The organism is Streptomyces sp. NPDC101110 (genome assembly GCF_044759525.1).
In the GTDB taxonomy this organism is placed as follows: Bacteria; Actinomycetota; Actinomycetes; order Streptomycetales; family Streptomycetaceae; genus Streptomyces.
In genome coordinates this window covers 456324-497571 of sequence record NZ_JBIVZM010000006.1, presented here as the reverse complement: position 1 = coordinate 497571, position 41248 = coordinate 456324, and the positions used below count along the sequence as shown (strand labels likewise).

Genomic DNA, 41248 nt, shown 5'->3' with positions numbered 1-41248 from the left:
TTGCCGATCCCCCCCCCCCCCCCCGCGCCCCCCCCGCCCCCGCCCCCCCCCCCCCCCCCCCCCCCCCCCCCCCCCCCGCCGGGGACCACCGGATCACCGGTGGCCCGGTCCAGAAGTACGGTCTTTGACTCGGCGTGCTCCGTGTCGCGCCCGAGGTCGGCGGCGGTCAGGAACCCGTCCGGTACGAGACCGGCCTCGTGCTCGCGCAGGGTCACCAGGAACGGGGCGTCGGTGAACTTGCGCAGGTAGTCCTGGAAGTACGGCACCTCGCGGTCGACGAGGAACTCGCGCAGGATCACATGCCCCATCGCCATCGCCAGCGCCCCGTCGGTACCCGGGTGCGGAGCCAGCCACTCGTCGGCGTGCTTGACGTTGTCGGCGTAGTCGGGGCTGACCGCGACGACCTTGGTGCCGTTGTAGCGGGTCTCGGTCAGGAAGTGCGCGTCGGGCGTGCGGGTCACGGGGATGTTGGAGCCCCACATGATCAGATAGCCCGCGTTCCACCAGTCCGCGGCCTCCGGTACGTCCGTCTGGTCGCCGAAGACCTGCGGCGAGGCGATCGGCAGGTCCGCGTACCAGTCGTAGAACGACAGCAGGGTGCCGCCGATCAGCGAGTGGAACCGCGCACCGGCCGCGAACGACGCCATGGACATCGCCGGGATCGGGGAGAAACCGGCGACCCGGTCGGGGCCGTACGCCTTGACGGTGTGCACCTGGGCGGCGGCGATCAGCTCGGACACCTCGTCCCAGTCGGCCCGCACCAGCCCGCCCTTGCCCCGGGCCCGCTTGTAGGCGCGGGCCTTGTCCGGGTCGGAGGTGATCTCGGCCCAGGCCGCCACCGGGTCGCCGAGCCTGCGCCGGGCCTCGCGCCACAGGTTCAGCAACGCGCCCCGCACGTACGGGTAGCGGACCCGGCTGGGGGAGTAGGTGTACCAGGAGAACGATGCGCCGCGCGGGCAGCCGCGCGGCTCGTACTCGGGGCAGTCGGCGCCGATCGACGGGTAGTCGGTGGCCTGGTGCTCCCAGGTGATGATGCCGTCCTTGACGTACACCATCCACGAGCAGGAGCCGGTGCAGTTCACGCCGTGCGTGGAGCGCACCACCTTGTCGTGCGCCCAGCGGTCCCGGTAGAAGCCCTCCCACTTCGGGTCACCCGTCCCGAACACGGCGCGTCCGTCGGCCGACACCTCGCGACGGGTCAGCAACCGCCGGGCGGCCAGCGGCCAGCCCTCCCCTGCACTCGACGTCCGGCGCCGCGCGTTCTGATCGTTCTCCATGGCCAGGACGCTAAGCGGGGCACTGCCTCCGCCACCCGGGGCCGGCGGTCCCCGACGGTTGGCCTACCGGCCCCATGCGGCGGGCCGTGACAGGGACCAACGGCCCAACGGCCCCGGTGCCGCCTCCGATCGGCCGGGGAGCCACGAGGCGGCCCTGAGCGAATGCGGGGGATCGGAACCCCCGTCCTGAGTGCCCGTCAGGTACCCGCCACCGGTCCTCCTGCCGGCCGGCCCGCTCCCGGGGGCGTTCAACGGAGTGCGCAATGAGGCCGCATGGCCCGTCGCCGGGGGCCGGTCAACCCTCCTCCGGAACGAATCGGCGGCGCAGGATCGGGGGGAACGGAAGAGAAGGTGGAGAAGGAGCCGTGATGCAGACCCGGGAAGTCGACGCCTCGTCGGTGCAGGCCCTGCTGGCCGCCGGGGTGGCGGCGCCGTCGATCCACAATACGCAGCCCTGGCGGTTCGGGCTGGACCCGGACAGCAGGTCGATTCTGGTCCGTGTGGACCCGGGACGCAGGCTGCCGCTGGCCGATCCCCAGCGACGCGCCCAGCTCCTGTCGGTGGGTGCCGCGGTCTTCAACATCCGGGTGGCCGCGGAGCATTTGGGCTGGCATCCCGTCGTCCGGCTGCTTCCCACCGCGGACGATCCGGACCTGCTGGTCACGGTGCGACTGGCCGAGGTCACCCCGGGCCGGGGGCCGTCCTTGCGGGGTCTGTACGAGGCGGTCGAGCGGCGCCACACGAGCCGCATGCCCTTCACCGGCCGTCCGGTGCCGGACTCCATCGTCTCCGAGATGATCGGCTCGGCCCGGGCCGAGGGCGCGCACGTGGACGTTCCCGACATCGTGGCGACCCGGGGCCTGCTGCGCCTGACGGCCGCTGCCGAGGCCCGCAACGCCGTCCACCCCGCCCGCGCGGCCGAGGCGCGTACGTGGATCACCGCGCCGGGAACGGACGCCGCCTACGGCATTCCCATGCCGGCCCTGGGCCCGCGGGACGCGTCCGGGCGGATGCCGGTACGGGACTTCACCGGTGCGCTGCCCGTGCCGCGGCTGCCCGCCTTGCGTTTCGAACGCCATGCCCAGGCGGCCCTGCTGTGGACGACCCACGACGGGCGTGAGGACTGGCTGCGTGCGGGGCAGGCGTTGCAGCGCGTGCTGCTGACGGCGACCGTGCACGGGGTGCGGACCTCGATGCTGCACCAGGCGATGGAGTGGCCCGACCTGCGGGAGGCGATGGCCCGATCGAGGCGGCGGTGCCATCCACAGCTGCTGGTCCGCTTCGGGTACGGCCCGGAGGGCGCACGTACACCTCGCGCGTCCGCGCACCCGGTATCCGGTGCCGTCAAGGGGCCGGAGCGGGAGACCCGCCACGGGGGTACCGGATCGGCGGACTGACTCGCGCCGTCCGCACGCACCCCTGTCCCCGGCGTCCTCGGCGCGTCAGCACGCACCCCTGTCCGCGGTGCGCGCGTCATGCGGTGGGCGACCGGAGTCCCGGGGCCGCCACGGACTGTGCCTCACCGCGCGCCGGGCGTTCCCCTGAGCTCGCGTCCGGTGACCATCTCGGACTCGATCCGTACGAACACGGCGTCCCGCAGGGGCATCCAGGAGCTGGGGCCGGACTGCAACAGCCGTTCGTGCTCGGCCGGATCGGTCACCTCGGTGGCCCGTCCGGTGACGACCACGCTCCAGCCGGACCGGGATGCCGCATCGAACTCGTCCGCCTCGAAGGCGATCACGACGCCGTCGATGGCGCGGACCAGGTCCGAACCCGGTGAGGTGCACAGCAGGACGGAGGCGTCCGCGTCCAGAGAGAAGTTGACGGGGAGGACCGCGGGCAGCGCTTGCCGGGTGTAGACCACACGGCCGACCGGCACCTTGGCGAGCAGGCGCATGCACTCCTGCCGGTCGAGTGCGCGAAAGGCGTCGTTCTGGAACATCAGCCCATCGTCCCCCGCGAGCGTGGGGGGGGGGGGGGGGGGGGGGGGCGCCCCCCCCCCCCCCCCCCCCCCACGCCCACGGACCGCCGTGCGTCGGCTGTCGCGGAGGGGCGGAGCGGGCACCGGGCGAGTCGGGGCTGTGGGCGGGACGGCCGGGTCCGGACGCCGGGGCCGGTCCGGCCCCGGGGAGGGACTGATGGCCCATGCCGTCCGCGAGTCCGCCTGCGGACAGTGGTTACGGGACGCGGTCCGGCAGGCAACGGGCCTGCCGTGTACGCGTCATCCCGGTGGCGCCGTGCCACCGTGCGGAGGAAAGGGACGGACGACATGGTCCAGCCGTTGAGGTCCAGGCGCGACAACTCACCGTCAGGTGCTCCGGTGCCGGGGCGGGCGTGGCTGATGCTGACGCTGGCCACGATCGGTTTCGCCGTGAACTTCTGGGCGTGGGCGCTGCTGAGCCCGCTCGGCCCGCGGTTCAAGGACAGCCTCGATCTCTCGTCGTTCGAGCAGTCCCTGCTGGTGGCCGTGCCGGTCGTGGTCGGCTCCCTGGGGCGCATCCCGGTCGGCGCGCTGACCGACCGGTTCGGCGGCCGGGTCATGTTCCCGATCGTGTCGGCGGCCACCATCGTGCCGGTGCTCTACCTCGGCCTGGCCGGGCATTCCTCCCTCGCCGCACTGCTCGTCGGGGGATTCTTCCTCGGTATCGGAGGCACCGCCTTCGCCGTCGGTGTGCCCCTCGTCAACGCCTGGTTCCCGCCCGAGCGGCGAGGACTCGCCATCGGCGTCTTCGGCGCCGGCATGGGCGGCACCGCCATCAGCGCCCTCACCACCGTGCGGCTCGTCGACGCGAACAGCATGGCCACCCCCTTCCTGATCACCGCCGCGGTGCTGGCCGTGTACGCCGTCACCGCCGCGCTGCTCCTGCGCGACGCACCCGGCCGCACCGTGCCCACCGAGCCGCTGGTCCGCCGGCTGGCCGCCACCGCCCGCCTCGGCATCACCTGGCAGGCATCCGCGCTGTACGCCGTCGCCTTCGGCGGCTATGTCGCCTTCTCCGTCTACCTGCCCACCTACCTCAAGACCGGCTACGGCCTCACTCAGGCCGACGCCGCCAACCGCATGGCCGGGTTCGTGCTCCTCGCGGTGGCGATGCGCCCGGTCGGCGGCTGGCTGTCGGACCGGCTGGGCCCGGTCCGGGTCCTGACGGGCTCGCTCGCCGTGGTCGTGGCCGGAGCGGTCGTGCAGTCGTTCACCCCGGCCCTGGCACCGGTGGGCACCATCGCCTTCCTCGCCATGGCCGCCGCGCTCGGCGCGGGCAGCGGAGCGACCTTCGCCCTGGTGGCCCTGCTGACCCCGGCCGGCCAGGTCGGCTCCGTCACCGGCGTGGTCGGCGCCGCGGGCGGTCTGGGCGGCTTCCTGCCGCCGCTGGTCATGGGCACCCTGTACGGGGCGTACGAGACGTACGCGGCCGGTCTCGTCCTGCTCGCGATCGTGGCGACCGCCGCACTGGCCTACACCCTCACCGGTGTCCGCTCCGCCGTCCAGGGCGGCGACCGGGCCCCGCGCACCGGTCATGGGCGCCGGCACCGCACCGCCCGGACCACCGTCTGACACCGCGCGGCTGAGAGCCACGAACCAATGAGAGGGGACGGACCGTGGGAATCGGTCGAGAAAGTGCGCGCGGAGCCAGACGGCGCCCTGTCCCGACCGCCTGCCCGACCCGTTCCCTCCTCGCCCGCCGCAGCGGGCCGGCCGCTGCCCCGGGCCGTCCGGGCTCGGCGCGCTTCAGGCGTGGTCCCGCGGAACCCGGACCACCGGCCCGGCATGCCGATGATCTCCACCGGTGGTGTCTTGCACGATCGTGGCGTGGCTGTCGACCGGTCGGGGGACGGCGGTCGTATCGTCGTCTGCGGCCGCACTCGATCACGACTCGAACGGGCCGGTACGCCCGGGGCGGAGTGGCACGGTGAGCACGGAAAGCCAGGCACGGGCGGGCATCGACGGCGAACTGGCGGAGGCGCTGGTGCGCAGCCGCCGCTTCTTCACCAAGGCCGAGGTCTCCGAGGACCTCCGCTCGCTGCACAGGCGGGGCGGCCGCCAGGCGGACGAGTTCTACCGGGACCGCTGGTCGCACGACAAGGTGGTCCGCTCCACGCACGGCGTGAACTGCACCGGCTCGTGCTCGTGGAAGGTGTACGTCAAGGACGGCATCATCACCTGGGAGGCCCAGCAGACCGACTACCCGTCGGTCGGCCCGGACCGGCCCGAGTACGAGCCGCGCGGCTGCCCGCGCGGCGCCGCCTTCTCCTGGTACACGTACTCACCCACCCGGGTGCGCTACCCCTATGTACGCGGCGTTCTGCTGGAGATGTACCGGGAGGCCAAGCAGCGGCTGGGCGACCCGGTCGCGGCCTGGGCGGACCTCGTCTCCGACCCCGAGCGCGCCCGCCGCTACAAGCGGGCCCGGGGCAAGGGAGGCCTGGTGCGGGCGAGTTGGGACGAGGCGATCGAAATGGTCGCCGCCGCGCACGTCCACACCATCAAGGCGTACGGCCCGGACCGGCTGGCCGGATTCTCACCGATCCCGGCGATGTCGATGGTCTCGCACGCGGCCGGGGCCCGGTTCTACTCCCTGCTCGGCGGGGCGATGCTGTCGTTCTACGACTGGTACGCGGACCTGCCGGTGGCCTCCCCGCAGATGTTCGGCGACCAGACCGACGTACCCGAGTCGGGGGACTGGTGGGACGCCGGATACCTGATCATGTGGGGCTCCAATCTGCCGGTGACCCGCACCCCGGACGCGCACTGGATGGCGGAGGCCCGCTATCGCGGCCAGAAGGTCGTCGCCGTGTCGCCCGACTACGCGGACAACGTGAAGTTCGCCGACGAGTGGCTGCCGGCCCGGCCCGGCACCGACGGAGCCCTCGCCATGGCGATGGGACACGTAATTCTCAAGGAGTTCTTCGTCGACCGCCGCACCCCGTACTTCACCGACTACGTCAAGAAGTACACCGACCTGCCCTTCCTGGTCGCCCTCGACGAGGCCGAGGGGGAGCCGGGCACGTACCGGCCGGGCAAGTTCCTGACCGCAGCCGACCTCGGTGGCGAGGCCGCCACGGCCGAGCACGCGGAGTTCCGCAGCGTGCTGCTGGACGCTGCAACCGGACGGCCGGTGGTCCCGAACGGCACACTCGGCGACCGCTACGGCGATGCGGGCGCCGGGAAGTGGAACCTGGACCTCGGCGGCATCCGGCCCCAGCTGTCCGTCGAGGGCGGTGACGAGGCCCCGGTCGCCGTCGACCTGCCCCGCTTCGACGCCCCCGACGGCGGCGCGCGGAGGCTGCGGCGGGGCGTCCCCGTGCACCGGGTCGCCGGGCGGCTCGTGACGACCGTCTACGACCTTCTGCTGGCGCAGTACGGAGTGGCCCGTGAGGGGATGCCCGGTCAGTGGCCCTCGGGCTACGACGACGCGGAGGAGCCGTACACACCCGCCTGGCAGGCGGCGATCACCGGAGTGGACGCGGGCAGGGCGGCGAGGATCGCGCGGGAGTTCGCGGCCAACGCCGAGGAGTCCCGCGGGCGTTCGATGATCATCATGGGGGCGGGGACCAACCACTGGTTCCACTCCGACACGATCTACCGCGCGTTCCTGACCCTGACCACGCTGACCGGTTGCCAGGGCGTGAACGGCGGCGGCTGGGCGCACTACGTCGGTCAGGAGAAGGTCCGTCCGATCACCGGCTACCAGTCGATCGCTACCGCAGCGGACTGGAACCGTCCGGCCCGCTTGATGATCCAGACGGCGTACTGGTACCTGCACAGCGGCCAGTTCCGCTATGACCATTTCGCCGCCGACACCCTCGCGGCGGCCGGGGCGGGCGGGCCGTTCGCCGGCAGGTCCACGGCGGATGTGATCGCACAGTCGGCGCGGATGGGCTGGATGCCGTCGTATCCGACGTTCAACCGCAACCCGCTGGACCTGGTCGACGAGGCAGAGGCGGCGGGCCGTCCGGTCGCCGAGCACATCGTGGACGAACTCAAGGCGGGACGCCTGGGGTTCGCGGGCGAGGACCCGGACGCGCCGGAGAACTACCCACGGGTCCTGACCGTGTGGCGGGCGAATCTGCTGGGTTCCTCGGCCAAGGGCAACGAGTACTTCCTCAAGCATCTGCTGGGCACCGACTCCTCCGTGCGCGCCGAAGAGGCGCCGCCGGACGCCCGGTCGAGGGAGGTGGTGTGGCGGGAGGAGGCTCCGGAGGGCAAGCTCGACCTCCTGCTGACACTGGACTTCCGGATGACCAGCACCACGGTCTTCTCCGACGTGGTGCTGCCGGCCGCCACCTGGTACGAGAAGCACGACCTGTCCAGTACGGACATGCACCCGTTCGTGCACGCCTTCAACCCGGCGATCGCCCCGCCCTGGCAGACCCGCACCGACTGGGACGCCTTCCACACCCTCGCCGAGGAGTTCAGCCGCCAGGCCGCCGGCCGTCTCGGCCTCCGCAAGGATGTCGTGGCGGCCCCGTTGCTGCACGACACCCCCGACGAACTGGCCACCCCGCACGGCCGGGTCCGCGACTGGAAGGCGGGAGAGTGCGACCCCGTGCCCGGCCGCACCATGCCCAAGCTGATCACGGTGGAGCGGGACTACGCCGCCGTCGCCGAGAAGATGGCCGCGCTCGGCCCGCTGCTCGACACCCTGGGCGCCACCACCAAGGGCGTGACCTTCGAGCTGGAGCGCGAGCTGGAGTACCTGCGGCACAAGAACGGCACCGTGCGCGGGGGAGTGGCGGACGGACGACCGTCGATCGCCCGGGACGTGCACGCCTGCGAGGCGATCCTCGCGATGTCCGGCACCACCAACGGGCACCTGGCCACCCAGGGCTTCCACGCCCTGGAGGCCCGTACCGGCATGCGGCTGGCCGACCTGGCCGCCGAGCACGAGGGCAAACGGATCACCTTCGCCGACACCCAGGCCGCCCCCGTACCCGTCATCACCAGCCCCGAGTGGTCGGGTTCGGAGACGGGCGGGCGCCGCTACTCGCCGTTCACCGTCAACGTCGAGCGGCTCAAGCCCTGGCACACCCTCACCGGGCGGCAGCACTTCTACCTCGACCACGACTGGATGGCTGCGCTCGGCGAGCAACTCCCCGTCTACCGGCCGCCGTTGAACATGCACGCCCTGTTCGGCGAGCCGCGCCCCGGAGAGGCCGGGGAACTGGGCGTGACGGTCCGCTATCTGACCCCGCACAACAAGTGGTCCATCCACTCCGAGTACCAGGACAACCTGTTCATGCTGTCGTTGTCGCGGGGCGGGCCGACGATCTGGATGAGCACACAGGACGCGGCCAAGGCCGGGGTGCAGGACAACGACTGGATCGAGGCGGTCAACCGCAACGGCGTCGTCGCCGCCCGCGCGGTCGTCTCGCACCGCATGCCCGAGGGCACCGTCTACATGCACCACGCCCAGGACCGTCTGATCGACGTGCCACGCACCGAGACAAGCGGCCGGCGCGGCGGCATCCACAACTCCCTGACCCGCCTGCTGATCAAGCCCAGTCACCTCATCGGCGGCTACGCACAGCTGTCGTACGCCTTCAACTACCTCGGCCCGACCGGCAACCAGCGCGACGAGGTCACCGTCATCCGCCGCCGCGCGAACCAGGACGTGGAGTACTGAAATCATGCGTCTGATGGCCCAGATGGCGATGGTGATGAACCTCGACAAGTGCATCGGCTGCCACACCTGCTCGGTCACCTGCAAACAGGCGTGGACCAACCGCACGGGCGTCGAGTACGTGTGGTTCAACAACGTCGAGACCCGCCCCGGCCAGGGCTATCCCCGCCGCTACGAGGACCAGGAGACCTGGCGCGGTGGCTGGGAGCTCAACAAGCGGGGCCGCCTCGCGCTCAAGGCGGGCGGCCGTTTCAAGAAGCTGATCCAGATCTTCTCCAACCCGGTGCTGCCGTCCCTCGACGACTACTACGAGCCGTGGACGTACGACTACGAGACCCTGACCAACGCCCCGTTGCAGGAGCACACCCCGGTCGCCCGCCCCAAGTCCCTCATCTCCGGCAAGGACATGAAGATCGCCTGGTCGGCGAACTGGGACGACGACCTCGGCGGCTCGGCCGCGACCAGCGAGCGGGACGTCCTGCTGAACCAGGTCTCCGAGAAGATCAGGTTCGAGTTCGAGCAGACGTTCATGTTCTACCTGCCGCGGATCTGCGAACACTGCCTCAACCCGTCCTGCGCGGCGTCCTGTCCCTCCGGCGCGATCTACAAGCGGGAGGAGGACGGCATCGTCCTGGTCGACCAGGACCGCTGCCGGGGCTGGCGGATGTGCGTGACCGGATGCCCGTACAAGAAGGTCTACTTCAACCACCGCACCGGCAAGGCCGAGAAGTGCACCTTCTGCTTCCCGCGGGTCGAGGTCGGCCTGCCCACGGTCTGCTCCGAGACCTGCGTCGGCCGCCTGCGCTACATCGGACTCGTCCTCTACGACGCCGACCGGGTGCTGGAGGCCGCCTCCACCCCCGACGACTCCGGCCTCTACGAGGCGCAGCGCCGGGTCTTCCTCGACCCGTACGACCCGGAGGTCGTACGGGAGGCCGAGCGGGCGGGCATCCCGCGGGACTGGATGGAAGCGGCACGGCGTTCTCCGGTCCACGCCCTGATCAACACCCACAAGGTGGCCCTGCCGCTGCACCCGGAGTACCGGACGCTGCCCATGGTCTGGTACATCCCGCCGCTGTCCCCGGTCGTCGACGCCGTCCGCGACACCGGCGAGGACGCCGAGAACCACCACAACCTCTTCGCCGCCGTCGAAGCCCTGCGCATCCCGATCGACTACCTCGCCCAGCTGTTCACCGCCGGCGACCCCGCCCCCGTCGACGCGGTCCTGCGCCGCCTGGCCGCCATGCGCTCCTACCTGCGCGACATCAACCTCGGCCGGGAACCGGACGACACCATCCCCGAGTCGGTCGGCATGAGCGGCGAGCAGCTCTACGACATGTACCGGCTGCTGGCACTGGCCAAGTACGACGAGCGGTACGTCATCCCGCCCGCCCACGCCGAACAGGCCCACGAACTGGAGGAACTGGCCACCGAGTGCAGCCTCGACTACGAGGGCGGTCCCGGAATGGGCGGCTCCGGGCCGTTCGGTGAGACCTCCGGCGGTGCCGCCCCCCTCGCGGTGGAGAACTTCCACGCGCTGCGTGACCGGCAGACCTCCGACACTCCCACGACGCCGGCCGGCAAGGCCACCCGCGTCAATCTCCTCAACTGGGACGGCAAGGGTTCTCCGCCCGGCCTGTTCCCGGCAAGACCATCCGGCAGCGGTGCGGATGCGGACAGCGGCGGGGAGGCCGAGCCGAAACCATGAACCCCCTCAAGGGCAAGACCACACGCAGGGCCCGCACCGAGCCCTGGCACCCGTGCGCCTGGCAGATTCAGTCCCTCCTGCTCGCCTACCCCGACGACGAGTTCGAGCAGGCCCTGGCCCTGGCCGGCCGAGTCGCGGCCATCCTTCCCGATCCGGTGGCCCGCCCCCTGCTCCGCTTCACCGCACACGCCGAGCAGACCACCCCCGCCGACCTGGCCGCCGCCTACGTGGCAACCTTCGACCACCGCAGACGCTGCTGCCCGTACCTGACGTACTACGCGCACGGCGACACCCGCAAGCGCGGCCTCGGCCTGCTGCGGCTGAAGCAGAGCTACGCGGCGGCCGGCCGGCGCCTGACCGACGACGAACTGCCCGACCACCTGGCCGTCGTCCTCGAGTTCGCCGCCACCGAACCCGCCCCCGGACGCCGACTGCTCACCGAGCACCGGGCCGGCCTGGAGCTGCTGCGCCTGGCCCTGGCCGACGAAGAAGCGCCCTGGGCCCACGTGCTGGACTCCGTCTCGGCCACCCTGCCGGCCCTCGCCGGCGACGACCGTGAAGCCGTCGCCCGCCTCGCCGCGCAGGGGCCGCCCGAGGAGCAGGTGGGTCTCGACCCGTACGCAACCCCCGTGTTCCTGCCCGACCCCGTCCCCGGAGGCCCTCGATGACCGCGCCGGCACAGCCCCTGACCGTGGCGGTGGAGGCGGGAACCGCGGGCATCCTGCTGTGGGTCGTCCTGCCCTATGTGTGTCTCGCCGTCTTCGTCCTCGGTCACGTCTGGCGCTACCGCTATGACAAGTTCGGCTGGACCACCCGCTCCTCCCAGCTCTACGAGAACCGGCTGCTGCGCATCGGCAGCCCGCTGTTCCACTTCGGCATCCTCGTCGTCCTCATCGGCCACATCGGCGGACTGGTCATCCCCAAGAGCTGGACCGAGGCGGCCGGGATCAGCGAGCACACGTACCACGTCGGCGCCGTCGTCCTGGGCACGATCGCGGGCGTCGCCACGCTCGGCGGACTGGCCGTCCTGATCTACCGGCGCCGCACGGTCGGCCCGGTCTTCTCCGCCACCACCCGCAACGACAAGGCCATGTACCTCTCGCTGACCGTGACGATCGTGCTCGGCCTGGCCGCCACCATGGCCGCGAACGTCGTCGGCGGCGGATACGACTACCGCGAGACCGTCTCCCCCTGGTTCCGGTCGGTCTTCTCCCTCCAGCCCGCACCGGACCTGATGACCGGCGCGCCGGTGCTGTTCCGGCTGCACGCGATCAGCGCCCTGCTCCTCTTCGCCGCCTGGCCGTTCACCCGGCTCGTCCACATGCTCACCGCGCCGCTCGGCTACCTCACGCGCCCCTACATCGTCTACCGCAGCCGCGACACCGGGCTCGGTACCCGCCCACAGCGCCGCGGCTGGGAACGCCTGGGGTCATGAGCGTGCGATCCCGCCGGCTGCGGGGTGGCGGGCCGGGCCACCGGCCGGCGCTGCGAACCCGGGGCGGACGCCGCGTGTCCCCTCCGTCCGGGTCCGGCTCCGCGGACGGAGGTCACCAGTACCCCTGACGGCCCGTCAACGAGGCTCAGGCACCGGCCTCCGCGGGAAGGGGAACCGTCCAGTCCACGATGGTGCCGGTGGGTTCGTTCGGAGTGAGGGTGAAGCTGCCGCCGAGGTCGGTGGCGCGTCGGCGGAGGTTGTCCAGACCGCTGCGACGGGTGACGGCGGCGTCGACTCCGGTGCCGTTGTCGGCGACGCGCAGGCGAAGCCGACTGCCGTCCGTCTCGGCGGTGACCTCGACGGCGGTGGCGTGTGCGTGCCGGGCGGTGTTCGTCAGGGCCTCGCGCAGCACCGCCAGCAGGTGCTCCGCGTGGTCGGCCGGGACGCCGGTGTCCAGCAGGCCGGTCATGCGCAGGGCGGGCGTGAAGCCGAGCACGGCGGCGGCCCGGTCGGTCTCGGCCAGCAACTGCCCGCGCAGCCCGCCGCGGCTGTCGGCACGGTCGTGCTCGCGCAGCGCGTAGATCGTGCCGCGCACCGTCTTGATGGTGTCGTCCAGGTCGTCCACGACCCGCTGCACACGCTCGGCCACCTGGGGCCGGTCGGAGATGCGGCCCAGTACCGAGTTCAGGGTGAGCCCTGAGGCGAACAGCCGCTGGATGGCCAGGTCGTGCAGGTCGCGGGCGATGCGGTCGCGGTCGGACAGAACCATGAGGTGCTCGGCCTCGCGCCGGTGCTCGGCGATCTCCAGGGCGAGGGCCGCCTGGTCGGCGAAGCCGCTGATCATGGTCATGGTGGCCTCGGAGAACTCCGTGCCTCCGGACAGGTTGGCGACCTGGAGAACGCCGCGCACGGCCTCGCCCCCGCCCAGGGGGAGCAGGAATCCAGGCCCCAGGTCGATCTTGGCCGCGGAGCCGCCCCCGGCCTGCGGCTCCTCCGACAGGGTGCTGCTCGTAACCCGCTCGTTGGACCGGTAGACCTTCGCCGCCAGCGTGGTGGCAGGCAGGACCAGCCCGCGCACCTGCTCGGCGCTCTCGCCCTCCGCGGCCTCGATCACCAGCTCCTCGCCCCCGTCGAGCGGTACCGCCAGCGTCACCAGATCAGCGCCGGACAACGTCCTGACCGTGGCGGCGATCCGGTGCAGTACCTGGTCCGGGTCCGTACCGGACAGCAGGCTGCGGCTCAGGTCGCTGCTCGCCGCCAGCCACTGCTCACGGCGCCGGGAGTCCTCGTACAGGCGGGCGTTGTCGATCGCGACACCGGCCGCCGCCGCGAGCGTGCGCAACACGGCCTCGTCGTCGTCGTCGAACTCCACGCCACCGCGCTTGTCGGTCAGGTACAGGTTGCCGAACACCTGGTCGCGCACGCGCACCGGCGCCCCCAGGAACGTGGTCATCGGCGGATGCCCGTCGGGGAAGCCCACCGAGGCCGGATGGCGGCCCAGGTCGGACAGGCGCAGCGGCTCCGGTTCCCGGATCAGCAGCCCGAGTATGCCCTCGCCCTCGGGATAGTGACCGATCGCCTCGATGGTGCTCTCGTCCATGCCGACCGTGATGAACTGAAGGATCTTCCCCTCTTCACCGATCACTCCCAGGGCGCCGTAGCGCGCGTCCACCAGGGTGACGGCGGACTCGGTGATCCGGCGCAGCACCACGTCGAGGTCCAGGTCGGTGCCGATGGAGAGAACCGCGTCCAGCAGCGTGTGCACCCGGTCCCGGGTCGCGCGGACCTGCTCCACCTGCGCCTGCAGACCCTCCAGCAGCTCATCCAGCCGCAACTGGGGTGCCGCCGGGCCGCCCCTCCGCCCCTGCGCCGGGCTCTCGGTCATTCCCGCTCCCTCCTGAAAAGGTGCCACAGGCACCTCTTCATGATGCCCGCAGGGCCCTGTCCGCGGCCGGATGCACGGGTTGAACGGTGCTGTTGGGCAAGATTCTATGACCCCGGGTTGCGCATGACCGAGGTCAATGCACGAACGGTGCGGACCGCACGACGGCGACTCCCTCGTACCTGCCGCCCGGCCCCTCACCTGCGCCGGTGCCGGTGCACCGGAGGAGGAAGCGGCCGAGGACGACGGCGTGGCCTGCCGGACGTGCCGCGCCGGGAGGAGCAGGGGCCCGTCGCGTTCCCCGGGCGGTGTGGGATCCCGTGATACGTGAGAGGGTCTGACGCGTGAGTGAGACACCGTCGAACACCCTGCAATACCGCTTTGACGGGCCAGAAGAGGCTCCCGTCCTGATCCTGGGTCCCTCCCTGGGCACCACATGGCACAGGTTGTAAATACCGTCCATGGGCGTCCGGGCAGTCCAAAACGGGCGCGTAATGCCAGGTCAGAGGCTCCCGGTCCGGGGGAGTCGATGCAGTTGGTGATAGGCGTGTGAGAGCGGCATTCGATGAGAAGCCCCGCGGGTGCGGCCTGGTGGGGCTTCCGAACAGGTGGGTTACAACGCCGGCGCGGGCGCCGTTGCACTCGGTTGTCCTCTTGGGAGCCACCCGAAGCAAGGACACAGCGACGGCACGCGTTACACGGCCGATGCACGCCACACAACCCAGGGACTTGGTGCGATCAACCAGGACACATCCGTTTGCTGAGGCAAAACCCAGCGTCTCCTGATGTGGCTCACGAGGCCAGCCAGAAGTCGTCCTGTACAGGCTGGCCCTCGCTGCGGCAGGCCCAGGGGAAGCAGCCGGTTGACCACCCCGTTCTCCGGCTCCTCCGCAGCGGTTCGGGCGTCCCAGTTGCTGTCGGCGGGCGGCCGATGCGGCGGCAGTGACTTGGTCGATCGGGGCCTGGGCAGGCCGGTCCCCGGGAGCGGTGCAGGAATCCGGCCCGAGCAACCGACCCGCACGACGGCACGCCCCGGTGCGAAACACTCTCCCGATGGGTTCACGCACTTCCCCGATCAGCCAGCCGATCACGATACGGAGAGCGGTCGCGCGGGATGCCAAACGGCTCACGCGGCTCGTGCGTGGCTCAGGCGCGTACGCGGGTAAGTACGCAGCCGCAGTCGCGGGCTACCGGGTCGGTCCTGATTACATCGAGGCCCACCGCGCCTTTGTGGCCGTCGGCGCCGACGAGCATGGAGGCCGGGTCCTCGGGTTCTACTCGCTCGTCCTCGCTCCACCGGAGCTCGACCTGCTGTTCGTCGCCGACGAAGCGCAAGGACGGGGTATTGGACGGCTGCTCGTCGCGCACATGCAGTCCGAGGCCCGTGCCGCCGGGCTCGACCGTGTCGAGGTCGTGTCGCATCGTCCCGCCGAGGACTTCTACCACCGCGCAGGTGCAGTGCGGATCGGGACCGCGCTCGCGAACCCGCCCGCCGTGCCGTGGGACCGTCCCGAATTCGAGTTTCGCGTTTCTTCGGAATGACGCGGTGTACCGGTTCGTGGGGCACCCGGCTTCGCCTGCATGGTGGCCGGCATGCAGAGCCTCTGGACACCGCGCGTTCCGTGTGTGCCGTCCCCTAGGCCCTGGCGGGGGGGAACCCCGGCGCCAGCGGCTGCTGGAGGTGGAGTACGGCCTATCCGGGGGACGAGCGAAGCGCCAGCCCGGGGACGATGTCAGTGCCCTGTGCAAGGCTGCCAGGCCGACGGTAAGGGGGGCGGATGAACGAGCCGATCAGTGAAGAAGCCGCTGAGACGGTCCGCAGAATGGCCATGTCCCGAATGCATGCTGGTGCGATTGGGAGATTTGGCGTCGGGGTGAAGAGCGTACTGGTTGTCGACGATGCCGTCGTGCCCTCAGAGAGCGGGACGACTGATGCTTTCGGCTTGGAGAAAACGAGGGCTGTGGGAACAGCCATGGACGGACAGCACAGGCTGTCGTCGCTCGTTGAGTGGTTAGGAGTTCCGCCAACTCAGTTGCGCGGGGCGGCATCTGCTACTGGAGATGGTGTCCGGCCCGCTTGGCTTGAACCAGTGCCGTACGCACTTCGGCGGATGCGTGTGCGGGTCATCTCGGATGAGGCTGCTTACAACGCCGCATGCGACACACTGTTGGAGCGTGAAGCAGCGGGCAGGCACGAGGTCCGCCGTGAGGCGACGACAGAGCGCCGTAAACGGGACGACGCCGCGAGACGGGCAGTTCTCAGGCGCAGCGAAGGCCGTTGTGAGAACCCGGAGTGTCTTCTGCCGGATCTGCCGTTTCGCACGACGACGGGAGAACCGCTCCTCGAAGTCGATCACATCGACAACCATGCGGCAGGTGGGCGCGACTACCCGAGCGCGATGATTGCCCTCTGCCCTAATTGTCATGCCAACAAGACTCGTGGCGCAGACCAGCATGAGCTGAGGGAGCGGCTCCGGGCCGTGGCTCTGCGACGTCACCAAGCGCTGCGGGGCAAGGGCCGGGACTGAAGCCGACTGCCCGAGGCCGCGTGCCTCGGGCAGCAGTAACGCCCCCGCTCGGGACACGTGCGCCGGAAGCGCCGCGTCTACTGCTGGGGGGCGCAGGGATCACGCGGGCTTGGCCGCCGGACATGCGTACGACGTTCCGGCGGTCACAGCTCCTTCGCGTAGGTGTCCTGGTACGCCGCCCTCCCGGCGCTACGCGTAGGAGATCCACCAGACGGCGAAGACGATGAGCAGAACTGCCGAGTGCGGTGGGCAGCAGGGTGCCCAGGGCGTGGTGCTCGTTGAGAGCGGATTTGACCGCCACCATTGCGGCGGCGACCGTCTCGCCGAGGACGATGACGGTGAACAGGCCGTAGCGTGCGGCCAGCGCGGGCACCGTTGTACTCCTCGAGCACGCGGAGCAGGGCGCGGTGACGACATATGTCGTGCGGCCGATGCGGGGATGACGCATCATTAGGGGTGGCGTTGCCGTCCTTGAATCGGATATGGCTGAACCGCCAGCTCGGCTCGGCGACGACCTCGATCGCGGGGTGATTTACTGACTGGCGTTCAAATCGTCTGGATGCGTGGCGTTCTTGCTGAGGTTGCACCGGCGGTGCGCCGCACGCATGTTGCTCCACACGTGGTGCCCGCCGAGGGCGAGCGGCATGTGGTGGTCCACGGTCGCGGCCTGCGGGTCGTAGCGGTCGACCTCCTTGCGTATCTCGCCGCCGCATAGCTCACAGTGCCAGTCTGCCGCTTCGATGATGTCGAGGGGGTCGACGTCTTCGAAGTGTGTTCCAGGCAGGGCTCGAGAGGCGGAGGTGAACCGGAAGCTATGGATGCGGGCCGCCGGCGTGCTGGTGACAAACGCGGGAACCACGCTCTTGGCCGTGGGCTGGCACATCTCGCTGCAGGAGTCGTTCTGGGACGCGGGATCGAGTTGCGCGCCGCAGCTCCGACAACGGCGGTTGAACCAGGCCACCTGTGCGGTGTCAGCGAGGTGCGTGTGCAGACGCCGCAAGAACGGAACGCTCACTGTTCTTCCTCCCCGTCTCGTCCCGTCGTGTGTCGGCCGCATTCGCAACTGCGGGCCCTCTGCATGCGGATGCCGAACTGGCTCGGGGGCGGGATCCTTATCGCCGCGTCGTTTATCCCGCCCAGCAGCACGCACGTATCGCCGAAGGCCAAGTTGAGCCGCTGCAGTGCGGTTTCGGCTGTTGCGTCGGTGACGGGCGGGATGAGGAGCACCATCCTCTTGCTCCGCACGCTGTGCGCGATCCCGTCCAGAGCCTGGCCGACTTGCTCCCGCACGTGCTGCACGTAGTCCACCTCGCACATGAGCTGGGGTTTGCCACCGGGAAGCGCTGCCTGGATCTCCCGCGCGGCTGCGCGACCTGCCTCTCGCAGGTGCAGCGACTCGCGAGTGGCGCTGCAGGCGTTGAGTACGTTTACGGCAATCCTGGTGGTGAGGCTCCGTGTTTCCTCGCGGGCTCTCGTCACGTACACGTCCACGAGATGAGCGGCACGGCTTTCCGGCCTACTACGTGTAGTCGCCGCAGCACGTCGCTCCAATGCCGTAGCTGCGAAACGCAGGCGTCTGCATTCCTCGGACGTGACAGCCGGGTCCTCCGCCGCGAACCGGGAGCAGAGAGCGGCCAAATTCGCGACGTTCAGGCCGGCCGCCCGCGCTGCCTCAGCCTCCAACTCGTCGACGAGTTCCCTCTCCGCTGAGGCGGACAACACCTTCGGCTCCGCCGACGCGACGGCTAGGTTCTCTGGCCCACCCCACAGCGGCGTGGCCCATCGCTGTCTGTCTTGCGTGCGATGGACGAAGGGCTCGACGTTGTAGGCGTGCTCGGCTGGTCCGGTGATCTCTTCCTCGGCGGCTGTGAGCAGCCCGGACTCCTCCGCCCTGCGTAGCCTCTCCCACTGCGCCTTCGTGGTCTTCATATGGGACATCGCCAGGGCGACTGGCACGAGGCCGTGCAGCGACTGGTAGGGCAGTTGGTCGAAGATCGTCAGGCGCGCGCCGGCATGCGGGGTGGGCGTGTTGCGGCGGCTGATGCGGGAGACTTCCTGGGCCGTACGACGCAGAAAGGTCAAGGATACCCAAGCCGCCTCTTGCTCGCGGCTCAGGCCGGGTGTCCGGGGCATGGACCTCACCAGGCCGCTCAGCCGTTCAGCCTCGTGCAGCAGGTAGGCGAGGACGCCTGCCGGGCCCTGGCGGACCGGGGCGACGCGGAGCTTCAACCGGAAGTCGGCGTCGGTGCGCGCGAGGGCCGCGGTGAGTTCTTCTCGGAGTCGGCCGTCCGCAGTAGCAGCCTCGGTACGGTCCACGTTCTCGGTCCCGGCCAGCAGGCGCACGGCATCGGCGAGCGCTGCGTATGGGGGCAGGCCGACGTCCCCGGTGATCGGTCTGTTCAACATTGCAGCGGGATCATGCCAGGTGTGGCGCCAACGGCGTGAACGGGGCTTTCTCCGACCAGCCTGCGTAGTTGGTGGATGCAGTGATCCGCCGCCCCCGCATTCCCTGCTGATGTAGATCGCATGTAGATTGTGTCGCGCTCGACATGAGTGAAGTAAGTTCGTGAAGGCGTCGGGTCGCCGAGGGCCGGGGGAGTGGATTCGTGAAGCCCATTGTGCACATTGCGCTGGGTGGCGACACTCTCGCGATGTGTGACGCGCGGATAGAGCGCCGTGCGCCCCGGGCAGCCGAGCCCGAGCAGGCAACCTGCCAGGAATGCATCGACACCTACATCGAGGGATGGGCCGCGGCGCAACATGACGGCTCGCCGGGTGCCCCGCCCATGCCCAGCTACCCGCCGTCACGTCGCCCATCAGCCATGCGGTACGCGGCGTTGGGGGCCACTGCCGCACTGGCGGTAGCCGCACTCGGCTACTGGGCTCTCGCGGATCACGGTAGCGGCGAGAACAGCAACATCGCTGTCACAGTGGTCGATTGCTCACAGACCCGGCTCTACGCTGCTAAGGAGGGTGGGCCGATGCTGCCCGCCCGCGTGGCGCAGATCCAGTTCGTCAACAACGGGGACAGCGAGCAAGCTTTCTCGGCACAGGTTGACGGCGTGACGCTGGAGGGCCAGGACGGCAATCTGGCGAGATACAGGCTCGCTCCCCACGACTCGAAGCTCATCAGCTTCCCCATGAACCCGACCAAGTACGGCAGCGGCGAGGGAGCGTGTTACGCGTTGAATGTTCGGGCGGCCTCATGAGCGCGAGGCTCGACGACTCTGCGTCTGGACGGCGCGGGCCCCGTCCCGACCGGAGCGGCGACCGGCCGGACAACCCTCGAACGGGCACAACGCGGAACGCCATGCGGGAACCGCGGCGGATTGAGCAGAAGTGGGGCTTCGGTATGGCCCCGATCAAGCCTGCCGTGCAGAAGGAGCGGGTCGAGGCTGCCCGCACCGTGCTGAGCACCCTCGATGAGGGACGGCACGCAGCCCTTGGTCGACTGGACGACCTGTCGACCGTGAAGGGGCTATTCACTCGCACGTACAAGCAGGATCAGTGGGACTGGTTCACTGTCTGGGAACAACTGGGATTTCCTGAAAAGGCAGTTGCCCGTCAGGTATCCGGTGCACTGCTGCATCTCTACCGGTGCATCCGGGATTTTGACGCCGTAGGCACTGAGCAGGCGTTCGGCACGCTGAAGAAGTACGACCTGCCGGTGACTCTCGAACGCTATGTCTCCAGCACGCCGTACCGGCCAGTGGATCACGGGTTCATCTACGTTCTCTCGACACGTGAGGCACCCACTCTTCTCAAGATCGGGTACACGGATCGGGACATCGCCACACGTGCCAGGGAGATCAACTCGTCCACTGGCGTGGTCGTCCCCTACGGTGCGCGCGGAGCGTGGCTGGTCCCACGCGCCCGCCATGTGGAGGCAGAGCTGCACGCCAGACTCGCCGTATTCCGCGTCCGCAAGGACCGCGAATTCTTTCTGCTGGAGTACCGGGAGGCGGCAGCCATCATCGATGACTATGTGAAGAACCTCTAGCAGACAGCCACGTCATGTCCAATGGGCGGGTTACCCGTCCGCGCGCACCACGGGCCACCGCCGATGACTCGCACAGCGAGAAGGTGCCTCCTCGCTGGGGTGGCGGGACTGGACGTCACGCGAGTAGCTGTGGCCCGAGGTCTTTCCTTTGCTCTGGGCTGCATCTGGGCCGGGCGCTGAGGCCGCCCGCCACCTCGCCGTGTGCGGTGCTCTGCCCCACCGACGTCCCCCTCACTCCGCCGGCACCCGCTGACGCGGCACCGACCGACGTGGCCACCTCATCTACGCCCGCTATGCGCTCCGTCGAAGTGTCCACGCCTGTCTCCCCGAGCGGGCCGGGGCGTGCGCCCGACTGTCGCGATCTCCCGCTCGTCCGCACTGCGGATGCTGACACGGCTGTCCCAGCCACCGCTGCACGTGCCAAGAGTGCCCGGCGTCGACGACTCCGCTTTCAAGCGGCGCCACCGCTACGCCACCATCCTCATCGACGTCGAGACCGGCGACCGGATCGACGTAGTGGGGAGGGGGCGGTGATCACGCCCCGGACCAACCACGCTGCCTTCGGAGGGCATGCGCGTGCGCCTCGTCGAGGAGCTCGCGCAGTACCGACGAGGTCGGTCCCACGGCTGTGGAGAGCAGAGCCGGCCCCTCGGCCAGCGGCGCGAGGAGGACGCACCCGTCCTTGGAGCCCTCTCGGAGCAGGACGGGGTCCAGGCAGGCGTCCACGCCGGGTCCGACGAGCAGAAGCTGGCCGACGGCGCGATTGCCCTTCAGGACGGCCGGGTCGTCCCAGCCACGTTCCGGGCTGCCGTACGCCGTGTGCTGGTCGAGCAGCGTGCGTCTGGCGCGGCGGACAAGGATCCGGCTGTCGAGGTGGCCGGGCTCTTCGTCGACCGGCCCAGGAGTGGCTCTTCCCGCAGTACCAGCCGTGCTGTGGCGTTTGAGTTAAACGGTGCAGGTCTGGCGCAGGTTGCTGCCCGCGGCGCTGATCAGCGACTGCGGCAGCCAGCGCAGGATGGCGTGCTCTGCGACGGAGAGCCGTACGTCGTAGGTGGTGGGGCCGCGCAGGGCGAGTGTGGCGGCGGCCGTGGTACGACGCAGCACCGTCGGGAAGCATCCCGACGGTGCTTCTGCGCGGACCGGGCTACGACGAAGTGTTGCGGCCGGCGTGGGTACCGTTGTACTCGGGCACGCCGCTCTCGAGCACCCGTAGCAGGGACGCGGTCACGACACGTGTTGTACGGCCGATGCGCAGCACGCGGCAGGGGAACTCTCCGCGACGAATAAGGTCGTAGCCCTTCGCTCGTGAGAATCCCAGTGCCCTTGAGGCATCTTCTACGCTCCCCGTTCCGTCCCAGGTAGCCCGAATGTGGATAGGGCTGTAGCGGGGTCCTGACAGCTCTTTGCTTTCTTGATGCATTCCGAAGTGTTTCGTCCTGGCTCAGGCGGATCGCTTACATATAGCCGGTAGGTTTTGGGCTGTTCAGAGCAGCGGCTGCGCGTAGTCCAGGGCTCGGTCCCCGCACTGCGGAGTCAGCTGGCAAGAACGGGACCTGCGGCAAGGGCCGGTAGCGGTTACACCCATACCAGCTGAGAGAGCGCGCCGAGACTCGGTTACCCCAGATCGGTGAGGGGGTCGTTCGTAGGGGTCCCAGGATCTTGGGCGTGAGTGGTGCGACCCGAGGGACTGGTATGGGCTCTCGGAGTCGATCTGGTGTCATGTTCGCGATTCCTTCCGACATGTGAGCAGGTGTTGGCGGTGGGCTAATAATGATCCGCGGGATTGCCGGTTTGGCTAACCGGCAATCCCGCGCTATGTTGCGCCGCTTTGCAGATGCTGCACGCCACGGAGCCACAGGGTCGCCCGTGTCAAACGCCCCTCAGGGCTCCTTCCCGCTCAGTAGGATCACCGGCAGAGCGAGGCGGAACGCGCACGAGGTGGGAATTAGCGGTATGGCAGCGGGGGGCCGGCGACCGTCGGCGGAGCATGTGCGGCAGCGCCGGTCGGCCGCCGTGCGCAAGCGCGTTCACGACAAGGCACTGGTCGAGGTGCGCGGCTGTCTGCGGGACTGGGACGACGGCCGTGACGCGGCCCGCGAAGCCAAGGCCGTGGCCGAGACGATCATCGCGCCCGAGTACGAGGGCCGGGTGCTCATCGAGTTGCTGCAGAACGCGCACGACGCGCACCCGGCCAGAGCTACCGACGGACGCATCGAGATCCGGCTGGACGAGGACGAGGGGGAGCACGGCACCCTCTATGTGGCCAATCGCGGCAAGCCGTTCGACGGCAAGAACTTCAAGGACCTGTGCAGCATCGCCCTGTCCAGCAAGCGTGCCGACGCCGGGATCGGCCACAAGGGCGTCGGTTTCAAGAGCGTGCTGCACCTGTGCGACGCCCCCGAGATCTATAGCGTGGCCAGGGAGGGGTCCCGGGTCCCCGACGGGTTCACCTTCCGGTTCGCCAGGCTCGACGACTACGACGCGCTCGCCCGGGAGGTGGACCCCGAACGCGTCGGCTTCGCCGACTACTTGAAGGAGAGCCTGCTCACGCTGAAGGTTCCGGTCTTTCTGGAGGAGGCACCGCAGACCGTCCACAGCTTTACGCGCCGGGGCTTCGTCACCGTCATCCGTCTGCCGCTGAAGTCCGCCGACGCGCGCTCGTCCGCCGGTACGCAGGTGCTTGAACTCATAGACGGCAGCGCCCCCTTCGAGCTGTTCCTCGACCGCCTGGAACGTGTCCGGCTGGAGTGGCGGGCCGCGGGGGAGACCCGGCGTAGGACGTACGACCGTCAGGTGGAGGTGCTGCACCACGCCCGTGGCCTGAAGGTGCAGCAGGTCACCTTGCGCCGGCGGATGCGACTGATCGTCGTCTGCGGGAAGGCCGACCCGGACCGCGCCCGGGAGGCGCTCGCCGCGTCGATCGAGAAGAGCGGGATGCGACGCGACTGGATGGCCTGGGAGAAGAAGGCCGAGGTACGCGTTGCCGTACCGGTCGCCGATCCCCTGCGTGAGGGGCGGCTGTACACCTTCCTGCCGATGGGCGAGCAGATCGCGGCCCCCGTGCGCGGCTTCGTCCACGCCCCGTTCTTCGCAGAGATGAACCGGCGCTCGTTCAACGAGGCGGTGCCGTGGAACGGCCTGCTGCTCGACACCGTGGCCGAGACGTGTGCCCGCGCGGTGCTCGCCACGGCGGACGGACGCGCACCCGTTCCTGCCGGAGCGCTGGTCGACCTGATGTGCTGGCGGTCGCCCACGGCACTGGCCCGGCTCACCTCCGCCTTCCAGCGGCTCGGTCACGGCATCGCCCAGGTGCCGTTCATCCCGGTGATCGCCACGGCGTCCGGCACGCGCACCTCCCTGCACCGGGCAATGCTGTGGGAGAGCAAGGAGCACGCCACGGCCTTCACCCCGCACGCGGTCGCCGCCACGGGGGTCACGGATCTCCTCGACCCGGAACTGCACCCCCTACGGCTGCGGCGGCTGGCGTCTCTGGCGAGGAGTGTGGGCACGCGCCTCGAACCGCCCCCGGAGCGCCTCGCCTCCTGGGCCGAGCGGCTAGCCGAGGCCGCTGCCCGCGCCCCCTTCGACCCCGGTTGGTGGGCGGACTTCTACTACGACCTCTCGCAGGAGTTTCCCGACGGCTCGGACGTGACCGGCAAGCGGATCATCCTCACGTCCGGGTCGGCGCTGGCACCGGCCGGCGCGGAAGGCGTCTTCTTCGACCGGGAGTCTCCGCGGGCCGGCTCCCTTCCGGCCCTGCCCGACGGGCTGTCCGGCCGTCTGTACTTCGTGCACGAGGGCATCGCCTGGACCGGCAAGGGCCGCAAGCGCAAAGCGCAGGGCCGCACCTGGCTCAGGACCGCCGAGCTCGTCCACGACTACGGCGCCGACCGGGTGCTCGATGTCGTGGCCGCGGCCCTAAGCGGGGGCGGAGAGGGCGGAGACGACGACGGCGTGCGCCTGGCCTGCCTCCGCTACGCCTGCGCGGTGTCCCACACACTGGAGACCGAGGGGCGCAGGGCTCCGCGGCTGAAGGCTCTCCGGGTACCGACGCGGGGCGGCTGGTCGGAGGCGAGCCGCGCCATGTTCGGGCCGGGGTGGCCAGGAGAGCATTCCTCCGTCGATGACACTCTGACCCGGTTTTTGGAGCGCGTCGGGGGACTGTCGTCCGTGCTGACCCAGACCGAGCGGCGGCTTCTCCTGCGCCCCGACGAGCTGTGCGGGGACACGCTCCCCGTCGAGGCCATGCGGCGCTTTCTCGAACGGCACGGCGTCGCTCACGGCCTCCGTCCCCGGTCCGAGGGCTTCCGCACCGAAGTACGAGGCGAGGCCCTCAACTGGCCCGCCCGTTTCTGGTCCCCGGGCAGGCAGGATCTGCTGCCCCAGTGGCGGACGACCGCCGAGCGCTGGCCGAACCGGCGGCGGGTCGGCTACCTCAGCGTCGCATACCACTCACGCTTCCGTACCGCGGCCGTGCTGCCCGGACAGGACGACTACGCCGCCTTCGGCGAGGAGGACCGCAGGCTCTACGCGGAACTCATTGTGCACGGCCTCGCTTTCTCCTGGCCCGATTCCGCGCTGGAGATGCACTTCGTACGCCACACCGACTCCGCCGGGACCCCGTGGCCCACTCCGCTGGCCGCCTTCCTCGCCCACGCGCCGTGGATCCCGCAGACCGCCGTCCCGGGCGCCTCCGCGGAGGGGACCGTGTTCGCCGCCGCAGGGCGGGCCTGGTGGTGGCAGGGCACGCAGTCCCCGCCGCCGTTCCTCGGTGTGGTGCCCGCGACCTTGCGCAGCAGGCGGTCCGCCAAGCTCGTGGCGCGCCTCGGCCTGCTCGGTATCCGCTCCTGGGACGACCCCGGCACCGCGCTCGACCGGCTCGGCCATCTGCCGGACCTGGTGCAGGCCGGCCCGCATCTGCGCGAAGGCCGGCATGCGCACGAGATCGGGCAGGAGTACGAGAAGGCGTGGGCCCAGCTGCTGCCCGCCGAGGGCGGCACACGCACCGCCGACGGCGGGCCCGCCACGCCACCGCACCGGCTGCTGGTCCACCGGGCCGGTGCCCTCGAACCGCTGGACCCGGCGCAGACGGACGAGACGGTCTTCGTCCCGGACCCTGACGGGGCCCAGAACCGGGCCCTCCTGGACCGCGTCCCGGTGCCCGTGATCCCGATCAGGGACAGGGCGCTGGGTGCCCGGGCCCACGCCTTTCTCGACCAGGGGACGACGTTCGACGTCCAGCGGTGCGGCGACGCCGCACACGACATCCAGGCCGACGGGCTGCCAGTCCGTGAGGCGATGCGCCTGCCGCTGACCCGGTACGCGGGCCGCTGGCTACTCACCCTGGTCGCCGCTCTGCTGGAGTTCGACGAGGAGCGCGCGTCCCGGACGGAGCCTGTGGCCGTGGCTGAGGCGACCGGCCTGCTGCGCCGCTGCGAGGTGACCGTGGCCGATGAGGCCGTCGTCTGGATCGCGGGACACCGTCTCACCGAGAACGGCGCGGACTGCGCCCTGTTGCACTCCCATCCCGACCGGCCCTGTGTCGTCGTCGTGCACAGCGGGCCGCGCGCCGGCTGGCGGGTGCTCCGTACTGCCGCACCCGCCCTGGCCGCACTTATCCGTGCGCCCTACCTCGCGGACATCCTGTGGAAGGCACTGACCCGGCTGGAGGAGCGGGGCCTGAAGACGGACGACGTTTCCGAGGAAGATCTCGCGGACGTCCTGGAACTGCGGCAGCACCAGCTGCGCGCGGTCCTCGCCGAGAGGGCCTCACAGCGCTCCGGCAGCGCGCGGCTCGTGCCGCTCCTCGCCTGTCTCGACCTCGACCTCGCGGAGGAACTTCAGCAACGTGTCGAGAACTTCCCCAGCCGTGCTGCCCTCCTGGCCTGGCTCACTGCCCGGGCCGGCGCACCAGACGCGGAACGCCTCATGCGGCTCCTCGACGACGACGATCCGGAACGGCAGCTGAGGGCCCTGTCCGTGCCCCTGGCTGAGGCTAACCGCGCCTGGGGCGCACTGGGCTTGCCGCAGATCGACAACACCGATCGGCACGAACGACAGTTCGCGAGCTGGCTCCAGCGGAACCGTCCCGCACTCACCGAGCGGATCAGAGACGCCCATGCCGACGTCCACCGCTCCGGCCGGTCCCTGGCCCCCTACGTGCGCCTGCGCGGCCTGCCCTCACTCGTGCCGGACCCGGCCTGGCACACGACACTCTGGGACCTCACCGACCAGCTCCTCCAGGCTCACGCGGACGCCTGGCTGACCCGATCGCTCCCCGCACAACCGCCGACATCCCGCGCGCTGCCGCCGCTCACCGAGGTTCGCGAAGCATCCACCACCGCCGCCCACCAGCACCTGCCGCGTCTACGGCAGCTGATTCAGGAATGGCAGCGTCTGCACCCGACGAGCCGTACCGTGGTGCTGCCGCCCGCGCAGGAGGTGCTGCGAGCGCTGGACGACGAAGGGATGCTGGACTTCCAGGTCCTGGCCACGAAGGCGTTGATCACCTGGCTCAGCGACCACGGCCACTGGCCGGTGGCCATGCCCCTGTCGGACCGGCGCGCCGAACTCGGGTTGTCCCCGACGCGCTCGTCCGCGCCTGTCGGCAACAACGCCGCGGCCACGGGCAGCAGCCGATCCGGAGCACCGCTGCCAGGCCCCCAAGTGGCCCTGAACGGCAGGCTCGTCCCAGCGGGTCCCGACGACCTGGCCGCACTGGCCCGTGAGGTGGCCGCGGACCTGACACCGGAACAGCGCGCCACCCCGGCCACGTCCGTGACGGCACTTGCGCCCCGCATTCCCCGGCCTCGCACTCCGTCACAGCCCGCCGCCGGATCGCAGGGCGGTTCCTACCAGGCCGCGGGCAACGACCAGGACCGCACCGTGCCGGTGGGCGTCGCGGGGGAGGCCGCAGTGGCCGCGTGGCTGCACGAGCAGTTCGGCGTCGAACCACAGGACTCGTGGAAGTCGAGCCTGCGCGTGCACGGACTCGCCGGTGCGCAGCCGGGGGACGACCGGCTCGGCTACGACTTCCTCATCCACGACGGCGACGCAACCTACCTCTACGAGGTCAAGTCGTCCATGGGTGACAGCGGAGAGATCATCCTGGGCGGGTCGGAGGTGCGACGCGCTTCCCGGCTGGCCCCGGGCGAGACGTACTTCATCGTGTACGTCTCTCATGTTCTCGATCGCGACCGCCGCGACATCACCGTCCTGCCCAACCCATTCGGCGCCCCCGACCTTGCTGGCTATGAACTGGTTAGCACCCAGCTGAGGCTTCGATTCAACCTTGGCTGAATCAATAAGTTCGTGCCCGGCTGGCTGTGGGACGACGGCCTTGCTACTACAGGGATACTTGGCGGACGACAGGCATCCAGTCGCAGGTCAGCGGCTCGCGAGCGAAGGCTCATTCAGTCCGTCGCCGCAGGTTGCAGACCGAGGTGTCCCTGTAGTACTAGGGAAAGGAGTGCTGGGTGTGCTGCGCCCACTGTGGCACCGGGGGCTGACATGTCGGGCGGAAACACGCCCCCCACCCGAACCGGTCACGGGGGCTCTGACATCAGGTGACGCAGCGAGGGGCGGTCAGTGGCGGCCGACAGATCACGCCTCATGCTTCCTGCGGCACGAAAAGTGCTCGGGCAGCCCTTCGGGTCCTGGAAGGCTTGCGGGCTGACCGCAGCCGAATCGGCAGAGCGGGATCGCTTGCCCCGACGCGTCGACCGGAACCCTGGCGGCCTCGGTTTCCCGGGGGCGGGACTCAAGGACGATCGCGCGGCTGCCACGTCTCTGCTTCGGTTCAGCCCGCACCTCCGAAGCCGGACGGTCCTCGGTACACCTGTCGCGCCGGTCCCCCTGTCGTACGGATGGCTGGCGCTCCTTGTCGTCCAGGGCGGGCCCGTTCGCCTCGAGGTACTGCTGCCACTGCTGTGCGGGGAGCCAACCGTGGTGGCCGCCCCGCTGGAACGGGATCCGCTCACCGGCCGCAGCTTCCACGATGAACCGGGTGAGGGTCAGGCCGCCTTCCCCTGTGAAGGTGCTCGACTGATGGGCGGGCATGAGGACTCGGTGCCAGCCCCCGCAGTACCCGGTGTCGGTGGGGTTCTCCGGGTCGTAGGGCTTGTCCGGGCACCGTGTGAGCGCGCCGTTCTGGCTGCACTGTCCCTCCTCCAGGACGAAGTTGCCGTCCTGGACCGCGATGGGGTTCTTCTGCACGCGGATGATGGAGGCCGGCAGGTTGGGCGTGCGGACGTAAGGGACGGTGCCGATGCCTGCGTGGTCGGGGTCGGCGAAGTCCCAGACCGACTGGATACCGCCGCGGCACCGGAACCCCTCCCGTGCACGCATTCCGCGGGCTGTCTGGGCGCTCAGCTGAGGCTCGTAGCCCAGGACGATGCCGTTGGCGCCGTTGATGCGTACATCGAGGCGCGCGTGCCCGTCGGCGGTCTGCGACTCGATGTCGGCGTGGAAGCCGTGATCTTCGGAGTCCCTCGCGACGCGTTCCTTGCGGGCGAGGTGCTCGTCGGACTCGTGGCTGATGGGCTTCTCCCCGGGCTTCCGGTAGTGGGAGGCAAGCCATACGCCATCACGCTGGACGAGGTACATGGGGACGCGCCGGCCGCGGAGATCCCGGCAGTCGGGGCAGATGAGCCCGCGCTTTTCGACGGGGACACGTCCTCGCATGCGCAGGAGCACGTTCAGGAGGTCTTGGCCGTGCGGGACGCCGAGGTCGGGGCGATCCAAGTCGAGGTTGCGGCCGGCCGGTTCGTAGAAGACGGGGTTGCGGAAGAGGTCTTCGTCGCTGTCGATCTGAAGGTCGTCGTCCACTGGTACTCCCCGCAGCCGCCACGAGTAGGACTCACAACGCTACGGGGAGGGTCTGACAATCGGGCTGAACTGCGGAAACAGGGCGGACTGAGAGGCACAGGGGGCAGTGGGCCTACAGCGGGTCAGGTCCGCATAGCTCGCAGCGCTTCCTCCGGATCTCCTTCGCTCGTAGCTCCTGTGCGGTGAACAGGGAAGGAGGACCGGGCCATGCCAGGTAGGAGCGGCTGTGCCCGTGGCGGACTGCCTCGATGCCCATCTCCATGGCCTCGACGCGCCTCTCGAGGCTCATGAGCGAACGGCAGTCCCATCGGTGGAGCTGGCTCGTGATGGATCCCATGGCATAGGTCTTGCCCTCGTCGAGCTGCGCCTCCACCGGGGAATGTCTTCGCGGGAGCGTTGCCGCACGCTGCGAACTGAGGCGCAGTCCTGGCAGACGCGTCAAGTTCTACATTCAGGAAGCGCGGCCTCGTATCCCGAGGAACTCGGCATCACGTCGAAGGAACTCGTCGGCATGCACCGCCGGTTCGAGGTCGTCTCCGGCGCCCAGACCCAAGTGGACCGGGGCGACGGCGCCAGGATTTTTTGCCCAAATGGACATCCCGAAGGTCTACTACTTCCACATGACGCTGTCGTAGTGCATGCCGACTCCGGTCTCCCGTTACACGCGTTCAGCGTGCTGCGGATGCCGGTGATGAGCCCGACAGTTCGTGACGCGGGGCTCCACGTGGAGTCATCTATGCTCGCGCCCAGTTGGTATGACCAGTTCGCTTCAGGGGGCGGGGAGCCGTATGGCCGATGAGATCAAGTACGAGTACAAGGCGGTGCAGACGGTTCGGGGCACCGACGGTTTGGTGATCTCGAAGATGTAGAAGGACGGATGGGAGCTCGTGGAACAGCTCCCAGGCAGACTTCGCACCACCCTCAACTTCCGTCGGTCGAAGAGACCACTGCCTTGGCGTCTGATCGGGGCGGGGGCTGCCGCCCTCGTGGTCTTGACCGCCATCATCGGCACGGGCGTTGTACTCGGCGACGGCGACGAGGAGAAGGGCGCGTCGGCCAGTTCGACGGCCGCCAGTGAGAAGCCTTCTGCTACGCCGCCCGCAGACCAGCCGACCACCGCTGAGGTGATCACGGCGCAGAACAGTCCCGAGTTCGCGACGTTGTTGAAGGCGGATCCGTGTGGCGAAGCGAACGTGAACTTCGCAACCAAGCACGAGGGGCAGACGGTCGCCTTCGACGGGTCAATCAGGCACATGGCGGCCCACGCGGATGACCGGACCCGCTACGACTTCCTTCTAGGCCCGGGCGACAAGGGGCCGCAGACGTCGGAGGGCCCGAACTTCAAGTACGAGGACGTCAACACCGGCAACCTCCACCTGACCGGCAAGGTGGTTCCTGCCACCATTGCAGTTGGCGACAAGTTCCGTTTCATCGCCGAGGTGATCGAGTTCAACACGGTCCAGTGCCTATTCCGCCTCGCCCCGGTCTCGACGGAGACCCGGTAGCCGAAATGGGCAGCCTTCCCATCATGGAGGGAGCTGCCCGATGGAACGGCCCCCTGCTCCATCCATTCGAGAGTTTTGAACTTTCCCACCAGCTTGCCAGACGGCAGCGCCATCCTTGACCCATGCTCGCATCCAGCCCTGCCCAACGGCTCGCCGACCACGTTCGACACCTCCTTGGCGGCGGACCGTTTCTCCAGCCCGGCGGATGGACCCACATGGGTGCGGTCATCTGCGACGTCAGCTTCCAGCCCCGGTGCAACTACGAGAGGACTCTCCGACCGCGGCTCCTCCATCTACAACTGAGCTGGGCTGATGCAAGAACAGTCTGCGGCTTCCAGCGCCGGCTCGTCACGGAAGACCTTGCCGTGGCCATGAAGTTCAACCACGCACAGAAGGTCGCGACGGCTCACGCCATCACCGACCTCCTCGCGGTCGATGGGGTCGATACCCGCGAGGACCTTCACACCTGGCTCGATCATCAGGCCAATCGCGCCGCTCTGCGCACGGTGAAGGGAGTGGGGCCGAAGAGCATCGACTACATAGGCAATCTCGTCGGCCGTTCGCACGTCGCCGTTGACGTACATCTGCGCGCCTTCGCCGTGGATGCTGGTGTTCCGGATCTCCCATACGAGCAGTTGCGCGCAGTGTATGAGGAAGTCGCCGCGCTTCTCGGGCACGACAAAGGCGGACTGGAGCATGCCGTTTGGCGGCATAGGTCGAAGGCTGCGTAGCCACCCGGCGGGCTTGGCCGTTGCGGGTTACCGCGCGGCCATGCCGACGGAGCTTACGTGCACGTGAGGGCAGCTTGCGGGAGTTTCGCAGCCGGGGTGCCCCCTCCCCCCCCGCTGGGTCGTCGAACCCAACCTGGGCTGGACCATGCATGCGCGCCGCCTGGTCCAGGACTACGAACGTCTACCGCAGCCCGGAGCGCTTCCGGTGCGTGCCGGTGGATCTGCTTAATTCTGTGACAGAGGGGGTGATTCATGCACTATCGGGCATCATGGTTGCTCTTCGCTCCCGTCGTCTGGAGGGGCTCTTCGGGGCACGGCTGGGATGGTGTCGACGACCTCGCCGGAGACGGACTCGTCCTGATCGCGGCCACCTCCGTCCTCGCAACCGACCTGATCCAGCACTTCGGTTTCCCGGAAGCCCTCCAAATGACCACTGACGGCGTCATCGGTCGACTACGCCGGAGGTAGCGAACATCCTTCGGTGCCTTCGTCGGAGATGCTGTCACGGCATGGGTGAGACCAGTCAGGATCGTGACCTTGGGCCACGACAGCGGGCGCATCCTCGCTGACCGGCTGCGGCCTGCGGAGCGGCGCTCGGTTGAGCCTCGGAAAGGAGAGCAACAGCCGCGGCACGCCCCGCGGCGTTGAGGCGGTTCGGCAGTCCGTCCTGTTTCGGCGGCCTCCCACACTCGGCGCAAACCCTCGCCGGCTTTGCCAAGGTCACCCTGCGGCCGGGCGAACGCCGCACCGTCCCCGTGGTCCCGCCGGACCGTGTCCTATTGGGACGAATCCGGGAACCGCTGGGTGACTTTCGTCGGCCAGGTCCCCGTGTACATCGACCGCTCGGCCACACCGCGACGCGTGAGGGCCCAGGCCATCTCTCCTCGATCAATTAGGTAACGACAGCGGAGAGCCTTACTGCTGTGGACGTATGGTATGGCTGTGGGCGGCATACAGTCGGGGGTGGGCTTGTCTCTTCGGTTGGTTGAGGCGGCGTTGGATGAAATAGCGGCATCCGTGAGGTTGAGGGCGTTGCCCGGGCCGTCGTCCCATACGGCGCTGGTCGTGTCTGGGGTCGAGTCGCCGGAAGTTGCGAGGAGTCTCGGCAGGGTGCTGGTGGGCCTGCTCCTCGGCGCGGTGAGATGCAACGTCAGTCTTGCAGCCGCTCTTCTCGTAGGAGGGGCGGACGATCGGGAACAGCTTGCGGGCGACGTAGTTGAACTGATCGGGGCAAACAACTCATTCGTCACTGACGGCGAGATCCTCTTCCGCGACACGAAAAGGAACGCATGGCTCGCTGAGGGCCTGCTCCATGTGCTTCTGGTCTTGCAGAACCGAGATCCCGGAGAGCTTCTTGGCGGACGTATTCACGCGCTGCGTCAGATGCATCCCATTCCGACCCAGCAGGGTTTCGACGCCGTGGCCCTTTACGTGCACGGGGATGTGCTGTCTCTAGCGATAGGGGAGAGCAAGGCATCCCGTCTCGATGGCAGCGGGCAGTTGACGCAAGCAGCGAAGATATTCAAGAGCCTTGATTCGGGAGATCATCTGCGTCACTTGAGGCAGGAGCTCATGGCGCTGGAAGGATACCTCTCGCCCGACCTCGCCGGACAAGTGGCCAATTCCGTTTTGAAGCAACGGTGTTACGTTCCGTCTATCGTGCATGAAACTTCCTTCGACGCAAGGAGGGACCGTGTCACTCTGAAGGAATTGACTCCTCCGCGCGACCACAAGCGGCTTTTGATAATCCGTCTGCAAAACTTTCATGGATTCTTTGATTTTGTCGCTGATGCCATGCGGGAAGCTGTGGCGGAGATTGTGGTGTGACGTGTTCAATCGCGGGATAGACGAACTGCTTCAAGAGCTTCCGCGAATCGGCGAGTTCGATGGAAGCGACATCAGGCGCATGCTGACCCGTGCCTGGGTGGACATCATGGAGTGGCGGGATCTGGCGCCGACGCCGAGCGCGGGAAGCAGGGGGCGCTTGGGGGTGACCGACTCGCCATTCATCACGGCAGACTGGACGTCCCCTAGAGCTGCGCTGCGCAGACTGGCCACCGCATTGGAAGTGCATGCCGTCTTGGTGCCCGGACTGGCGGCGGTCACGGTCCAGGCATGTGCTTTTGTAGCTGCGGAGGCTCTGTCGATATGCAACGAGCAACCGGATCCAGATGTCTCCTTGAACTCCGCCTCTCCGCTCGGATCGGCCCGAAGGTACGAGCACTTGGAAGCTGGGCTGCTGTATCGCATCGCTGGTTACGATGCGAATGCAGCGCGATGCGGGGACGAGATCGGTGAGCTCGACACGCCGAGAGATGCTGAGTCCCCGGCGTCCGAGTGGGCTATGGGAACCTTCCGCGAGTTGCTGGTGGCTCAGGCGAATCCCGATCTTTCCGATGCTCCACCAGTGCCTAGCCGCAGTGAGCACCTGGACGTCCGTGTCCGGCATGCACTCTGGCGGAAGATGGGCCAGGCGGCACGCCGTCACACGCAGTGGCTCACCCATCAGGCAGGTGCCGTACGGACCGCGGTTGAAGAGATCCGCACGTTGATCTCGCTGTTGCACCCCGACCCGGATGGCTGGGGAGGCCAAGTAATCCACCCCGACATCCACCACATCGCCGTTCTGCTCGCAAAAGCATTTGAGGAAGACGAGACACGAGCACTGCGTGCTGTCCCGACTCCGCCCGACGAGGACGGGCGCTACGCGAGCTACGTGCAGGAGCAAGCGAAATCACGGCCCTTGCTGTGGCCCTCCGCCAGGATCTACTCCGAGCAGGCGCTCCCGGGGCCCCACGCTCATGCCGTCGTCTGCGTGCCCACCGGGGCAGGCAAGTCGGCGGTCGCGGAACTCGCCATCGCGCAGACGCTCCACCGCGGTTGGGTGCTCTACCTCGCACCCACGAACGCGCTGGTGGGTCAGCTGGTGCGACGGTTGTCGTCGGTCTTCGAGTCCCTGCCTGGCGTACAGGTGCGAGGGTTCCTCGGCGGCGCCGAGTACGCCCTACTCGAGAGCGAGGACCTCGCCGTCATCGGTTCATGCCAGGTTCTGGTGATGACACCCGAGAAGTGCTCGCTGGCCCTGAGGCAGAACCCTGACGCCTTCGAAGATCTCCAATTGTGCATCCTCGACGAAGCACACCTCATCGAGGAGCCGAACGGGCGTGGCGCGCTCACGGAGCTCGTCATAGCCGAAGTACTCCATCGCGCGCCTCACGTGAGAGCGCTGTTAATGTCGGCACTGGTTGCCAACGCAGACGAACTCGCGGACTGGCTCACCACAGTGACCGGCGTAGCAGCCGTACCCATCAGCCACCCGTGGCGTCCCACGAGGACGCTGCGAGCTATCGCGGGTTTCGACCAGGCTGGAGAGGAGGCCGCTCAGGCTCTCGCCAGGGACCAACTGGCCGCCCTTCCGGCAAGCCGGAAGAAGCTCTTCTATGATGCCCCCATATCGTTGCTGGTCGGACTTCAAGGGGCCTGGGCAACCAACCATCCAAAGGACTACTGGGTGGCTCGGACTCCTGTGCTCTCTCCTAGAGAGCTCCACCGCACAGATGGGCCATCTTCAACAGGCGTATGCCTCCCGATGACTGCGGCCATCGTCACAGCCATGGCTGAGAAGGGCCACCGCGTCCTGGCCTTTCTTCCTCAGAACCGACACCACAGCTTCACTCAGGCGGTCAAGTTGCCTGGATCCGAGGACTGGGCGCCAGCCAACCATGACAAGGACATCGAGGCACTGCTCACCCTGGCAGATGCCGAGCTCGGCATTGAATCGGAGCTGAGGGCCACCCTGGAGAAAGGCGTGGGCGTGCACACCGGCGCCCTCCTACGCGAAGAACAACGTGCCAGCGAAATATCCTTCGACCGGGACCGGATACGAGTGCTGTTCGCAACCGGCACGTTATCGCAGGGCCTGAACCTGCCGGCCACTGCGGTGGTCATCGGTGGGACGAAGGTCGGCTTCGACCAGGATGCCTCACCTGCCGAGCGCGAGCGGCGTTCACGCACCCAACTCCTGAACGCCATCGGAAGAGCCGGGCGCGCCTACACATCTGCCCGGTCGATCGCTGTGGTTGTGCCCGGAAGAGCCACCCAAGTGACAAACGGCGCCAGCGGCAAGAGGGTGGCCATCACGGCCGGGGCGTCCTTCCTGACCCAGGAAGACGCCGCTAACGACATCAGCAGCAGACTCGACGGTCTCATCGAAAAAGCCCTCGGCGAAAGCCTGGAGGTCGCCACCTTGGAGGGCGAAGAACAGTCCGCTTTCTCGTTCCTCTCCTTCGCCGCAGGCAGTGGCGACGCACCCGGCGTGGTGCGACGGACCTGGGCGGTGCACAGGGCTGGAGCCGCAAGCCAGGGCGAAGCAATCGCCGAAGCCCTGGAAGCCACCGGCTCAGCTTTCCTCGTCCAGGAACAAGTACCGGACTGGGTCAGCCTGGCAGCCCACCGGGCGGGACTCGGACTCCCGGAAACCTCGTACCTCTACCGCTGGCTCCTTGCTGAGCTGGACATGTACGAAGCACCTCACACGGTAGAGGACTGGGCCTACCTTCTCGTGGACGCTCTCGCGTCAGCTCCACCAGAGATGGTGGAGAGCCTACTTCCGCTGACCAACGACTACCGGTCCACCGCCATCGAAGCGCTTTGGTCTTCCGATCCGGACGAAGCGGCCGAGGGACACCGGGCTCTGGCAGCCACCCTGATCGCCTGGCTCCAAGGGGAAGACCTGCTGTCCGTAGCAGGCCACGCCCTCGGACCGCATGCCGAAAGGACTGGCGGCCGCGGGCAAGGCATGCCCCTTCCGAAAATCATTGGTCTTACCGACCGAAGTTTCGGGTTCAGGCTGAGTGTGCTGGCAGGCGCTATGGGGGCGATCGTCACTACAGCGTGCGAAACCGAACTACAACCCGGTCGCTGGGAGCTGCCAGAGGCGTGCTCCAGAGCGCTCAGCCTGCTGCCGTTCGCTGTCAGATGGGGCGCCGGCAATCCGGGTGTCATCGCATGGATGAGAGCTGGAGTCCGGCCTCGGGTGGTCGCCCACATGCTAGAGCGACGCATGCCCCTCACCCCCTCGGCGGACTGGATGAACGACGAAGACCTGCTTCGGCTTGCGGCACGCCACCTCGCACAAACACCAGAGTGGGTACTGGAGGCCATGCAGGGAGATCGAGAGCGAGATCTCTTCCGTGCCATGTCCCGTGTCCGCGAGATGAAGTAACGCCAGAGGTGCACCGCGGACCCTTCCGCCTCAACGCGCACGAGGCAGGGCCTGGGGACGTCGATGTGATGCCGACCGTGAGCTTCACCTACAGCCAATAACACAGCTGGTATACGCAACGCTGCCACGCACAGGATAGTGAAGCAGGTGCTTAGAAGGCGCCTGGCGCATCTCGTCGGCAGGTGCTTTGACCTGCCGCTTTCTTCCTCACTGACACGCTGTCAGGGTTTTTGTGGGACGTATGTGGGACGAGGGGCACCTCTGGGACGGATGGGATGCAGGGGTTCCCGGCTGCGCCAAGTGGTCACCGTCTCACATCTCCTCACCTGTTCGGTGCGCCCGCGCGGAAATAGATCTACCCCTCTCCTGCGTTCTCGATCTTCGAGCCGAGGAGGGGAAGGTGTCGGGCCTGAAGCTGTTCCACACGACGAATGGCGGCGTGACGGAGGTCGCGCCGCGTCTTGCCGAGGTCGAGGCGGATGTGCAGGGCCTCGTCGAGGCGCACATGGAGACGATGCTGGGGGTGCGGTTCCTGGCGAGTGAGTACGTCATCGACTGTGCTGACGGCGGACGAATCGATTCGCTGGGGCTCGATGAGAACGGGGCGCCGGTGGTCGTGGAGTTCAAGCGCGGCACCTCGGCCAGCGTGATCAATCAGGGTCTGTATTACATGGCGTGGCTGATGGCGCACAAGGACGCCTTCCGGAACCTGGTCCGCGACCGGCTCGGGGTATCGGCCGCGTCCCAGGTGCTGTGGAGCGCACCCAGGCTGATCTGTGTCGCCGGCGATTTCACCCGCTACGACGGGCACGCCGTACACGAGCACAGGCACAGCATCGACCTGGTCCGCTACCGGTTCTTCGGCAAGGACCTGATTGGACTTGAGACCGTGGCATCCGTCACCGGGCGGACGCCGGCCGCGCGGCGGGTTCGCCGGAGCGCGGCCGGGCTGCCGCCCGCCCGAGAGCAGGGCGGTGCGCTGGCGGAGCTGGTGGAGGCGGTTGATGAGGTGCTGCTCGGCCTCGGGGACGGCGTCAGCCGGGTGCAGCGCAAGCAGTACCGGGCCTATCAGCGCCTGCGGAACTTCGCCTGCGTTTGCCCGCCGCAGAAGACCAAGCTCCTCGTCTATCTCAAGGCCGACCCGAAGGAGGTCGACCTCATGCCTGGCTTCACTCGGGATGTGACGGGGCTGGGCCACCACGGCACGGGCGACCTGGAGGTGCAGTTGCGCTCCGAGCGGGACATGGAGCGGGCCGTAGACCTCTTCCGCGCCAGCTACGCGGCGGCGTAGCCGTCCGGTGTGTATGCGGCGTGAGGGCGTACGGGGCTGGGCTGCTGTGGATGTTGAGGTGGTCGTGCCTTCCGACGTACGGGCAGGTAGTGGCGGTGGACCACCAATGATGCGCGGGATCGCCGGTTTGGCCAACCGGCGATCCCGCGCTATGTTGCCCCGCTTCGAAGCAGGCTGCGTTCACCTGCCCGAGCCGTCATCAGCTCGCCGCAATCGTCAGCGGTGCTTCGGGTGTCGGGCGGCCTGCGATGCCAGTCCGCACCCTCCCGGAGCCATCGGGGACCGGAGGGGACCGATGCCGCCACCGGCCGCGCCGACCGATGCGGGTCAGTCGACGGTGCGCCGGCTAGGCCGTACTCGTCGTGCGGGCCCCAGCCGATGTGCCGGGGCAGGGCCAAGTGCCCGGAGGCAGGCCCCGGCCGAACTTGTCGAGTGAGTTCCGGGACGGAGTGCTCATCGTGTGCGCCTACTCGTGGATGCCCGGCTCTCGCACTGACGTCGGTCCGGTTCGAAGGCCAGTCCGGGCGCGACCGCCTACGTTGGGTTCATCTTGAGATCACGCGGTTCGCGGCCGGGAAACCCACCTGCCCGGAGGCTATGGCTCGTGGTCTACTGCCGCTCATGCAGCTGCTGATGCTGGATCTCGACAACACATTGGTAGACCGCGACGCCGCCTTCCGGGCCGCGGCGACCGCTCTCCTGGCGGAGAATGCACTGCCTGAAACCGACATCGACTGGCTGATGACCCTCGACGCGAGCGGCTACACACCCAAACCCGCTGTCGCCGAGGCCATGACGGACCGCTATGGCACGGCGCTTCCTGAGAGTGCTATCCGGACTCTTCTTGACCGTGGCGCGGCTGATCGCGTCGTACTGGCCGAGACCACCCGCGAGGCGCTCGCCAAGGCGCTGTCCCGCGGCTGGGACTGCGTGATCGTCACCAATGGCCGGACCGTGCAGCAGGAAGCGAAGATCCGTAATACGGGGCTTGACCGGCTCGTCCAGGGCTGGGTGATCTCCGAACACGTCGGTCACAAGAAGCCGGGCCCGGAGATCTTCCAAGCGGCGGCGGAAGCCGTCGGAGCTCCCCTCACTGGCGCCTGGATCATCGGTGATTCACCGCACGCCGACATCGCGGGCGCGAACGCGCTCGGTCTTCGAAGCGTGTGGGTGTCGGGTGGGCGGCGGTGGCTCCAGGACGCCTACCGACCCACTCATGTTGCCGGCGATGTCTCCTCCGCGATCAACTTCGTTATCAGCACGACGTGATAGACGCCACGGGTCCGACCCAGGGGTCTCAACAAGCCCCGAGCGCGAAAAAAGATCGAGGCGGCCCAAACGGCTGCTGCGGCAGACTGACCGATCCCATGTGCTGGGTGTATTGCGCCCACAGCTCGAGATCGTTTGGAGGAAGGCGATTTGACTGAGTCGAATCAGCCAGCAGCCCGGTGGAAGAGCGAACCGATGACGACGCGGCTCATCGCCGCTGTTCTCGTCACGGATCCGGACAGCGGCAGACTCCTCATCCTTCGGCGGAGCGCGCACTTGGATTTCGCGCCTGGCGAGTGGGACGTCCCCAGCGGCAAGGGCGAGCCCCGTGAACCGATCACCGCGACCGCGGTACGGGAACTGAAGGAGGAGACGGGCGTCGTGGCCGCCGAGGCAGACCTACGCCTGGTCCACGTCGTCCACGGTTCCTGGGGAGCGGAGGTCCCAGGGATGTTCATGGCCCTGGTCTTCCACACCGACCGGTGGAGCGGTACTCCCCACAACGCGGAGCCGCACAAGCACGACACCATCGCCTGGGTGCCCCCGGACGACCTGTCGCAACCGTTCACACACACCACCCTGGTCGCCGTCAAGCGGTACCTGGACGGCGGCCCGATCCTTTCATTCGACGGCTGGGCAGAGGCCGGATGACGGTCAGTCCGGGCAGCTGCCCGAGAGCCGTCGTCCGAAGTCGTGAAGCTCAGAAAGGAGCCGCGCGGCTTCTTTCCTGGCCGGCTCCAGACGGGGATCCTTGGGGTGCGCGTGTGGCCCTGCGATCTTCGCGCACATGAACAGTGCCATCAGCCGGCCGGACCTGCTCTCCAGGTCCGGCCGACGCTCGCTCCACACACGTTCCGCCAAGGCCGGGACGGCGAGGGAGTGGCCCCATAGCGTTGCCGCGTCCAGCCCTCGTGGTGCCATGCCCCAGTCTTCCCAGTCGATCATGCAGAACTCCGGGCCGGTCACGTTCGCCCACGTCAGGTCGGCGTGGGCCGGCAGCCACTCCTCCACCGTGGTGTCGGTCACCTCGGGAAAGACATGACGACAACGGCCCTCCGAAGAATCCGCCATCCCTGCATGGGCGGCGTGCGGCGGAATCTGCCTGGGTGCGACGACGCGAGGCCGGATGGCCTCCGACCCATCCGGTTAGCGCGTGTGACCTGACGAGTCAGCAGTGGCGTGGGGCTGGCCGATCAAATGAGGTATTCCTCCATCAGTTCGGCGAGGTGGACGATGGCTGGCCAGGTGGTGGCGATGTTGGTGTGGGCGTGGAGGCGTCGTTGGGCTTGGACGTACATGGCCCAGTCGGCGGGGTTGTCGCCGTCCTGGAGGAAGGCGGGCACGATCTCCAGGGAGGTGGGGTTGGAGCAGGTCCACGTTCGGTTGCCGGTCTGGGCCGGGTCGAACTTGGTGAGCGTGAGAGGGGTCTGGTTCTGATCGGGGCGCGGGTTGATGCCCCAGAAGGCGCGTTCCCCGACTTCAACGAGGCCGGAGAATCGTCCGTGCCGGGTGACGGGGATCAGTTCATCGGTGTCGTCGTCGGCTCTGACCATTTCCTGGGTGACACCGAAAGCCCTGGGCACTGCAGAGCGATCGCTGCGCTCGCGTAGCCGGATGATGCGCAGGCCCGGTTGGTCGCCGGGCTTGCGGCGGTCTGGGTCCGCGTTAGGGGCCGTGATGTCGATGCCCGGCAGCACGAGCTGGTCGAAGGTGATGCGGCTGTCCTGTAGCCAGGGCCAGATGTCCTTGTCACTCGTCCGGGCGCGGCGTACGAGCAACAGGCGGTTGACGGTGGAGTCGAGCGACAGAGCATTGGTGAGGAATTCGGCGAGGGCCGCGCGAGCGGTACGGGGTACGCGTCCGCGGCCGGCCACGAGGGCTTCCGGCAGGGCGGTCAGCGGCATGGGGCGCTCGGTGGGGCTGCCCGTCGTCATGAGCTGTGCCGTGGACTCC

Annotated in this window: 29 protein-coding genes and 5 pseudogenes (1 of these 34 running past the window's edge); 21 read left to right on the top strand and 13 right to left on the bottom strand. The window is 68.6% G+C overall.

Going from position 1 to position 41248, the window contains the following annotated elements; genetic code table 11:
• Window positions 1–1277: pseudogene (locus ACIQU3_RS17500) on the bottom strand (molybdopterin-dependent oxidoreductase); the annotation flags it as partial.
• 368 nt (window positions 1278–1645) lie between these two features.
• Between ACIQU3_RS17500 and ACIQU3_RS17495 the strand changes: the two are divergent.
• Window positions 1646–2674: an Acg family FMN-binding oxidoreductase gene (locus ACIQU3_RS17495; protein ID WP_403739249.1), complete on the top strand. Its 1029-nt coding sequence runs from the start codon at window positions 1646–1648 to the stop codon at window positions 2672–2674.
• 122 nt (window positions 2675–2796) lie between these two features.
• On the opposite strand, the gene ACIQU3_RS17490 is transcribed toward ACIQU3_RS17495, so the two are convergent.
• Window positions 2797–3219: a pyridoxamine 5'-phosphate oxidase family protein gene (locus ACIQU3_RS17490; protein WP_403739244.1), complete on the bottom strand. Its 423-nt coding sequence runs from the start codon at window positions 3217–3219 to the stop codon at window positions 2797–2799.
• A gap of 399 nt (window positions 3220–3618) precedes the next feature.
• On the opposite strand from ACIQU3_RS17490, the gene ACIQU3_RS17485 reads away from it, so the two are divergent.
• The 5 genes from ACIQU3_RS17485 to narI all read left to right on the top strand — a co-directional run bounded on the left by ACIQU3_RS17485 (window position 3619) and on the right by narI (window position 12039).
• Complete coding sequence (locus ACIQU3_RS17485; protein ID WP_403734255.1) at window positions 3619–4830, top strand: nitrate/nitrite transporter; 1212 nt, start codon at window positions 3619–3621, stop codon at window positions 4828–4830.
• 355 nt (window positions 4831–5185) lie between these two features.
• Entirely contained in the window at window positions 5186–8899 is a 3714-nt protein-coding gene (locus tag ACIQU3_RS17480; protein WP_403733445.1) for a nitrate reductase subunit alpha, read from the top strand.
• A 4-nt stretch (window positions 8900–8903) separates the two neighbouring features.
• A complete protein-coding gene (gene narH / locus ACIQU3_RS17475) occupies window positions 8904–10604 on the top strand; it encodes a nitrate reductase subunit beta (RefSeq protein ID WP_403733448.1) in 1701 nt (566 codons plus the stop codon).
• A complete protein-coding gene (narJ, locus tag ACIQU3_RS17470) occupies window positions 10601–11272 on the top strand; it encodes a nitrate reductase molybdenum cofactor assembly chaperone (protein WP_403733453.1) in 672 nt (223 codons plus the stop codon). Before narH ends, narJ begins: the two co-directional genes overlap by 4 nt.
• Window positions 11269–12039 (top strand): respiratory nitrate reductase subunit gamma, encoded by a 771-nt coding sequence (gene narI, locus ACIQU3_RS17465; protein ID WP_403733456.1) that lies wholly within the window; start codon window positions 11269–11271, stop codon window positions 12037–12039. Before narJ ends, narI begins: the two co-directional genes overlap by 4 nt.
• A 145-nt stretch (window positions 12040–12184) precedes the next feature.
• Here the strand turns inward: narI and ACIQU3_RS17460 are convergent, their stop codons facing one another.
• Window positions 12185–13924, bottom strand: coding sequence for a GAF domain-containing protein (locus ACIQU3_RS17460; protein WP_403733459.1), 1740 nt, complete (start codon window positions 13922–13924; stop codon window positions 12185–12187).
• Between the two features lie 341 nt (window positions 13925–14265).
• Here ACIQU3_RS17460 and ACIQU3_RS17455 point away from each other — a divergent pair.
• The 3 genes and pseudogenes from ACIQU3_RS17455 to ACIQU3_RS17445 all read left to right on the top strand — a co-directional run.
• Window positions 14266–14364 (top strand): annotated as a pseudogene (locus tag ACIQU3_RS17455) (3-oxoadipate enol-lactone hydrolase); the annotation flags it as partial.
• A gap of 610 nt (window positions 14365–14974) precedes the next feature.
• On the top strand, window positions 14975–15463 hold the full coding sequence (locus ACIQU3_RS17450) for a GNAT family N-acetyltransferase (RefSeq protein ID WP_403926051.1): 489 nt from the start codon (window positions 14975–14977) through the stop codon (window positions 15461–15463).
• Window positions 15464–15699: 236 nt separating this feature from the next.
• Window positions 15700–16449 (top strand): HNH endonuclease signature motif containing protein, encoded by a 750-nt coding sequence (locus ACIQU3_RS17445; protein ID WP_403926048.1) that lies wholly within the window; start codon window positions 15700–15702, stop codon window positions 16447–16449.
• 195 nt (window positions 16450–16644) lie between these two features.
• Here ACIQU3_RS17445 and ACIQU3_RS17440 read toward each other — a convergent pair.
• From ACIQU3_RS17440 to ACIQU3_RS17430, 3 genes and pseudogenes are all read right to left on the bottom strand, one after another.
• Window positions 16645–16813 (bottom strand): annotated as a pseudogene (locus ACIQU3_RS17440) (low temperature requirement protein A); the annotation flags it as partial.
• Between the two features lie 168 nt (window positions 16814–16981).
• Entirely contained in the window at window positions 16982–17464 is a 483-nt protein-coding gene (locus tag ACIQU3_RS17435; RefSeq protein WP_403926045.1) for an HNH endonuclease, read from the bottom strand.
• Window positions 17461–18855 (bottom strand): hypothetical protein, encoded by a 1395-nt coding sequence (locus tag ACIQU3_RS17430; protein ID WP_403926042.1) that lies wholly within the window; start codon window positions 18853–18855, stop codon window positions 17461–17463. The genes ACIQU3_RS17435 and ACIQU3_RS17430 overlap by 4 nt, the downstream gene beginning before the upstream one ends.
• 200 nt (window positions 18856–19055) lie before the next feature.
• Here ACIQU3_RS17430 and ACIQU3_RS17425 point away from each other — a divergent pair, with 200 nt between their 5' ends.
• From ACIQU3_RS17425 to ACIQU3_RS17415, 3 genes are all read left to right on the top strand, one after another.
• Entirely contained in the window at window positions 19056–19658 is a 603-nt protein-coding gene (locus tag ACIQU3_RS17425) for a hypothetical protein (RefSeq protein ID WP_403926039.1), read from the top strand.
• 143 nt (window positions 19659–19801) lie between these two features.
• The gene (locus ACIQU3_RS17420) at window positions 19802–20449 is read left to right on the top strand and encodes a GIY-YIG nuclease family protein (RefSeq protein WP_403926036.1); all 648 of its coding nucleotides are present in this window, start codon (window positions 19802–19804) and stop codon (window positions 20447–20449) included.
• A 342-nt stretch (window positions 20450–20791) separates the two neighbouring features.
• Window positions 20792–20983 carry a hypothetical protein gene (locus ACIQU3_RS17415; RefSeq protein WP_403926033.1) on the top strand — a complete coding sequence of 64 codons (192 nt, stop codon included), beginning with the start codon at window positions 20792–20794 and terminating at the stop codon, window positions 20981–20983.
• On the opposite strand, the gene ACIQU3_RS17410 is transcribed toward ACIQU3_RS17415, so the two are convergent.
• The 3 genes from ACIQU3_RS17410 to ACIQU3_RS17400 form a co-directional block, all read right to left on the bottom strand.
• Complete coding sequence (locus tag ACIQU3_RS17410; protein WP_403926031.1) at window positions 20984–21175, bottom strand: hypothetical protein; 192 nt, start codon at window positions 21173–21175, stop codon at window positions 20984–20986. It abuts the gene before it with no gap.
• A 219-nt stretch (window positions 21176–21394) separates the two neighbouring features.
• Window positions 21395–21553 carry an urease accessory protein UreD gene (locus tag ACIQU3_RS17405; protein ID WP_403926029.1) on the bottom strand — a complete coding sequence of 53 codons (159 nt, stop codon included), beginning with the start codon at window positions 21551–21553 and terminating at the stop codon, window positions 21395–21397.
• Window positions 21554–21593: 40 nt separating this feature from the next.
• Window positions 21594–21869 (bottom strand): helix-turn-helix domain-containing protein, encoded by a 276-nt coding sequence (locus tag ACIQU3_RS17400; protein WP_403926027.1) that lies wholly within the window; start codon window positions 21867–21869, stop codon window positions 21594–21596.
• A gap of 593 nt (window positions 21870–22462) precedes the next feature.
• On the opposite strand from ACIQU3_RS17400, the gene ACIQU3_RS17395 reads away from it, so the two are divergent.
• Window positions 22463–27748, top strand: coding sequence for a sacsin N-terminal ATP-binding-like domain-containing protein (locus ACIQU3_RS17395; RefSeq protein ID WP_403926024.1), 5286 nt, complete (start codon window positions 22463–22465; stop codon window positions 27746–27748).
• Between the two features lie 303 nt (window positions 27749–28051).
• Here the strand turns inward: ACIQU3_RS17395 and ACIQU3_RS17390 are convergent, their stop codons facing one another.
• Window positions 28052–29275, bottom strand: coding sequence for a hypothetical protein (locus tag ACIQU3_RS17390; protein WP_403926021.1), 1224 nt, complete (start codon window positions 29273–29275; stop codon window positions 28052–28054).
• Between the two features lie 112 nt (window positions 29276–29387).
• Window positions 29388–29564, bottom strand: a complete 177-nt coding sequence (locus tag ACIQU3_RS17385) for a hypothetical protein (RefSeq protein ID WP_403926018.1) — start codon at window positions 29562–29564, stop codon at window positions 29388–29390.
• A 142-nt stretch (window positions 29565–29706) separates the two neighbouring features.
• Between ACIQU3_RS17385 and ACIQU3_RS17380 the strand changes: the two are divergent.
• The 8 genes and pseudogenes from ACIQU3_RS17380 to ACIQU3_RS17345 all read left to right on the top strand — a co-directional run.
• Window positions 29707–29907: pseudogene (locus ACIQU3_RS17380) on the top strand (IS21 family transposase); the annotation flags it as partial.
• Window positions 29908–30267: 360 nt separating this feature from the next.
• Window positions 30268–30780, top strand: a complete 513-nt coding sequence (locus ACIQU3_RS17375; RefSeq protein WP_403926015.1) for a DUF4839 domain-containing protein — start codon at window positions 30268–30270, stop codon at window positions 30778–30780.
• 122 nt (window positions 30781–30902) lie between these two features.
• The gene (locus ACIQU3_RS17370; RefSeq protein WP_403926012.1) at window positions 30903–31511 is read left to right on the top strand and encodes a hypothetical protein; all 609 of its coding nucleotides are present in this window, start codon (window positions 30903–30905) and stop codon (window positions 31509–31511) included.
• 1110 nt (window positions 31512–32621) lie between these two features.
• Complete coding sequence (locus ACIQU3_RS17365) at window positions 32622–33338, top strand: hypothetical protein (protein WP_403926009.1); 717 nt, start codon at window positions 32622–32624, stop codon at window positions 33336–33338.
• Window positions 33277–36735: a DEAD/DEAH box helicase gene (locus ACIQU3_RS17360; RefSeq protein ID WP_403926006.1), complete on the top strand. Its 3459-nt coding sequence runs from the start codon at window positions 33277–33279 to the stop codon at window positions 36733–36735. Before ACIQU3_RS17365 ends, ACIQU3_RS17360 begins: the two co-directional genes overlap by 62 nt.
• Window positions 36736–37135: 400 nt before the next feature.
• Window positions 37136–38026 (top strand): DUF5655 domain-containing protein, encoded by an 891-nt coding sequence (locus ACIQU3_RS17355; RefSeq protein ID WP_403926003.1) that lies wholly within the window; start codon window positions 37136–37138, stop codon window positions 38024–38026.
• A 621-nt stretch (window positions 38027–38647) separates the two neighbouring features.
• Window positions 38648–39295 (top strand): HAD family hydrolase, encoded by a 648-nt coding sequence (locus ACIQU3_RS17350; RefSeq protein WP_403926001.1) that lies wholly within the window; start codon window positions 38648–38650, stop codon window positions 39293–39295.
• 195 nt (window positions 39296–39490) lie between these two features.
• Window positions 39491–39946, top strand: a complete 456-nt coding sequence (locus tag ACIQU3_RS17345) for an NUDIX domain-containing protein (protein ID WP_403925998.1) — start codon at window positions 39491–39493, stop codon at window positions 39944–39946.
• 3 nt (window positions 39947–39949) lie between these two features.
• Here the strand turns inward: ACIQU3_RS17345 and ACIQU3_RS17340 are convergent.
• Both ACIQU3_RS17340 and ACIQU3_RS17335 read right to left on the bottom strand, forming a co-directional pair.
• Window positions 39950–40339, bottom strand: a pseudogene (locus tag ACIQU3_RS17340) (hypothetical protein); the annotation flags it as partial.
• Window positions 40340–40488: 149 nt separating this feature from the next.
• Window positions 40489–41248 carry the 3' end of a pPIWI_RE module domain-containing protein gene (locus ACIQU3_RS17335; protein ID WP_403925995.1) on the bottom strand. The gene runs 1880 nt beyond the window's last position, so the window shows 760 of its 2640 coding nt (coding positions 1881–2640); the start codon falls outside the window, past its right edge; it ends in the stop codon at window positions 40489–40491.

Coding starts and splice junctions, on each gene's coding strand:
- ACIQU3_RS17495 (WP_403739249.1), top strand. CDS start 1,646: ATGCAGACCCGGGAAGTCGACGCCTCGTCGGTGCAGGCCCTGCTGGCC.
- ACIQU3_RS17490 (WP_403739244.1), bottom strand. CDS start 3,219: ATGTTCCAGAACGACGCCTTTCGCGCACTCGACCGGCAGGAGTGCATG.
- ACIQU3_RS17485 (WP_403734255.1), top strand. CDS start 3,619: ATGCTGACGCTGGCCACGATCGGTTTCGCCGTGAACTTCTGGGCGTGG.
- narH (WP_403733448.1), top strand. CDS start 8,904: ATGCGTCTGATGGCCCAGATGGCGATGGTGATGAACCTCGACAAGTGC.
- narJ (WP_403733453.1), top strand. CDS start 10,601: ATGAACCCCCTCAAGGGCAAGACCACACGCAGGGCCCGCACCGAGCCC.
- narI (WP_403733456.1), top strand. CDS start 11,269: ATGACCGCGCCGGCACAGCCCCTGACCGTGGCGGTGGAGGCGGGAACC.
- ACIQU3_RS17460 (WP_403733459.1), bottom strand. CDS start 13,924: ATGACCGAGAGCCCGGCGCAGGGGCGGAGGGGCGGCCCGGCGGCACCC.
- ACIQU3_RS17450 (WP_403926051.1), top strand. CDS start 14,975: ATGGGTTCACGCACTTCCCCGATCAGCCAGCCGATCACGATACGGAGA.
- ACIQU3_RS17445 (WP_403926048.1), top strand. CDS start 15,700: ATGAACGAGCCGATCAGTGAAGAAGCCGCTGAGACGGTCCGCAGAATG.
- ACIQU3_RS17430 (WP_403926042.1), bottom strand. CDS start 18,855: ATGTTGAACAGACCGATCACCGGGGACGTCGGCCTGCCCCCATACGCA.
- ACIQU3_RS17420 (WP_403926036.1), top strand. CDS start 19,802: ATGGCCCCGATCAAGCCTGCCGTGCAGAAGGAGCGGGTCGAGGCTGCC.
- ACIQU3_RS17400 (WP_403926027.1), bottom strand. CDS start 21,869: ATGCATCAAGAAAGCAAAGAGCTGTCAGGACCCCGCTACAGCCCTATC.
- ACIQU3_RS17385 (WP_403926018.1), bottom strand. CDS start 29,564: ATGAGCCTCGAGAGGCGCGTCGAGGCCATGGAGATGGGCATCGAGGCA.
- ACIQU3_RS17370 (WP_403926012.1), top strand. CDS start 30,903: ATGCTCGCATCCAGCCCTGCCCAACGGCTCGCCGACCACGTTCGACAC.
- ACIQU3_RS17360 (WP_403926006.1), top strand. CDS start 33,277: ATGGATTCTTTGATTTTGTCGCTGATGCCATGCGGGAAGCTGTGGCGG.
- ACIQU3_RS17350 (WP_403926001.1), top strand. CDS start 38,648: ATGCAGCTGCTGATGCTGGATCTCGACAACACATTGGTAGACCGCGAC.
- ACIQU3_RS17345 (WP_403925998.1), top strand. CDS start 39,491: ATGACGACGCGGCTCATCGCCGCTGTTCTCGTCACGGATCCGGACAGC.